This window comes from Paracoccus sp. S1E-3, from assembly GCF_013868135.1.
In the GTDB taxonomy this organism is placed as follows: domain Bacteria; phylum Pseudomonadota; class Alphaproteobacteria; order Rhodobacterales; family Rhodobacteraceae; genus Paracoccus.
Genome location: NZ_JACEMU010000004.1, coordinates 55,678 through 111,448, shown reverse-complemented (window position 1 = coordinate 111,448; position 55,771 = coordinate 55,678). Strand labels below are relative to the sequence as shown.

57 protein-coding genes and 1 riboswitch (1 of these 58 cut by a window edge) are annotated in these 55,771 nt (G+C 67.1%); of the genes, 30 read left to right on the top strand and 27 right to left on the bottom strand.

Going from position 1 to position 55,771, the window contains the following annotated elements; translation table 11 throughout:
- Both H1S04_RS00600 and preA read left to right on the top strand, forming a co-directional pair.
- Window positions 1-361: the 3' portion of an NAD(P)-dependent oxidoreductase gene (locus H1S04_RS00600; protein WP_181743634.1), read on the top strand. It extends 980 nt beyond the left edge of the window; only the last 361 of its 1,341 coding nucleotides appear in the window; its start codon lies off the left edge, out of view; its stop codon occupies window positions 359-361.
- Entirely contained in the window at window positions 354-1,652 is a 1,299-nt protein-coding gene (gene preA / locus H1S04_RS00595) for an NAD-dependent dihydropyrimidine dehydrogenase subunit PreA (RefSeq protein WP_181743633.1), read from the top strand. Before H1S04_RS00600 ends, preA begins: the two co-directional genes overlap by 8 nt.
- Before the next feature lie 17 nt (window positions 1,653-1,669).
- Here the strand turns inward: preA and H1S04_RS00590 are convergent, their stop codons facing one another.
- On the bottom strand, window positions 1,670-2,281 hold the full coding sequence (locus tag H1S04_RS00590; protein ID WP_181743632.1) for a TetR family transcriptional regulator C-terminal domain-containing protein: 612 nt from the start codon (window positions 2,279-2,281) through the stop codon (window positions 1,670-1,672).
- Between the two features lie 112 nt (window positions 2,282-2,393).
- Between H1S04_RS00590 and H1S04_RS00585 the strand changes: the two genes are divergently transcribed.
- From H1S04_RS00585 to H1S04_RS00530, 12 genes are all read left to right on the top strand, one after another.
- Window positions 2,394-3,644, top strand: a complete 1,251-nt coding sequence (locus tag H1S04_RS00585; RefSeq protein WP_181743631.1) for a Zn-dependent hydrolase — start codon at window positions 2,394-2,396, stop codon at window positions 3,642-3,644.
- 150 nt (window positions 3,645-3,794) lie between these two features.
- Window positions 3,795-4,265: a hypothetical protein gene (locus H1S04_RS00580; protein ID WP_181743630.1), complete on the top strand. Its 471-nt coding sequence runs from the start codon at window positions 3,795-3,797 to the stop codon at window positions 4,263-4,265.
- A gap of 134 nt (window positions 4,266-4,399) precedes the next feature.
- Window positions 4,400-4,738, top strand: coding sequence for a barstar family protein (locus H1S04_RS00575; protein ID WP_181743629.1), 339 nt, complete (start codon window positions 4,400-4,402; stop codon window positions 4,736-4,738).
- 10 nt (window positions 4,739-4,748) lie between these two features.
- On the top strand, window positions 4,749-6,200 hold the full coding sequence (gene hydA / locus H1S04_RS00570) for a dihydropyrimidinase (RefSeq protein WP_181743628.1): 1,452 nt from the start codon (window positions 4,749-4,751) through the stop codon (window positions 6,198-6,200).
- Window position 6,201: 1 nt separating this feature from the next.
- Complete coding sequence (locus H1S04_RS00565; protein ID WP_181743627.1) at window positions 6,202-6,897, top strand: SDR family oxidoreductase; 696 nt, start codon at window positions 6,202-6,204, stop codon at window positions 6,895-6,897.
- Window positions 6,898-7,056 (top strand): hypothetical protein, encoded by a 159-nt coding sequence (locus tag H1S04_RS00560; RefSeq protein WP_181743626.1) that lies wholly within the window; start codon window positions 6,898-6,900, stop codon window positions 7,054-7,056.
- Window positions 7,056-7,472, top strand: a complete 417-nt coding sequence (locus H1S04_RS00555; protein ID WP_181743625.1) for a VOC family protein — start codon at window positions 7,056-7,058, stop codon at window positions 7,470-7,472. The genes H1S04_RS00560 and H1S04_RS00555 overlap by 1 nt, the downstream gene beginning before the upstream one ends.
- The gene (locus tag H1S04_RS00550; RefSeq protein ID WP_181743624.1) at window positions 7,469-8,263 is read left to right on the top strand and encodes an ABC transporter ATP-binding protein; all 795 of its coding nucleotides are present in this window, start codon (window positions 7,469-7,471) and stop codon (window positions 8,261-8,263) included. Before H1S04_RS00555 ends, H1S04_RS00550 begins: the two co-directional genes overlap by 4 nt.
- Window positions 8,256-8,702 (top strand): GNAT family N-acetyltransferase, encoded by a 447-nt coding sequence (locus H1S04_RS00545; protein WP_220185058.1) that lies wholly within the window; start codon window positions 8,256-8,258, stop codon window positions 8,700-8,702. Before H1S04_RS00550 ends, H1S04_RS00545 begins: the two co-directional genes overlap by 8 nt.
- Window positions 8,699-9,562, top strand: a complete 864-nt coding sequence (locus H1S04_RS00540; protein ID WP_181743622.1) for an ABC transporter permease — start codon at window positions 8,699-8,701, stop codon at window positions 9,560-9,562. Before H1S04_RS00545 ends, H1S04_RS00540 begins: the two co-directional genes overlap by 4 nt.
- Window positions 9,559-10,401, top strand: coding sequence for an ABC transporter permease (locus H1S04_RS00535; RefSeq protein WP_181743621.1), 843 nt, complete (start codon window positions 9,559-9,561; stop codon window positions 10,399-10,401). Before H1S04_RS00540 ends, H1S04_RS00535 begins: the two co-directional genes overlap by 4 nt.
- A 39-nt stretch (window positions 10,402-10,440) precedes the next feature.
- The gene (locus H1S04_RS00530; protein ID WP_181743620.1) at window positions 10,441-11,427 is read left to right on the top strand and encodes an ABC transporter substrate-binding protein; all 987 of its coding nucleotides are present in this window, start codon (window positions 10,441-10,443) and stop codon (window positions 11,425-11,427) included.
- A 133-nt stretch (window positions 11,428-11,560) separates the two neighbouring features.
- Here H1S04_RS00530 and H1S04_RS00525 read toward each other — a convergent pair whose 3' ends face one another.
- The 4 genes from H1S04_RS00525 to H1S04_RS00510 form a co-directional block, all read right to left on the bottom strand.
- Window positions 11,561-12,046 (bottom strand): RidA family protein, encoded by a 486-nt coding sequence (locus tag H1S04_RS00525; RefSeq protein WP_181743619.1) that lies wholly within the window; start codon window positions 12,044-12,046, stop codon window positions 11,561-11,563.
- 38 nt (window positions 12,047-12,084) lie between these two features.
- Window positions 12,085-12,474, bottom strand: a complete 390-nt coding sequence (locus tag H1S04_RS00520; RefSeq protein WP_181743618.1) for a cytochrome c — start codon at window positions 12,472-12,474, stop codon at window positions 12,085-12,087.
- A gap of 25 nt (window positions 12,475-12,499) precedes the next feature.
- Window positions 12,500-14,065, bottom strand: a complete 1,566-nt coding sequence (locus H1S04_RS00515) for a flavin monoamine oxidase family protein (RefSeq protein ID WP_255435413.1) — start codon at window positions 14,063-14,065, stop codon at window positions 12,500-12,502.
- 328 nt (window positions 14,066-14,393) lie between these two features.
- Complete coding sequence (locus H1S04_RS00510) at window positions 14,394-15,356, bottom strand: LysR family transcriptional regulator (protein WP_181743616.1); 963 nt, start codon at window positions 15,354-15,356, stop codon at window positions 14,394-14,396.
- Between the two features lie 96 nt (window positions 15,357-15,452).
- Here H1S04_RS00510 and metE point away from each other — a divergent pair, with 96 nt between their 5' ends.
- Window positions 15,453-17,792, top strand: a complete 2,340-nt coding sequence (metE, locus tag H1S04_RS00505) for a 5-methyltetrahydropteroyltriglutamate--homocysteine S-methyltransferase (RefSeq protein WP_181743615.1) — start codon at window positions 15,453-15,455, stop codon at window positions 17,790-17,792.
- Between the two features lie 41 nt (window positions 17,793-17,833).
- Here metE and H1S04_RS00500 read toward each other — a convergent pair whose 3' ends face one another.
- Window positions 17,834-19,156: a condensation domain-containing protein gene (locus H1S04_RS00500; RefSeq protein ID WP_181743614.1), complete on the bottom strand. Its 1,323-nt coding sequence runs from the start codon at window positions 19,154-19,156 to the stop codon at window positions 17,834-17,836.
- Window positions 19,157-19,308: 152 nt separating this feature from the next.
- Between H1S04_RS00500 and H1S04_RS00495 the strand changes: the two genes are divergently transcribed.
- Window positions 19,309-20,937 carry an AMP-binding protein gene (locus tag H1S04_RS00495; protein ID WP_181743613.1) on the top strand — a complete coding sequence of 543 codons (1,629 nt, stop codon included), beginning with the start codon at window positions 19,309-19,311 and terminating at the stop codon, window positions 20,935-20,937.
- Complete coding sequence (locus H1S04_RS00490; RefSeq protein WP_181743612.1) at window positions 20,934-21,176, top strand: phosphopantetheine-binding protein; 243 nt, start codon at window positions 20,934-20,936, stop codon at window positions 21,174-21,176. Before H1S04_RS00495 ends, H1S04_RS00490 begins: the two co-directional genes overlap by 4 nt.
- Window positions 21,177-21,395: 219 nt before the next feature.
- Here the strand turns inward: H1S04_RS00490 and H1S04_RS00485 are convergent, their stop codons facing one another.
- From H1S04_RS00485 to thiD, 13 genes are all read right to left on the bottom strand, one after another.
- Window positions 21,396-22,172, bottom strand: a complete 777-nt coding sequence (locus H1S04_RS00485; RefSeq protein WP_181743611.1) for an SDR family oxidoreductase — start codon at window positions 22,170-22,172, stop codon at window positions 21,396-21,398.
- Window positions 22,172-22,816, bottom strand: coding sequence for an isochorismatase family protein (locus H1S04_RS00480; RefSeq protein WP_181743610.1), 645 nt, complete (start codon window positions 22,814-22,816; stop codon window positions 22,172-22,174). The genes H1S04_RS00485 and H1S04_RS00480 overlap by 1 nt, the downstream gene beginning before the upstream one ends.
- 7 nt (window positions 22,817-22,823) lie before the next feature.
- Window positions 22,824-24,011 (bottom strand): isochorismate synthase MenF, encoded by a 1,188-nt coding sequence (locus H1S04_RS00475; protein ID WP_181743609.1) that lies wholly within the window; start codon window positions 24,009-24,011, stop codon window positions 22,824-22,826.
- A 197-nt stretch (window positions 24,012-24,208) separates the two neighbouring features.
- A complete protein-coding gene (locus H1S04_RS00470; RefSeq protein ID WP_181743608.1) occupies window positions 24,209-24,952 on the bottom strand; it encodes an ABC transporter permease in 744 nt (247 codons plus the stop codon).
- Window positions 24,949-25,671: an ABC transporter ATP-binding protein gene (locus H1S04_RS00465; RefSeq protein ID WP_181743607.1), complete on the bottom strand. Its 723-nt coding sequence runs from the start codon at window positions 25,669-25,671 to the stop codon at window positions 24,949-24,951. The genes H1S04_RS00470 and H1S04_RS00465 overlap by 4 nt, the downstream gene beginning before the upstream one ends.
- Entirely contained in the window at window positions 25,668-26,345 is a 678-nt protein-coding gene (locus H1S04_RS00460) for a TenA family protein (protein WP_181743606.1), read from the bottom strand. The genes H1S04_RS00465 and H1S04_RS00460 overlap by 4 nt, the downstream gene beginning before the upstream one ends.
- Window positions 26,342-27,289 carry an ABC transporter substrate-binding protein gene (locus H1S04_RS00455; RefSeq protein ID WP_181743605.1) on the bottom strand — a complete coding sequence of 316 codons (948 nt, stop codon included), beginning with the start codon at window positions 27,287-27,289 and terminating at the stop codon, window positions 26,342-26,344. Before H1S04_RS00455 ends, H1S04_RS00460 begins: the two co-directional genes overlap by 4 nt.
- Entirely contained in the window at window positions 27,286-28,293 is a 1,008-nt protein-coding gene (locus tag H1S04_RS00450) for a HesA/MoeB/ThiF family protein (RefSeq protein ID WP_255435412.1), read from the bottom strand. Before H1S04_RS00450 ends, H1S04_RS00455 begins: the two co-directional genes overlap by 4 nt.
- Window positions 28,272-28,868, bottom strand: coding sequence for a thiamine phosphate synthase (locus H1S04_RS00445; RefSeq protein WP_181743604.1), 597 nt, complete (start codon window positions 28,866-28,868; stop codon window positions 28,272-28,274). Before H1S04_RS00445 ends, H1S04_RS00450 begins: the two co-directional genes overlap by 22 nt.
- Entirely contained in the window at window positions 28,865-29,629 is a 765-nt protein-coding gene (locus H1S04_RS00440) for a thiazole synthase (RefSeq protein WP_181743603.1), read from the bottom strand. The genes H1S04_RS00445 and H1S04_RS00440 overlap by 4 nt, the downstream gene beginning before the upstream one ends.
- 3 nt (window positions 29,630-29,632) lie before the next feature.
- A complete protein-coding gene (gene thiS / locus H1S04_RS00435) occupies window positions 29,633-29,827 on the bottom strand; it encodes a sulfur carrier protein ThiS (RefSeq protein ID WP_181743602.1) in 195 nt (64 codons plus the stop codon).
- A complete protein-coding gene (gene thiO / locus H1S04_RS00430) occupies window positions 29,824-30,807 on the bottom strand; it encodes a glycine oxidase ThiO (protein WP_181743601.1) in 984 nt (327 codons plus the stop codon). Before thiO ends, thiS begins: the two co-directional genes overlap by 4 nt.
- Window positions 30,798-31,613, bottom strand: a complete 816-nt coding sequence (thiD, locus tag H1S04_RS00425) for a bifunctional hydroxymethylpyrimidine kinase/phosphomethylpyrimidine kinase (protein WP_181743600.1) — start codon at window positions 31,611-31,613, stop codon at window positions 30,798-30,800. The genes thiO and thiD overlap by 10 nt, the downstream gene beginning before the upstream one ends.
- Before the next feature lie 68 nt (window positions 31,614-31,681).
- Window positions 31,682-31,786: riboswitch (TPP riboswitch) on the bottom strand.
- Window positions 31,787-32,572: 786 nt separating this feature from the next.
- Between thiD and H1S04_RS00420 the strand changes: the two genes are divergently transcribed.
- Window positions 32,573-33,277: an exopolysaccharide biosynthesis protein gene (locus tag H1S04_RS00420; RefSeq protein WP_255435411.1), complete on the top strand. Its 705-nt coding sequence runs from the start codon at window positions 32,573-32,575 to the stop codon at window positions 33,275-33,277.
- Between the two features lie 202 nt (window positions 33,278-33,479).
- On the opposite strand, the gene dgt is transcribed toward H1S04_RS00420, so the two are convergent.
- Window positions 33,480-34,820 carry a dGTP triphosphohydrolase gene (gene dgt, locus H1S04_RS00415; protein ID WP_181743599.1) on the bottom strand — a complete coding sequence of 447 codons (1,341 nt, stop codon included), beginning with the start codon at window positions 34,818-34,820 and terminating at the stop codon, window positions 33,480-33,482.
- 219 nt (window positions 34,821-35,039) lie between these two features.
- On the opposite strand from dgt, the gene H1S04_RS00410 reads away from it, so the two are divergent.
- Both H1S04_RS00410 and nagB read left to right on the top strand, forming a co-directional pair.
- On the top strand, window positions 35,040-35,432 hold the full coding sequence (locus H1S04_RS00410) for a RidA family protein (protein WP_181743598.1): 393 nt from the start codon (window positions 35,040-35,042) through the stop codon (window positions 35,430-35,432).
- Window positions 35,429-36,208, top strand: coding sequence for a glucosamine-6-phosphate deaminase (nagB, locus tag H1S04_RS00405; protein WP_181743597.1), 780 nt, complete (start codon window positions 35,429-35,431; stop codon window positions 36,206-36,208). Before H1S04_RS00410 ends, nagB begins: the two co-directional genes overlap by 4 nt.
- Here nagB and H1S04_RS00400 read toward each other — a convergent pair.
- The 6 genes from H1S04_RS00400 to H1S04_RS00375 form a co-directional block, all read right to left on the bottom strand.
- Window positions 36,178-36,924, bottom strand: coding sequence for a copper homeostasis protein CutC (locus tag H1S04_RS00400; RefSeq protein ID WP_181743596.1), 747 nt, complete (start codon window positions 36,922-36,924; stop codon window positions 36,178-36,180). The genes nagB and H1S04_RS00400 overlap by 31 nt on opposite strands.
- Window positions 36,921-38,201, bottom strand: a complete 1,281-nt coding sequence (locus H1S04_RS00395) for an MFS transporter (RefSeq protein ID WP_181743595.1) — start codon at window positions 38,199-38,201, stop codon at window positions 36,921-36,923. Before H1S04_RS00395 ends, H1S04_RS00400 begins: the two co-directional genes overlap by 4 nt.
- Before the next feature lie 3 nt (window positions 38,202-38,204).
- Window positions 38,205-39,638, bottom strand: coding sequence for a M81 family metallopeptidase (locus H1S04_RS00390; protein ID WP_181743594.1), 1,434 nt, complete (start codon window positions 39,636-39,638; stop codon window positions 38,205-38,207).
- 203 nt (window positions 39,639-39,841) lie between these two features.
- Window positions 39,842-41,767, bottom strand: coding sequence for a beta-N-acetylhexosaminidase (locus tag H1S04_RS00385; protein ID WP_220185057.1), 1,926 nt, complete (start codon window positions 41,765-41,767; stop codon window positions 39,842-39,844).
- A complete protein-coding gene (locus tag H1S04_RS00380) occupies window positions 41,757-42,527 on the bottom strand; it encodes an SDR family oxidoreductase (RefSeq protein WP_181743593.1) in 771 nt (256 codons plus the stop codon). Before H1S04_RS00380 ends, H1S04_RS00385 begins: the two co-directional genes overlap by 11 nt.
- A gap of 67 nt (window positions 42,528-42,594) precedes the next feature.
- Complete coding sequence (locus H1S04_RS00375) at window positions 42,595-43,509, bottom strand: MurR/RpiR family transcriptional regulator (protein ID WP_255435410.1); 915 nt, start codon at window positions 43,507-43,509, stop codon at window positions 42,595-42,597.
- Between the two features lie 152 nt (window positions 43,510-43,661).
- On the opposite strand from H1S04_RS00375, the gene H1S04_RS00370 reads away from it, so the two are divergent.
- The 10 genes from H1S04_RS00370 (at window position 43,662) to H1S04_RS00325 (ending at window position 54,268) form a co-directional block, all read left to right on the top strand.
- Window positions 43,662-44,162, top strand: a complete 501-nt coding sequence (locus H1S04_RS00370) for a hypothetical protein (protein WP_181743592.1) — start codon at window positions 43,662-43,664, stop codon at window positions 44,160-44,162.
- Window positions 44,163-44,164: 2 nt separating this feature from the next.
- Complete coding sequence (locus H1S04_RS00365) at window positions 44,165-45,652, top strand: M81 family metallopeptidase (protein WP_181743591.1); 1,488 nt, start codon at window positions 44,165-44,167, stop codon at window positions 45,650-45,652.
- Window positions 45,649-46,737 (top strand): alanine racemase, encoded by a 1,089-nt coding sequence (locus H1S04_RS00360; RefSeq protein ID WP_181743590.1) that lies wholly within the window; start codon window positions 45,649-45,651, stop codon window positions 46,735-46,737. The genes H1S04_RS00365 and H1S04_RS00360 overlap by 4 nt, the downstream gene beginning before the upstream one ends.
- Window positions 46,738-46,745: 8 nt before the next feature.
- Window positions 46,746-47,882: an N-acetylglucosamine-6-phosphate deacetylase gene (gene nagA / locus H1S04_RS00355; protein ID WP_181743589.1), complete on the top strand. Its 1,137-nt coding sequence runs from the start codon at window positions 46,746-46,748 to the stop codon at window positions 47,880-47,882.
- The gene (locus H1S04_RS00350; RefSeq protein ID WP_181743588.1) at window positions 47,879-48,832 is read left to right on the top strand and encodes an ROK family protein; all 954 of its coding nucleotides are present in this window, start codon (window positions 47,879-47,881) and stop codon (window positions 48,830-48,832) included. Before nagA ends, H1S04_RS00350 begins: the two co-directional genes overlap by 4 nt.
- A 98-nt stretch (window positions 48,833-48,930) precedes the next feature.
- A complete protein-coding gene (locus tag H1S04_RS00345; protein WP_181743587.1) occupies window positions 48,931-50,088 on the top strand; it encodes a Gfo/Idh/MocA family protein in 1,158 nt (385 codons plus the stop codon).
- A 3-nt stretch (window positions 50,089-50,091) separates the two neighbouring features.
- On the top strand, window positions 50,092-50,976 hold the full coding sequence (locus H1S04_RS00340) for a carbohydrate ABC transporter permease (protein WP_181743586.1): 885 nt from the start codon (window positions 50,092-50,094) through the stop codon (window positions 50,974-50,976).
- Between the two features lie 11 nt (window positions 50,977-50,987).
- Window positions 50,988-51,860, top strand: a complete 873-nt coding sequence (locus H1S04_RS00335) for a carbohydrate ABC transporter permease (RefSeq protein WP_255435409.1) — start codon at window positions 50,988-50,990, stop codon at window positions 51,858-51,860.
- Between the two features lie 27 nt (window positions 51,861-51,887).
- A complete protein-coding gene (locus H1S04_RS00330; protein ID WP_298945390.1) occupies window positions 51,888-53,105 on the top strand; it encodes an extracellular solute-binding protein in 1,218 nt (405 codons plus the stop codon).
- Window positions 53,106-53,170: 65 nt separating this feature from the next.
- A complete protein-coding gene (locus tag H1S04_RS00325) occupies window positions 53,171-54,268 on the top strand; it encodes an ABC transporter ATP-binding protein (RefSeq protein ID WP_181743585.1) in 1,098 nt (365 codons plus the stop codon).
- A gap of 476 nt (window positions 54,269-54,744) precedes the next feature.
- On the opposite strand, the gene H1S04_RS00320 is transcribed toward H1S04_RS00325, so the two are convergent.
- Window positions 54,745-55,764 (bottom strand): LacI family DNA-binding transcriptional regulator, encoded by a 1,020-nt coding sequence (locus tag H1S04_RS00320; RefSeq protein ID WP_255435408.1) that lies wholly within the window; start codon window positions 55,762-55,764, stop codon window positions 54,745-54,747.
- Window positions 55,765-55,771: the final 7 nt, after the last annotated feature.

The window sequence follows — 55,771 nt, the reverse complement described above, 5'->3', positions numbered from 1 at the left end:
GCGCATCCGCACCAATGCCGCCCCGGTGGCGCTGCACCGGAACGGCTCGGGCGCCGAGATCGAATTCGCCTATACCGAAGACGGCCCGTCAGGCTTGCAGCATCTGGCCGAGACCTTCCGGCTGCCCGCCGATCAGGTGCTGTCGGCCATTGGCCAGCGGCTGTCCGTCATGCCCGACGGGCTGATCGTCGCCGGCGGCAAGATCGCCGTGACCGGTCCGGGGCGCAGCGCGCTGCCGGGGGTCTGGGCCGGCGGCGACTGCACCGATGAAGGCGAGGACCTGACCGTCAGCGCCGTGGCGCAGGGTCGCGACGCGGCCGAGGATATTCACGCATGGCTGATGGGAAAAGATCATGGCTGACCTGCGCTCGAATTTCGTCGGGATCAAATCCCCCAATCCGTTCTGGCTGGCCTCGGCCCCGCCCACCGACAAGGAATACAATGTCCGCCGCGCCTATGAGGCGGGCTGGGGGGGCGTGGTGTGGAAAACCCTCGGCGCGGAAGGGCCGCCGGTCGTGAACGTCAACGGCCCGCGTTACGGCGTGGTTTACGGTGCCGACCGCCGGGTGCTGGGGCTGAACAATATCGAACTCATCACCGACCGCCCGCTGGAGGTGAACCTGCGCGAGATCAAGCAGGTCAAGCGCGACTGGCCGGACCGCGCGCTTGTCATCAGCCTGATGGTGCCCTGCGACGAAGATTCGTGGAAATCCATACTCAAGGCCATCGAGGACACCGGCGCCGACGGGGTCGAACTGAATTTCGGCTGCCCCCACGGGATGAGCGAGCGCGGCATGGGCAGCGCCGTGGGTCAGGTGCCGGAATATATCGAGATGGTGACCCGCTGGGTGAAGCAATACAGCCGCATGCCCTGCATCGTGAAGCTGACGCCCAACATCGCCGATATCCGCAAACCGGCCGAGGCCGCGAAGCGCGGCGGCGCCGATGCGGTCAGTCTGATCAACACGATCAACAGTATCACCTCGGTCGATCTGGACCTGTTCGCGCCGCAGCCGACCATCGACGGCAAGGGCGCGCATGGCGGCTATTGCGGGCCGGCGGTCAAACCCATCGCGCTGAACATGGTGGCCGAGATCGCGCGGTCGGCTGAAACGCGGGGTCTGCCGATCAGTGGAATCGGCGGCGTCACCACCTGGCGCGATGCGGCCGAATTCATGGCGCTCGGCGCCGGCAATGTGCAGGTCTGCACGGCGGCCATGACTTACGGCTTCAAGGTCGTGCAGGAGATGATCTCGGGCCTCGGCCAATATCTCGACGAGAAGGAGATCGCGCTGTCCGACCTGATCGGGCGGGCGGTGCCGAATGTGACCGACTGGCAATATCTGAACCTCAACTACACCACCAAGGCGCAGATCGATCAGGATCTCTGCATCAAATGCGGGCGCTGCTATGCCGCCTGCGAGGATACCAGCCATCAGGCCATCGCCATGCTGCCGGGCCGCGTGTTCGAGGTGAAGGACGACGAATGCGTCGCCTGCAACCTCTGCGTCGATGTCTGCCCGGTCGAGGATTGCATCACCATGCGCGAACTGCCCCTGGGCGAGACGGACCCCCGCACCGGCCGCCGGGTGGACGGGTTCGGGAACTGGACGACCCATCCCAACAACCCGATGGCAAAGGCCGCGGAATGAGCGCAGCCGGGACGCGATCAGGGGGTGAGCATCCGCCGGAACAGCGTCTCGGTGAAGCATTGGCCCTCGGCCACGGGATCGCGGCCCGGTCCCAGCACGGCCTGCACCTGCGGGGCGAAATCGGCGTAATGCTGGGTCAGCGCCCAGATCGAGAAGATGAGGTGATGGGGGTCGCTGGGCGCCAGCCGGCCGGCCTCCATCCAGACCCGGATCAGCGCCGCCTTTTCGTCGACCAGATCCCGCAGCGGACCTTCCAGCACACTGCGGATATGATCGGCCCCGCCCAGCACCTCGCCGGCGAACAGGCGGCTTTCACGGGCATGGCTGCGGCTCATCCGAAGCTTGGCGCGGATATAGGACAACATCTCCTCGATCGGATCGCCCTCGGGGTCGATGGCGCGCAGGGGTTGCAGCCAGTCCTCCAGAAGCGAGCCGAGCAGCGCCAGATAGACCGCCTCTTTCGAGGGGAAGTAATAGAGCAGATTGGGCTTCGACAGATCTGCCGCCGCCGCGATCTGGTCGAGCGTCGCCCCCCGGAAACCCTGCGCCGAAAAAACATCCAGCGCCGCGGCGAGAATTGCCTGCGTATTGCGCTTGCGGATGCGGCTCTGCGGGGCGGGGTCGGTCATCGGGCCGGGAATGTTGACATGTCTTCAGGCGCAGTTAGCGTGAATGTGCGGGCGAGGTCAAAGCCTTGACGGCCCGCAAAGCGATGGGCGCGGGCCGCAAGAGACGGGGGTGATGCGGATGGAAGGCGACAATATCAGGATCGACGGCGCGCGGCTGTGGGACAGCCTGATGGAAATGGCGAAGATCGGCCCCGGCATCGCGGGCGGCAACAACCGCCAGACCCTGACCGATGCCGATGCCGAAGGGCGCCGCCTGTTCCAGTCGTGGTGCGAGGAGGCCGGCATGACCATGGCTGTCGACCGCATGGGCAATATGTTCATGCGCCATGAGGGAACCGATCCCGAAGCCGATCCGGTCTATATCGGCAGTCATCTCGATACCCAGCCCACGGGCGGCAAATATGACGGCGTGCTGGGGGTGCTGTCGGGGTTGGAGGTCGTGCGTTCGATCCGCGACATGGGGCTGAAGACCCGCCGGCCCATCGTGGTGGTGAACTGGACGAATGAGGAGGGCACCCGTTTCGCGCCTGCCATGCTGGCCTCGGGCGTCTATGCCGGCGTCCATGACGAGGCTTTCGCCAACAGCCGCGAGGATGCCGAGGGCAAGCGTTTCGGCGATGAGTTGGACCGCATCGGCTGGCGCGGCACCGAGGATGTCGGCGGCCGGCCCCTGCATGCGATGTTCGAATATCACATCGAACAAGGGCCAATTCTTGAGGCCGAGGGCAAGCAGATCGGCGTTGTCACCCATGGTCAGGGCCTGTGGTGGTTGCAGGTCACGCTGACCGGGAAAGAGGCGCATACGGGCAGCACGCCGATGAACATGCGGGTGAATGCGGGCCTCGGCATGGCGCGGATCATCGAGGCGGTGCACCGGATCGCCATGGATCACCAGCCCGACGCCGTGGGCGCCGTCGGTCAGGCGAATGTCTATCCGAATTCGCGCAACGTGATCCCCGGCAAGGCGGTTTTCACCATCGACTTCCGCTCACCTGATCTGGCCAAGCTGAACGCAATGCGCGCGCGGCTGGAGGCGGAAGCCCCGCAGATCGCCGCCGATCTGGGCCTCGGCATCGAGATCGAGCCGGTCGGCCATTTCGACCCCGTCACCTTCGACGCGGGGCTGGTCGGCGTGGTGCGGAACGCCGCCGAGCATTTGGGCTATAGCCACATGAACATCGTCTCGGGCGCCGGCCACGACGCCTGCTGGATCAACCGCGTGGCGCCGACCGTGATGATCATGTGCCCCTGCGTGGACGGGCTGAGCCATAACGAGGCCGAGGAGATTTCGCCCGAATGGGCCGCAGCGGGGGCCGATGTGCTGCTGCATTCGGTGTTGGAAGCGGCGGAGGTGGTGCGGTGAAAACCTATCCCCGTCTGCCACCGGTCGGACCCGGATGCTTAACAACTGGCGTTAGTGGCAGGGGCCGAGGGGCTGGTGGAGGCGGTGGGGGCGGCGCTGGCTTTTCTTCAGCCATAATAAAAATCCTTTGAGGTAGATTTGCAGTATAGTGTGCTAGACGCAAAAAAAGAAGCGCTTCGTCAGACTGAACGTCGAGCCGAGGCGCAGCTTGCGTTTGCAATAGCAAGTGATCAGCGTGCAATTCAATTTTGCGCTGCACTTGGCATTGTAATCACTATTTTGGCACAAGGCGATGTTGGAACAGGTAGTGCTGCAGTTCTTAGGATCGTAGCGCTGGCCACTTTGTTGTGTGCAGCGGGTATGGCTGCTTACTCTTGCAGACCCGTAAGGCTATATTCAGCATCAGGAGAATCTAATGGTTTTTCGAACTACTATTTCCCAGAACTCTCTGAGAAATTCCTTGATGCGCTTATCACCCGGAATGACAGCGCCATCGCAAAAAACGACGTGCAGATCAGGAAAAACGGACGAGTGTTCACGAACGCGATGATCGTGGCCGCATTTGGCATAGGGCTTCTGATATTGCGCCTTTTGGTGACGACCAATCAGCAAGGAGCCTAGAAATATGACCAACACCGTTGTTAACACCCAAACCATCGCTGTCACCGACATGATTAATTGCGGGGGCTTCCGAAGCGCATTGCTGGGAGCGGCGGGTTGATGCACTCATCGGAGAACCAAACGAGGGTCGCACCATGACCAACTCCCTCGTCACCATCGACGGCGACGCCATCCCCTCGTGGCAGGCGTTCCACGACACCTTCTCCACCAAACTTGGCTTCCCCGATTTCTACGGCCGCAACATGGACGCCTGGATCGACTGCATGAGTTCGCTTGGCGATGCGGATGGCGGCCTCACCTCGGTTCATCTCGCGCCGGGCGAGGTTCTGACGATCCGGGTCACGGATCAGAAGGCGCTGCAGGACCGGCATCCCGATATCTGGGCGGGGCTCGTCGACGGCGCGGCTTTCGTCAACTGGCGCGCCATCGAATCCGGCAATCGCGCGCTGATCGCGCTGGCATATCACGACTAGGGACGGAGACATGACCACAGTCATCAAGAACGGAACCATCGTCACCGCCGATCTGACCTACAAGGCGGATGTGCTGATCGAGGACGGCAGGATCTCGGCCATTGGCAACAACCTGCAAGGCGATCAGGTGCTGGACGCGACCGGCTGCTATGTCATGCCGGGCGGGATCGACCCGCATACGCATCTGGAAATGCCCTTCATGGGCACCTATTCCGCCGACGATTTCGAATCCGGCACCCGCGCGGCGCTGGCGGGCGGGACGACGATGGTGGTCGATTTCGCGCTGCCCTCGCCGCAGCAGGGGCTGCTGGATGCGCTGCAGATGTGGGACAATAAGGTCGGCCGCGCGCATTGCGATTTCAGCTATCACATGGCGATCACCTGGTGGGGCGAGCAGGTGTTCAATGAAATGGAGGAGGTGGTGAAGCGCGGCATCACCAGCTTCAAGCATTTCATGGCCTATAAGGGCGCCTTGATGGTGAATGATGACGAGCTGTTCGCCAGCTTCCGCCGGGTGGGTGATCTGGGCGGCATCGCTCTGGTCCATGCCGAAAACGGCGATGTGGTGGCGGAACTCTCGGCGCGACTGCTGGCCGAGGGCAATACCGGGCCGGAGGCGCACGCCTATTCCCGGCCGCCGCAGGTCGAGGGCGAGGCGACGAACCGCGCCATCATGGTAGCCGACATGGCCGGGGTGCCGCTTTATGTCGTCCACACCTCTTGCGAGGACAGCCACGAGGCCATCCGGCGGGCGCGGGCGCAGGGCAAGCGCGTCTGGGGCGAGCCGCTGATCCAGCATCTGACGCTGGATGAAAGCGAATATTTCAACCCCGACTGGGACCATGCCGCCCGCCGCGTGATGTCGCCGCCCTTCCGCAACAAGCTGCATCAGGACAGTCTGTGGGCCGGGCTGCAATCGGGCAGCCTGTCTGTGGTGGCGACGGATCACTGCGCCTTCACCACCGACCAGAAACGCACCGGCCTCGGCGATTTCACCAAGATCCCGAACGGCACCGGGGGGCTGGAGGACCGGATGCCGATGCTGTGGACGCATGGGGTGAATACCGGCCGGCTGACGCCGAATGAATTCGTCGCCGTCACCTCGACCAATATCGCCAAGATCCTGAACATGTATCCGAAGAAAGGCGCTGTGCTGGTCGGAAGTGACGCCGATCTGGTAGTTTGGGATCCGGCGGCGGAAAAGACGATCAGTGCCGGTAGCCAGCAATCATCCATTGATTACAATGTGTTCGAGGGGCAGCATGTGAAGGGCCTGCCGCGCTTCACCCTGACGCGCGGCGTGGTCGCCGTGACCGAGGGCAAGGTCGACAGCCGCGAGGGCCATGGCGAATTCGTCGCCCGCGAGCCGCGCGGGACGGTGAACCGGGCGCTGAGTGCGTGGAAGGAACTCACCGCGCCAAGGCCGGTGGAACGATCAGGCATTCCGGCGACGGGGGTCTAGGATGAAGGTTGCACTGATCATCGGCGGCGGGTCCGGCATGGGGGCGGGTGCGGCCCGCGCGCTGGCGGCGGATGGCTATGCGGTCGGTGTGCTCTCCTCCTCCGGCAAGGGCGAGGCGCTGGCGCGGGATCTGGGCGGCATCGGCGTCACCGGCAGCAACCAGAACGAGGCCGATATCGCCCGGCTGGTCGATCTGGCGCAGGAACGCTGGGGGCGGGTGGATGTGCTGGTCAACTCGGCCGGGCACGGGCCGCGCAAGTCGCTGCTGGAACTGACCGACGCGGACTGGCATCGCGGCTTTGACGTCTACTTCCTGAATGTCGTCCGCGCCGTGCGGCTGGTCACGCCGGTGATGGAGCGTCAGGGCGGCGGTGCCATCGTCAATATCTCGACCGCATGGGCGTTCGAGCCGGCACCGTTGTTCCCGACCTCGGCGGTCGCGCGGGCCGGGCTTGCGGCCTATACCAAGCTGTTCGCCGACGAATATGCCGCGCGCAATATCCGCATGAACAACGTGCTGCCGGGCTGGATCGACAGCCTGCCGAAGCAGGACGAACGATCCGCCATGGTGCCGATGAAGCGGTACGGCACCGTGGAGGAGATCGCCCGGACGGCGGCCTTTCTGGCCTCGGACGGGGCCGGATACATCACCGGGCAGAACATCAGGGTCGATGGCGGCCTGATGAGAGGGGTGTGAATGCGGTCGCGTGCGGATAGCGGCGCTGCGGTCGCCGGTGGCGGCAACGGACAAAGCGGCATCGCCCGCGCGCCGGGCGTCACACCTGACCGGGCACTGTCGGCACGGACGAAACGGGCCACGCCAGGGCCGGAAAAACCGGCGATGGGGGTGCGCTGATGCCAACGATGCTGGGCGTTCTGGAGGCCGCGCTCTATGCCGACGATCTCGATGCCGCGCGGGGCTTCTATGGCGACGTCGTCGGGCTTGAGGTCATCACGGCCAAGGAGGGGCGGCATGTCTTCTTCCGCTGCGGCGCCACCGTCGTGCTGATCTTTCGCGCCGAGGCGACGCGCGAGCCGCCCCCGCCAGACGCCCTGCCGGTGCCCCCCCACGGTGCCGAGGGGGCCGGGCATCTGTGCTTTTCGGTGCCCATGGCGGCGCTGGATGACTGGGTGGACCGGCTGACCGGCGCGGGCGTCGCGGTCGAGAGCGACTTTCGCTGGCCGAATGGCGCACGCTCGGTCTATGTCCGCGATCCGGCAGGAAACTCGGTCGAATTCGCCTCGCCAAAACTGTGGGATATGCCGGAATGACGAATGCCAATGCTGCCGATCCGGTCATTGAAGCGCGCGGGATCGACCTGACCTTCCCGACCGCCGACGGCCCGGTCCATGCGCTGAAGGGCGTCGATCTGACCATCAACCGGGGCGATTTCGTCAGCTTCATCGGGCCGTCGGGCTGCGGCAAGACCACGCTTCTGCGCACCATCGCCGCCCTTGAAACCCCGACCGGCGGCGCGCTGAGCGTGAACGGCATGACCCCGGACGCGGCGCGCCGCGCCCGCGCCTACGGCTATGTCTTTCAGGCGCCGGGGCTGTATCCGTGGCGGACGATCGCGAAGAATATCTCGCTGCCCTTGGAGATCATGGGCTTTTCGAAGCCCGACCGGGCCGAACGGATCGCCCGCGTGCTGGATCTGGTCGATCTGAAGGGCTTTGGCGGCAAATATCCGTGGCAGCTTTCCGGCGGGATGCAGCAGCGCGCCAGCATTGCCCGCGCGCTGTCCTTCGACGCCGATATCCTGCTGATGGACGAACCCTTCGGCGCGCTGGATGAGATCGTCCGCGACCGCCTGAACGAGGCGCTGCTGGAGCTGTGGGCGCGCACCGGCAAGACCATCGCCTTTGTCACCCATTCCATCCCCGAGGCGGTCTATCTGTCCACCCGCATCGTCGTCATGTCGCCGCGTCCGGGTCGGATCACCGACATCATCGACAGCCCCCTGCCGCGCCATCGCCCGCTGGAGATCCGCGACTCCCCCGAATTTCTGGCCATCGCCCACCGCGTCCGCGAGGGGCTGCGCGCGGGACATGCCTATGAGTGACGCTGCCCCCACCTTGCGTCCGGCACGCCCGCAGGACGCGGGTGCCTGTGCGGAGATCCCGAACGGCTGGATCGACGCCACCCCCTGGATGCCGCGCATCCATAGCGCCGAAGCGGTCCGGCAGCGCTACCGCGAGGTCGTGATCCCCCGGCGCAATGTCCTCGTCGCCACGCATGGCGGCGCGGTTGCCGGCTTTCTGGCCATTGATGAGGCCGAGATCACCTCGTTCTACATGCGCCTCCCCGGTCGGAGGATCGGCGCGGCGCTGCTCGGGGCGGCGAAGACGGGCCGAATGCGGCTCTCGCTCTGGACCTTTCAGGCCAATCGGGGCGCGCGCCGCTTCTATCTCCGCGAAGGCTTTCGCGAGGTCGCCCGCACTGCGGGCGAGAACGAGGAAGGCCTGCCCGATGTTCAATATCTCTGGGAAGGGACGCCATGACCCGCGTGCTGCCCGTCCTGACCGTGTTGGCGGCCATCGTGGTGGTCTGGTATCTGGCGGCGGTCGGGCTGAACATGAACTGGGCGCGCCAGCAGCTGGAGCGCGATGGCGTCACCGCCACCATGCCCGCGCTGATCGGCAATACCATGGCACAGGAACGCCCGGTGCTGCCGGCACCGCATCAGGTCGCCGCCGGGCTGTGGGAAGGCATCGCCGGGCAGAAGATCACCTCGAAACGCAGTCTGGTCTGGCATGCCTGGGTCACGCTGTCGGCGACGCTGGCGGGCTTTGCCATCGGCACGCTGGCGGGGGGCCTGCTGGCGGTGGGCATCGTGCACAACCGGGCGATGGATCAGTCGGTGATGCCCTGGGCGGTGGCCAGCCAGACGGTGCCGATCCTCGCCATCGCGCCGATGGTGATCGTGGTGCTGGCCAGTGCCGGGGTGACGGGGCTGCTGCCGAAGGCGATCATCTCGGCCTGGCTCAGCTTCTTTCCGGTTCTGGTCGGCATGGTGAAGGGGTTGCGCAGCCCGGATGCGATGCAGCTGGACCAGATGCGATCGTGGAATGCCTCGGCCGCGCAGGTGTTCTGGCGGCTGCGGCTGCCCTCGGCGATGCCCTATCTGTTCGCCAGCCTCAAGGTCGCCATTGCCGCCAGCCTCGTCGGCACCATCGTGGGCGAGCTGCCCGCCGGGGCCACCGCGGGTCTGGGCGCGCGGCTGCTGTCGGGCAGCTATTATGGCCAGACGGTGCAGATCTGGTCGGCGCTGTTCACAGCGGCGGCCCTAGCCGCGCTGCTGGTGCTGATCGTCGGCTGGATCGAGCGGATCACCCTGCGCCGCATGGGGCTGGATCGATGAGCGCGGCGCTGCCCATCCTCGCGGTCTGGCTGGGGGCCTGGGGGCTGAACGCGTGGCTGGCGCGTTTCGACACCCGGCTGACCCGGATTCTGGTGGCGCTGATCTTCGGGGCCACCGTCCTGATCCTGTGGGAGATGATTACCCGTATCTACAACGTCCCCCCGGTGATCCTGCCGCCGCCCTCGCAGATCGCGCGGGCTTTCACGGACAACCTGCCGCTGCTCTGGGGCGATTTTGTCCAGACCATCCTGAAAGGCGCACTCTCGGGTTGGGTGATGGGCGCGGTGGCCGCCATCGGCACCGCCATCGCCATCGACCGCAGCCCCTTCCTGCAGCGCGGCCTGCTGCCGGTGGGCAATTTCGTCGCCGCCCTGCCGATCATCGGGATCGCGCCCATTCTGGTCATGTGGTTCGGCTTCGACTGGCAATCGAAGGCTGCCGTGGTGGTGGTGATGGTCTTCTTCCCCATTCTCGTGAACACCATGGCCGGCCTTGCCGCCACCGACCCGTTGCAGCGTGACCTGATCGCGGGCTGGAATGCCGGCTATTGGCAGGCGCTGTGGAAGCTGCGGCTGCCGGCGGCGTTGCCTTTCATCTTCAACGGCTTGAAGATCGCCACCACGCTGGCCCTGATCGGTGCTATCGTGGCCGAGTTCTTCGGCAGTCCGACGCGCGGCATGGGGTTCCGCATCTCGACCGCGGTGGGACAGCTGAATCTGGCCCTCGTCTGGGCGGAAATCCTCGTCGCGGCACTGGCGGGAACGGCCTTTTACGGGCTGGTCGCCCTGGTCGAGCGGCGCCTGACCTTCTGGCATCCAAGCCAGCGGAAGCAATCATAACACCGGGGCGCGCATGACCCCGCCAACAAGGAGCGAAAGATGAAGACCCTGATGACAAGTCTTGCCGCAACCCTGCTGCCGGTCACGGCGGCGCTGGCGGCGGATGATGTGACGCTGCAGCTGAAATGGGTCACCCAGGCCCAGTTCGCGGGCTATTACGTCGCCCTCGACAAGGGCTTTTACGAGGCCGAGGACCTGAACGTCACCATCAAGCCCGGCGGCCCGGATATCGCGCCGCCGCAGGTGATGGCGGGGGGCGGCGCCGATGTGATGGTGGACTGGATGCCTTCGGCGCTGGCGGCGCGCGAAAAGGGCCTGCCGCTGGTCAATATCGCCCAGCCCTTCAAGGCGTCGGGGATGATGCTGACCTGCCGCGCCGACAGCGGCGTCAAGACGCCCGAGGATTTCAAGGGCAAAGTGCTGGGCGTCTGGTTCGGCGGCAATGAATATCCGTTCCTGACCTGGATGGCGACGCTGGGGCTGCCCACCACCGGCGGCGCCGATGGGGTCGAGGTGCTGAAACAGGGCTTCAACGTGGATCCGCTGCTGCAGAAGCAGGCGGCCTGCATCAGCACGATGACCTATAACGAATACTGGCAGCTGATCGAGGCCGGCATGAAACCCGAGGAGCTGGTCACCTTCAAATACGAAGATGAAGGCGTGGCGACGCTGGAGGACGGGCTTTACGTGATGGAGGACAAGCTGGCTGATCCGGCCTTCGTCGACAAGATGGCCCGCTTCGTGAAGGCCAGCATGGAGGGCTGGAAATACGCCGAGGAACATCCCGACGAAGCCGCCGAAATCGTGCTGGAACATGACGAGACCGGCGCCCAGACCGAGGAACATCAGAAGCGCATGATGTCGGAAATCGCCAAGCTGACCGCGGGATCGGACGGCGCGCTCGATCCGGCGGATGCCGACCGCACGGTGAAGATTCTGATGGCGGGCGGCTCTGATCCGGTGATTTCCAAGGCACCCGAAGGGGCCTGGTCCTCCGTTGTCACGGACGCGGCGTTGAAGCCGTAAGGCGCGGGTGACCGCGGCCGCCGGGATGACGCCGGGCGGCCGTTCCGATAAGGCGGCCCGAAACCCTTCGGCAACGAAAAAGGCGCGGCAGTCCGACTGCCGCGCCTGATTTCTGCGGTCGCCCTGTAATGGATCAGGGACGGACGGCGGTGACCTCGATCTCGACCAGCCAGTTGGGGTTGACCAGCTGATCGACGATCATCGCCGAACGGGCCGGCAGGTTGGGCTGCTCGGCCGTGCCGAAGAACTGGGTATAGCCCTCCATGAAGCCGGCGAAATCGGCCGGGGCGCCTTCGGGCGCGACCAGGAAGACCTGCATCTTGACCACGTCCCCCATGGTCAGGCCCAGATCCTTCAGGCTGGCGTCAATGCCGTTCAGCACGCTGACGGTCTGGGTCTTGGTGTCGCCCCAGGCCTCGGGCGTGGCCGGATCGGCGGCGGCGTCAGCCACCGAGGGCACCGCACCGCTGAGATAGACCGTCGTCTTGCCAGCCGGGATCTCCACCGCGCGCGCAATGGGGAAATCGGAATCGGGCAGCTTGTGACGGATCACGTCCTGCGCCTGAGCGAACATCGGCAGCAGGGCCAGGGCGGCGGCCAGGGCAAATGATTTCTTCATCTGATATCCTTTCAATAGGTGTTGGACACGCGGCCGCCTCAGCGCGCGGCGGCCACGTCTTCGGCGGTTGTCTCGCCTTCGTAATTATTGCCAAGATTGTGGCGAATGTAATTCACGACAGCGGCAATCTGCGCGTCATCCATGACATCGCCGACCGGCGGCATCGCCTTCTGACCGTGGAGGATCAGATAGATCGGGTAATCCGGCGTCTCGAGATTGGCGTTGCCCGCCAGCGCAGGGTACTGACCCGCACCGACGGCGCCCTGCCCGTCAGGCATATGGCAGCCCGAGCAGATGGCGTTATAGATCGCCTTGCCTTCGGTCTGCGGCAGTTTGGCCGCGGTTCCGCTTTGGACGAAATCCTGCGCCGAGGCCGCGCCCGCAAGCACTGTCACCGCGGCGAAGACCGCCAGAGAAATGCGTTTCATGGCTGTAATCTCCTTTCCTGGGGCGTTAGCCGCCGATGACATGCTTGTGCAGACGCTCGATCGCGTTCAGCGCCGACAGGATCGCCCCCTCCTGCCATGCCGGCAGATAGGAGATATGCTCGCCCGCCATCAACGTGCGCTGATCCATCTGGCAGGCGATCGGGTAATATTCCTCCTGATTGCGCCAGATGCCATAGCAGCCCAGCGTCCACGGCACCCGGTGCCAGGCGACCGCCACCCCGCTGGAGAATTCGTCGCGATATTGCGGGTGGATCTGCGACCCGAATTCCAGCGCGCGCTCGATCCGTTCGGCGGGTGGGACGGCGCTGAACTGATAGGCCGCAGCACCCCAGGAATAGGTCGCCAGCAGCACGCCCGGCCCGTCGCTGAAGAAATTGGTCGACGGATAGGAAATCAGCGTGATCGGCAGGTTGGTATAGGTGATCCCGCCATAGATGTGATCGTCCTGTTCCCAGAAGCGGCGCTTGAATTCCAGACCGATCTTGATCGAGGCCTCGTAATAGACATCCTCGATCGCCGCGGTCATCTCGGACGAGAAATTGTGGTCGATCTGCCCGAGGATCGAGAACGGGATCGTGCAGATGCAGTAATTGGCGCTGACGGTCTGTTCTTCGGTGCCGCCATTGCTGTCGACATAGGCGGCCTCGACGCCGGTTTCGCTGCCGCGGATGCGGATGACCTTGGCATTATAGGTGATGACTTCGCCCAGTTCGCGGGCGAAGGCCTGGGCGATCATGTCCATACCGCCGACCGGCTGGAAGATGGCCGCCTGGTGGTCGATGGATTCGCCGGTGATGAGGTCGTTCCACAACCGGCCCTGAAGAATGTCGCTGAGCGAGATCGTGTCCGAAGGCACCCCCGGCCCTTCGGTGCCGCCGCCCGGATCCTTCTCCCAGCCGCGATACAGCGACACCGCGTCCGATTTCACATAGGCGAGATCGTCGTTCAGCACCCCGTATTTCTTCAGCGAGGCGACCAGCATTTCAGCATCCGCGTCGGTGACCAGCCCGTCCAGCTTCTTCTGGTCAACGGCCTTGGCCAGCAGCTCGGCGATCTGGCCGCGATAATCGGCCTGAATCTGCTTGAAGCGCTGCGGCTTGCCGTCAAACGCCTCCGAGTTATGCAGATAGGCGTTCCAGTTGATCTGGATGAACGGCTCCAGCTTGACGCCGAAGCGCTTGCAGTAATCCAGCACCGCGTAGTGATCCGAGGGGATGCGCCAGGGGCCGGGATTGACGTAGTTCCCTTCGGCGAATTTCACCTCCTGGGTTTCGCCGCCCAGTTCGGTATAGGTATCGCCGCCGCGCAGCGTCCAGCACCGGCCGCCGGCCTTCTCGCGGTATTCCAGCACCTTCACGTCATAGCCGGCATTGCGCAGTTCATAGGCGGCGGTCATCCCCGCCAGACCTGCACCCAGCACCAGCACCGAGGTCCCCTTGGGGTCCCCTTCCAGCTTGATCGGCCCCTTGTAGTCGGATGTCGCGGCGTAGCCCATGCCCGACATGGCCGCATACATCGCCGAGGCCCCCGCTGTCATCCCGACCATCGTCAAAAGGTCGCGGCGTGACATGCCACTTGAATTGATTGTCATGTGGTTCTCCAGCCAATGCAGAAACTCCGTGGCGATATGTCACGTTGAATTCGTGGCATTCTGCCATGCCCGAGACTGATCCCGACTTGAGAAAAGTTGCAAGACGCATTCGGGATTATTTTGTCCGACTTCCGTTAATAGCATGTTATTCATCAGCAAATCTCCCGCTGCGGTAGTATTTTGGGCCTCCAGAATCAACCTGCACCCCCATCCCGGCCTTTGCTGGCCCCCGCGCCTGCCAAGGCCGGACGGGCAGGTCCGGCGCCACCCAGCCCCTGCACATCCGGGGATGTCCTGAAGCCGGGCGTCAGATCGGGACGGTCGCTTCGGGAAAGGATCGGCACTCCGACCGGCGCGGCCGAGGGCTACGGGCCCCGGAGGCACCGGCAAGCTGCGCGCCGGTCTGACGCGCCAGCTCCAGAAAGCCGGCGATGTAATCGATCTCCTCCTCGCCCTTACGGACGCCGATATGCAGCGCCATGCCGATCCCCGCGCCGGGGCGGACGGCGCGGATCGGCAGGGTCGCGCCCTCGTCGCGCAGGATCCAGTCGGGCACCGCGCTGAGACCGCGCCCGGCGGCGACCAGTTGCAGCATCATCTCGGTCGTCTCAACCGTGCGGTGACGGCGCGGCAGGCAGTTACCGGGGACCAGAAAGCGGGTGAAGATGTCCAGCCGCTCGGGCGCGACGGGATAGGTGATCAGCGTCTCGGCGGTCAGATCCTGCGGCTGGGCCACGTGCTGAAGCGGGTGGTCCTGCGGAACCGCCAGCACCAGATCATAAGCGAAAACCCGCGTGTAATGGATGCCCGGCAGATCCAGCGGATCGGGGGTGATCAGCAGGTCGATCTCGTGCCCCAGAAGCGCGCCGATGCCGCCGAAGCGAAAGGCGGTGCGCAGGTCCAGATCCACGTCCGGCCATGCCGCCAGATAGGGTCCCACCACCCGCATCAGCCATTGCTGGCAGGGATGGCATTCCATGCCCGCGCGCAGGGCGCCGCGATGGCCTTGGGCGAATTCGGCCAATACGCGCTCGGCATGGTCGATCTGCGGCAGCACCCGCTGCGCCAAGGCCAGCAGATATTCGCCTGCCTGGGTCAGCCGCAGACCGCGCCCTTCCTTCTGCCAGACCCGGATGCGGTGACGCTCCTCGAACTTGCGGATGGTGTGGGACAGCGCCGATTGGGTCAGGTGCAGCCGGTCGGCGGCGGCGGTGACCGATCCGGTGCGGTCGACCTCGCGCAGGATGGCAAGGTGCTGGCGGTCGAGCATTGATGAGCCTCATTCATGGATTGATGATTTAATGCCATTTCCGCTCATGCAACGCATCCCCTAGTTTCGCCCCGACACATCAATTCGGAGCGTATCATGGTCATTGCAGCAAATCTTGGTTTCCCTCGCATCGGCGCCCGGCGCGAACTGAAAACGGCGGTCGAGGCCTATTGGAAAGGCACCCTGTCCGAGGCCGAACTGGCCGCCGAAGGCGCTCGCCTGCGGGCGCATCACTGGCAGACCCAGCGGTCTGCCGGGATCACCACGATCCCGTCGAACGACTTCTCCTTCTATGATCAGGTGCTGGACACCACGGCGCTTCTGGGTGCGGTGCCCGAGCGCTTCGGTCCCGTGGCGGAACGCGTCACCCTGCCCCAGTATTTCGCCATGGCGCGCGGCACCGACGACGCCCCGGCGATGGAAATGACCAAGTGGTTTGACACCAATTATCACTACATTGTCCCGGAATTCACCAATGGCCAGACCTTTCGGCTGTCCTCGCTGAAGCCGGTCGAGGAGTTTCTGGAAGCCCGCGCGCTGGGGATCCACACCCGCCCGGTGCTGCTGGGGCCGGTCAGCTGGCTCAGCCTGGGCAAGGCCAAGGAAACCGGGCTCGGGGAGACCCGGCTGGACCCGCTGGCCTTTCTGCCCGCGATCCTGCCGATCTATGCCGATCTGCTGGCGCGTCTGGCGGCGGCCGGCGCCGACTGGGTGCAGATCGACGAGCCGGTGCTGGTCACCGATCTGTCCCCGGCCCAGACCCGCGCCTTCCGCAGCGCCTACGCGGCGCTCGCGGCGGCCGGCCCGAAACTGATGCTGGCCAGCTATTTCGGCGCGCTCGACGACAACCTCGATCTGGCGCTGTCGCTGCCGGTGGCGGGGCTGCATCTGGATCTGGTCCGCGCGCCGGAACAATTGGCCGGGCTGCTGGCCAAGGGCACCGACAAGGTGCTGTCGCTGGGTCTGGTCGATGGGCGCAACATCTGGCGCACCGATCTGGGCCGGGCGCTGGAACCGGCGCAGGCGGCAGTGCGGAAGTTCGGGGCGGACCGGATCCAGATCGCGCCCTCGTGTTCGCTGTTGCATGTCCCGGTGGATCTCGATGCCGAGACCGAGCTGGATGCCGAACTGACCTCGTGGCTGGCCTTCGCCGTGCAGAAGCTGGCCGAGGTCGCCACCCTGACGGCGACGCTGAACGGCACCGATACCCGCGCCGCGCTGGCGGCCAATGCGGCGGCGCTTGCCGCGCGCCGGGCCTCGCCGCGCATCCATGACCCGAAGGTCAAGGCCCGCAGCGCCGCCGTCACGCCGGCCGATCTCCGCCGGGCCTCGGCCTTTCCGGCACGCCGGGCGGCGCAGGCGGCGCGGCTGAAGCTGCCCGCCTTTCCGACCACCACCATCGGCTCCTTCCCGCAGACGACCGAGGTGCGGCGCGCCCGCGCCGATCATCGCAAGGGGCTGATCTCGGATGCGGAATACGACGCCTTCCTGAAGCGCGAAACCGCAGCCTGCATCGCCCGGCAGGAAGCGCTCGGCCTCGACCTGCTGGTCCATGGCGAGTTCGAGCGCAACGACATGGTCGAATATTTCGGCGAGCAACTGTCGGGTTACGCCTTCACCCGGCTGGGCTGGGTGCAAAGCTATGGCTCGCGCTGCGTCAAGCCGCCGCTGATCTTCGGCGATGTCTCGCGCCCGCAGCCGATGACCGTCGGCTGGTCGGCCTATGCCAGCTCGCTGAGCGATCTGCCGATGAAGGCGATGCTGACCGGCCCGGTCACCATCCTGCAATGGTCCTTCGTACGCGACGACCAGCCCCGATCCGAGACCTGCCGCCAGATCGCGCTGGCGATCCGCGACGAGGTGGCCGATCTGGAAGCCGCCGGGCTGCCGGCGATCCAGATCGACGAACCAGCCCTGCGCGAAGGGCTGCCCCTGCGCCGCCGGGACTGGGATGCCTATCTGGGCTGGGCGGTGGACTGCTTCCGGCTCGCCTCGGCCCCGGTCCGCGACGACACCCAGATCCACACCCATATGTGCTATGCCGAGTTCAACGACATCATGCCCGCCATCGCGGCGCTGGATGCCGATGTGATCTCGGTCGAGACCTCGCGCTCGGATATGGAGTTGCTCAAGGCTTTCGGCGATTTCGCCTATCCGAACGAGATCGGGCCGGGGGTCTGGGACATTCATGCCCCGCGCGTCCCCGCAGTCGATGAGATGGTCGTGCTGCTGCGCAAGGCGGCCAGCGTGATCCCGGAGGACCGGCTGTGGGTCAACCCCGATTGCGGGCTGAAGACGCGCGGCTGGCCGGAAACCCAGGCATCGCTGACCAACCTTGTCGCCGCGGCGCGGCGGCTCCGTCAGGGCGACGTGACGCCGTTGCCGGTCGAGCCGGGACGGTCCCAACCTGTCGCCTGCGGCTGCGGGGCGCATTGATCCAAGGCGCGGCTGGCCGGTCCCCGGCCAGCCGGATGACTTCAGACCGCCATGGCGTCGGCAACCTGCACCAGTGCCTGCAACGCCTGCTCCAGCCATCCCTCGAACCCTGCCACGCGGACGGGAAAGCTGTCACGGGACTGGGTTGCCGGATCGGCCTCGATCGCGGCGCGGATGCCCGCACCCGCACCGTCGGCCAGAAACGAGATATTGAAGCCGTCGCCCGGCCCCGCCGCCAGCACATGGCGGGTGGCGACCAGCCCCGGAAAGCGCGGCGGCGCGAAAGGCATCACATTGATGAGCGGGGTGAAATGGAAACGGTGCCCGGCGGACAATCCGCAATCGCGGGCCATCTCCTCGATCCGGTAGCGGCCGTGGCGGCGATGGCGGCGCAGATCGCGCGCCATCCTGCCCAGCAGCGCGACAAGCGGCTCATCCGGTTGGGGGGTGACGATCAGCGGCAGGATGTTCACCACCATCGCCGGAATATTGGCGCTGACACTGCCCATCCTGCTCATATAGGGCAGCCAGATCGGCAGGGGGGACAGGGGGTCCGCGCGGTCGGGATCGTGCAGCGCCAGCCAGGCGCCCGAGATCAGCGTCAACGTGTCCGCCCAACTGAGCCGCAGGCGCGCGGCCGCAGCCTGCAGATCATGCTCGAAGGCCGTGCCGGGCGCAAACGCGGCGCACAGGGGTGCGGCGCCGTAGTCCTCGGCCCCCTTGCGCAGCACCGGCAGGGCGGCACGGAAGGGGGCGAGCTGTTCCTGCCAATAGGCGCGGTCCTGCGCGCAGGCCGCGCTGGCGTGATAGGCGGCGTCCTCGGCCAGGAAATCCGCCAGCCGCCCGAAAGGCGCGCCCGCATCGGAATGGCCTGTCAGATGGGCATAAAGCTGCGCCGCCCGCCCCTCGATCAGCGACATGCCGTAGCCATCGAGGATCATGTGATGGCCACGGAAATACCACGCCCACCGATCCTCACCGAGGCGCAACAGCATCTGCGCCGACAAGGGCTGGCGGCGCAGATCCAGCACCGCGTCGATATCTGCGCGCATTACCGCCTGCGCGGCCGCCCAGGGGTCGGCTTCGGCGCGCAGATCATGCCGCAGAACTTGCGGAACGCGCCCCCGATCGATGCGCTGCCATACACGGCCATCGGCACCCTCGCGAAAGGTCAGCGCCAGGGTGTCGGCCTCGGCCGCCGTCCGGGTCAGGGCGGCGATCAGCGCCGCCTCGTCCAGCGGTCCCCGCAGTTCCAGACAATGCGCCACCGTCGAGACGGGTTGTTCGGGATGGAAGACGAACTCCTCCCAGAAATCCATCTGACCGGCGGTCAGCGGCTGCCATTCGGGTCGTTCTTCGCGCATCTTCAAAAGCCTATCCTTGATCGGCGTCCGTTCGCCGGTCGCAACTTGACAATAGGCTAGAAAATTACTCAGTTATTCGCGCCAGTCAATTCGATGCTTTCCCGGCGTCGGCCGCGCCAGCAGAATATCGCAACCCTGCCGCCGAGGACCCCGTGCCGATCGCCTATACCCGTTTCCCCCCCGACCTTGCCGCGCGCTATCGCGCCCGCGGCTACTGGATCGACCAACCGCTGACCCGCGCGCTGGATGCGCAGGCTGCCGCCCGACCCGAGGCGATCGCCGTGATCGAGGGCGCGGACCAGCTCACCTACGCCCATATCGCACAGGCATCGGCGAATCTGGCCGACCGGCTGCGTGCGCGGGGCCTCGGTCCCGGTGACAGGGCGGTGGTGCAGCTGCCCAATTGCGCCGAATTCGTCATTGTCTTCCACGCCCTCCTCCGCGCCGGCATTGCCCCGGTCAACGCCATCTTCACCCATCGCCAGCTGGAAATGACCAGCTATGTCGACCAGCTGCGCCCGGCGCTGCTGATCGGCGATGCCAGCCATGAGCTGTTCGCCGACGCGCGCTTCCTGATCGCGCTGGAGGCCGGCGGCATCCGGCCCGATCTGGTGATCCTGCGTGGCGGCGCGCAGACAGGGGGGCTGGACGACTGGTTGCGCCCGACCGGCCGGCCCGCGCAGCCGCCGACCCCGACCGCGGCCGATGAGGTCGCCTTCTTCCAGCTGTCGGGCGGCAGCACCGGCACGCCGAAGCTGATCCCGCGCACCCATAACGATTACGATTACAGCATCCGTGCCAGTGCCGAAATCTGTGGCCTGACACCCGAGACCCGCTTTCTGTGCGCGTTGCCCGCCGCGCATAATTTCACCCTCAGCTCGCCCGGCATTCTTGGCGTGTTTCACGCCGGTGGCACCGTCGTCATGGCTCCCGGCCCCGAGCCCGTCGCCGGCTTCGATCTGATCGCCCGGCACCGGATCGATCTGGCCGCGCTGGTGCCTTCGGCCGTGCAGCTGTGGCTGAGCCATGCCGAGGTCCATGGCGCGCCCCGCCCGCTGCGCCGCCTGCTGGTGGGGGGCGCCAGTTTCGCCCCCGCCCTGGCCGCGCGTGTGCCGGAGGTCCTGCGCGCCGATCTGCAACAGGTCTTCGGCATGGCAGAGGGGCTGGTCAACTATACCCGCCCCGGCGATGAAGCCGAGACCACGTTCACCACCCAGGGGCGCCCGATCAGCCCGGACGACGAGATCCGTGTGCTCGACCCCGAGGATGGCCGGCCGGTGCCCGACGGCCAGCCCGGCGCCCTGGCCGTGCGCGGCCCCTATACCTGCCGCGGCTATTATCAAAGCCCCGGCCATAACGCGCAGGCATTTGACGCGGAGGGGTTTTATCATTCCGGCGATCTGGTGGTGCGGCGCGCCGACGGCTATCTGCGGGTGGTCGGGCGGATCAAGGATCAGATCAACCGCGGCGGTGAAAAGATCGCCGCCGAGGAAATCGAGGCGCTGCTGCTGCGCCACCCTGCCATTCGTCAGGCGGCGCTGATCGCCCGACCCGACGCCGCGATGGGCGAGCGCAGTGTTGCGGTGATCGTCAGCACCGAGGCGGTGAAACCCTCGGCCCTGCGCCGCCATCTCAGCGCGGCGGGGCTGGCCAGATACAAGCTGCCCGACCAGTTCCGCCGTCTCGACTCCTTGCCGCTGACACCCATCGGCAAGACCGACAAGCGCCGACTGCGCGCATTGCTGGAAGAACAGGATCACGAAGAAGGAGCCCTGACATGACCGAACCGCTGAACCGCGCCTGGCTGGCCGCCCAGATCGCCCGGATGATCGAGGATGACGATGAGGTCGGCCCCGATGAAAGCCTGGTCCTGTTCGGGCTGGATTCGATCCGGGTGATGGAATTTGCCAGCCTGCTGAAGACGCAGGGCATTGCCGTCACCTTCGAGGAATTGATCCGCCAGCCCACCCCCAACGCCTGGTGGTCGCTGATCGAGACCCGCCGCCCCCGCGCCGCCTGAGCGGGCAGCGCAATCGCCACGGCAGGGCAACGCTGCGCCGTGGCGCCCTTGCGTCGTTCCTGCCGCTGTCGGCGCAACCCGCGGCCCATATGCGTCCCGCGCCACCAAGGCGCGGCACATGAGACGCTCCCCAGCCGCCGACCGCTGAACACGGTTTGCGGGTGCCGCGCCGCGGGATGGATCGGCCCGCAGCCCGAGGCCCGGCTGCGGCGATGGACTTCAGGCACGCAGGGTCGCGCCGCCGTCGACGTAAAGATCGGCCATGGTGACGTGGCCGGCCTGATCCGACAGCAGGAACATCGCCGCCCGGGCGATATCCTGCGGCGTTGCAAGCTTGCCCAGCGGGATGCCGGCGCGAAACTTGGCCGCGTCGCCCGCGATCACCGCCGCCGCCCCGGCATGCGGGTCGTCCCACATGGCGGTCTGCATCGGCGTCAGGGTCGATCCGGGCGCGACCAGATTGCAGCGAATGCCTTCGGCCGCCAGTTCCAGCCCCGCCGCGCGGGTCAGCATCGCCGCCGCCGCCTTCGAGGCGCCATAGGCACCGATCCCCAGCCGCGGCACGCCACCCGCGTTCGAGCCGATGACCACGATCGCCCCGCGCCGCTGCGGCCGCATCGCCCGCCCGAAGACCTGCAGCATGTTCAGCGTCCCGCCCGCATTGATGTCGATCAGCCGCTGCCAGTCCTCTGCCGGCATCTCCATCAAAGGCTGAACGGCGAGGATCCCCGCCGCGTGAACCCCCAGCGACAGCGGCCCGTGCAGACGCGCGGCCTCGGCTGCGAGTTCGGCGGCGCGGACAGGGTCGCGCACATCGAGAGGGCGCCAGACAACACCCTCGTCCCCGGCCGCGTCCAGCGATGCCAGCGCCGTGTCGGTATCGGTGGCCAGCACCCGCGCACCAGCGGCTGCCAGTTCGGCCACCAGCGCCCGGCCGATGCCGCCCGCCGCGCCGGTGACCAGGGCGCTTTCGCCGTCAAATCCGGTCAGACGCATCAACGCTCTCCCTCCATACGGCGGAGCAGCGCGTCGGTTCCCAGCGGCACCCCGCAGCAGGCGGCGATCCAGCCCATCGCCATGTCCTGGCGGGTGCGGTCAAAATCGGCCTGCGCATCGAAGACCGCGAAGGGCTGGATGTCGCGCTGGAACGCCTCGGCGGCGGTGGCAAGACAGCCGATATGGGCGTAGATCCCGGTGATCGCCAGCTGATCACGGCCGCGCGCCCGCATCAGTTCGGCCAGGTCCGAGCGCTGGAAGGCGCTGTAGCGGTGCTTGACCAGCACCCGGTCGCCCGGCTGCGGGGTCAGGGCCGCCACGATCTCCTCATGTTCGGGGATGGCGCGCATCCCCGGCCCCCAGAGATCGGCCTGAAGTCCGCGATCGGGCCGGAACTGATCGCCCTTCTGGGCGGTATAGAAGACCGGTATGCCAACCGCCCGCGCGGCCTTGGCCAACCGGGCGATGTTGCCGATCACCTGCCCCAGCGGTGCGTCGCCCTCGCCGTAGGGGGCGCAGAAATAGCGCTGCATGTCATGGATCAGCAGCGCCAGCCGGGCCGGTTCGGGCTGCCAGGGCGCACGGGGCGCCGGAATGTCGGATGCGACCGGAAGCGGATAGGCCGCGATATTGGGAAGCGCCATGATGTCCTCAGAATTCGCTGGTGGCGGGGGGCATGCCGGTATCGCCGGGCAGGCCCAGAACCTGCAGCATGGCGCCGAATTTCGCCCCGGTTTCGGCGGCTTCGGCGGCCGGTTCCGACCCCGGCACGATGCCCGCCCCGGCATAAAGCCGCGCGTAGGGGCCGCAGATATCGGCGCAGCGGATCGCCACATACCAGCTGCCATCGCCGCCCGCGCCCAGATCGCACCAGCCGACGGCGCCGGCATAGAAGGCGCGCTCGACCGGTTCCAGTTGCTGGATCAGCCCGGCGGCGCGGGCGCAGGGCATGCCGCAGACGGCGGGCGTGGGATGCAGCATCGCCGCCAGCAGGACCGCGGGGTGTGCGGGATCGCGCAAGCTGCCCTCGATCCGGGTGCCGAGATGCCACATGCTGCGGGTGCCGGTGATGACCGTGCCCTCGGGGCAGGTCAGGCGCGTGCAATACGGCGCCAGCGTGTCGAGTATATATTCCACCACGATCGCATGTTCGCGCCGGTCCTTCTCCGAAGCCTGCAACCTTTCGCGGGCCAGCCGGTCCAGTTCGGGATCGGCCTGCCGACGCGCCGATCCGGCCAGCGGATGGGACGAGATGCGCGCCCCGGCCTTGTCGATCAGCAATTCCGGCGTGGCCCCGATCAGCGCCCGGCCGGTCCAGCCGCCATGCCGGGGGTCGTCGGGCAGCATGACCCGGAAGGCGGTGACGCTCTGGTCCTCGGCGATGCGCCGGAAGGTGCCGTCCTGCGGGATGGGGCCATCAGCCTCGACCGCGAGGGTGCGCGCCAGAACGACCTTCGACAGCGCCGGCTCGCTGCGATCCATGATCCGCAACGCATGCGCGACCGAGGCGGCATAGAGCGTGGGCGACGGCTCGGCGCGGATGTCGCGATAGGCAAGGTCGGGGGGCGCGGCCACCTCGCGGGCAGGCGCATGGCGGCTGACCTGCCTGGCCTGCCACAGATAGTCGTGATCCTGACGGCTGAAGGGCAAGGCCCCGCCGATCAGGCAGCGGTCCCCGGCGCCGATCACGGGCAGGCGGCTTTCCAGCGTATCGGCACTGCCGCGCGGCACCGGCTGGCCGGCGCCACGGCCATGGATCTGGCCGCTCGGGCCTGAGAAGGAAAAGATCGTGGGTTCGCAGTCCTGCGCACAGGACATGTCATCTGAATTCTGGATCATGGAAATCTCGCGACCGGCTTCGCCACCGCCCTGAAATCGGCTTGCGCCGAAAGTTGCTGGGAAAAGGTCGCGAGGCGGGACCGAAGGTTCCGCCGGGGCTGCCGAGTGCGGCACCATCTTATGGGGCGCAGGCAAAGTCAACTGCCTGATGCGCGGATCTGCGGGATCGCGCCAGCCCCCGCCGACGCCGGCCGCCGCTAGCCGAACCGCGCAAAAACCCGCCCGACCAGCCACGAAATCGCGCCGTGAAACGCCAGTGCCATCAGCGTCACCAGCGCCAGCGCCGCGAAGCTCAGGTCGATGCGCATCCGGCCGTTGGCGTGGATCATCACCGCGCCCAACCCCTCTGAGCCGCCGACCCATTCGCCGATCACCGCCCCGATCGGCGCATAGATCGCCGCCAGTTTCAGCCCGCTGCCCAGCATCGGCAGCGCCATCGGCACGCGGATGTGCCACATCTCGCGCCGCGCGCTTGCACCCATGCTGCGCGCCAGATCCAGACAGGCGGCCGGGCAGCGCATCAGCCCGTCATGGAAGGCCGACGCCACCGGGAAGAAGCAGATCAGCGCCGTCACCGCGATCTTGGGTGCCATCCCATAGCCCAGCCACAGGGTCAGGATCGGCGCCAGCGCGAAGATCGGAACCACCTGCGAGATCAGCAGCACCGGCCGCAGCCCCGCCGCCAGCCGTGGCCAGACCGCCATGCCGACCGCCAGCGCCGCGCCAAGGCTGGCGCCAAGGGCGAAACCGGCGAGGATCTCGGCCAGGGTGCGCAGGGCGGCGGCGGCAAGGACCTGGTGATGGCCGATAAGGGCCGCCAGCACCGCGCCCGGCCCCGGCAGCAGGAAGGGTGGCAGCCCGGTCAGCAGGATCAACGCCTGCCAGCCAAGCAGCAGGGCCGCCGTCACCATGATCACCGTCCCGGCGCGCCGCGCCCTCATGCGCTGTCCTGCGCCATCAGCCGCGCCATCAGCGCGCCCTGACAGGCCAGCACCCGAGGATCATCCGGCGCCCGCGGCGCAGGGCTGCGGGGCGCCTCGGTCAGGGTCAGGCCGCCGGCGGTCAGCACGGCGATGCGGTCGGACAGCCGCGCCGCCTCGGCCGGGTCATGGGTGACCATCAGCACCGTGCGCCCGCAGAGCAGTTCCGCCGCCAGATCCTGCATTGCCAGCCGAAGCCGCATGTCGAGGGCCGAAAAGGGTTCGTCGAGCAGCACCAGCGGCCGGTCCTCCATCAGGGTGCGCGCCAGCGCCACGCGCTGACGCTGGCCGCCGGACAGCTGCGCGGGGCGCTTGTGCGCATGGTCCTGAAGACCGGTGCGGATCAGGATGTCGTCCAGCCGCGCCGCATCGGCGCGGGTGCCGCGCAACCGCGACCCGAGCGCCGCATTCTGACGCACGTCCAGCCATGGCAGCAGTCCCGGATCCTGCGCCATCAGCGCCACCGGCAGGGGATTGTCGATCCGGCCCGCGAAGCGGCCGCCGATCGGCAGCCCGGCCAGCAGCCGCAGCAGCGTCGACTTGCCAACGCCGGAATCGCCCAGAAGCGCGGTCCATGTCCCCCGCGGCAGCGTCAGCCGGAGCGGCGGGAACAGCGGCCGCTCCCCGATCCGCACCTGCCCCGACAGGCCGATCGTTCCCTGCGCGGCCGGAGCGTTCATGGCTGTCCCAGCTCCCAGAATACAGCCTCGAGCCGGGTGGCAGTGGCGAAGCGATGGGCGAGTTGCCCCCAGCGCGGCAAGGTCTCGGGCGCTGGGCCCAGCCGGTCGGCCACCGCGCGGTCGATCAGCGTTCCGGTGTCGCGGCACATCTGCTGATAACCGGCGCCGCCATAGGTCTCGATCCAGTCGCGATAAGGCGTGTCGCGGTCTTGCGCGATCAGACGCGCACCGATCTCGCCATAGCCCAGCACGCAGGGCGCCAGCGCCGCAAGCAGGTCGAGGAAATCGCCAGAATAGCCCACCTCCAGCACATAACGGGTATAGGCGAGGTTCTGCGGCGCTTCCTCCGTCGCTGCCAGCGCCGCGCGGGGGATGCCGGCGGCCTCGCAGATGCCGGTATGCAGCGCCATCTCGCCATGCAGCAGCCCGTGGACGGTGGCACTGGCGGCCTGCATCTCGGCCATGGAACCGGCCTTGACCACGGCCAGCGACCAGGCACGGGCGAAATTAATCAGGAAAACATAGTCCTGCCGCAGATAGTTCAGAAATCCCTCGCGCGGCAGGCTGCCATCTGCAAGCCCTTCGACGAAGGCATGGCGGGTATAGGCCTGCCAGGGGTCCGCGCAGGCATCGCGCCACAGGGCGAAACTGCGGCCATAATCGGGCGCGCTCATTCTTCCGCCCCCGGATCCAGCGCCAGCGCCGAGACCGGCAGCACGCTGTCGACCAGTCCGGCCTCGTTCAGGAACGCCTCGAACCGGGCATAGCGGCCGTGATCCAGTGCCGCCGGGCTGTGGGCGAAACGCGGCAGCGTGTCGGCCCAGGCCTGCGTGTTCAATTCGTCCGAGAGATCCGGCGCCGAGGCCGCGAACACCGCCTGCGCGTCCTTCGGGTGGTTCAGCATGTATTCGGTGCCGCGCTCGATCGCGGCGAGAAAGCGGCTGATGCGGTCGCGATCCAGCGTCTTGGAATTGGCGATGAAGATCAGCTCGTCATAGCTCGGCAGGCCCTGCTCCTCTGGGTAGAAGCAGCGTCCCTCGGTGCCGGCCAGTCGCATCTGCGTCAGTTCGAAATTGCGGAAGGCGCCGATCACCGCGTCGACCTGATCGGTCAGCAGTGCCGGCGTCAGCGACCAGTTCACGTTGACCATCTGGATATCCTCCAGCCCCAGCCCTGCCGGCCGCAACATGGCCGCCAGCACCGCGTTCTCGACCCCGGCGACAGAATAGCCGACCTTGCGGCCCTTCAGATCGGCGATGCTCTGCACCGGGCCGTCGGCCTTGACCATCAGGCAGTTCAGCGGCGTCGCCACCAGCGTGCCGACGCGGATCACCGGCAGCCCCTCATGGACCTGCAGGTGAAGCTGCGGCTGATAGCTGACGGCCAGATCCGCCTTGCCGGCCGCCACCAGCTTCGGCGGCTCAGCCGGATCGGCTGGGGCGATGATTTCGACCTCCAGCCCCTGATCGGCGAAGAAGCCCTTCTCCTGCGCCAGAACGATCGGGGCGTGGTCGGGGTTCACATACCAGTCGAGGATCAGCGTCAGCTTGTCCTGCGCCATGGCCGGCAGCGCGAAAGTCAGGCCTGCCAGCAGGGCCGCAAGGCGGATGGGGGTCATCGGGTCTCTCCTTCAGGGATATCGGGTGTGTCGGCCAGCAGGGCGATTTCGCCCGGCCAGACAGCGCGCAGGCGGTCGGCGGCGCGCCAGGCGCGCAGACCGGACCGGCAGGCCAGCACCGCCCGCTGACCGGGCGCAGGCAGCGGACCGCCGGGGCCGAAATCGGCGACCGTCAGGCGCCGGGCATGAGGGGCAGCGGGGATCGGCGCCTCGACCGCGTCGCGCAGATCGGCAACGAAATCGTCGGCGCCGACATCGGTGCGGGCCACGAAGCGATGGGGGGCTTCGGGTTCGGGCGCGGCGTCGAAGCGAAAGGCAGAGCTGCGATAATCGTCCAGATCGAGGCGCATCAGCTGCCCCAGCGGCGAAGGCGTCAGCCCCAGCATCACCGCCAGCGCCATCTGCGCCTGCAGGGCCCCCAGCACCCCGACCACCGGACCCAGCACGCCGGCACTGGCACAGGTGGCCAGACTGTCCGGCAGATCGGGAAACACCGCGCGAAGCGAGGGCGCGCCGCCGCAAAAGCCACCGACATAGCCCGACAGTCCCAGCGCCGAGGCCGAGATCAGCGGCTTTCTCGCCGCGAAGCACAGGTCCGACAGCATGTAGCTGGCGGCGAAACTGTCGGCGCAATCCAGCACCATATCGGCATCGGCCACCAGCGCGGGCGCATTGGCGGGCGTCGCCCATGCCACATGTGGCGTCACCTTTACGGCCGGGTTCAGCGCCCGCAGAAAATCCGCCGCCACCTGCGCCTTCGGCTGGCCGAGGGCCGGCCCATAAATGGGCTGGCGATGGAGGTTGGTCTCCTCGACCCGGTCGGGATCAACCAGCGTGATCCGGCCGACGCCCGCACCCGCCAGATACTGGATCGCGGGCACGCCAAGGCCGCCCGCGCCCACCACCAGCACCTGCGTCGCAGCGATGCGCGCCTGTCCCGCTGCGCCGATCTCGGGCAGGATCTGCTGGCGTGCATAGCGGGTCATGCCGTCACCCGCAGCCATTCGCGGACCCGCGCCTCGGGGTCGGGGTTCAGGGTGATGTCGGTCACGGCCGAGGCCACATCCGCCCCGGCGGCGAAGGCCAGCACGGCGCGTTCTGGCGTCAGCCCGCCAATGGCGACCAGCGGCACATCGCCGATCAGCGCCTTCCATTCCGTCAGTTTTTCAACGCCTTGCTGGTGCCATTTCATCTTCTTCAGGATCGTCGGCCAGACCGGACCCAGTGCGATGTAATCGGGGCGCAGCGCCCGCGCGCGGGCCAGTTCCTCCGTGTCATGGGTCGAAATTCCCAGCCGCAGACCGCCCTCGCGGATCGCGTCCAGATCGGCGCGGTCCAGATCCTCCTGTCCCAGATGGACCCAGTCGCAGCCCTCCTCCAGCGCGATCTGCCAGTGGTCATTGACCACCAGAATGGCCCCCGCCGCACGGCACAGGTCACGCGCCCGGCGGATCTGGTCGCGCAGATCGGCGGGCGCGCGATCCTTCAGCCGCAGCTGCACCAGGCGGACGCCCAAGGGCAGCATCCGCGCCAGCCAGTCGGCATCGTCGAAGATCGGGTAGAAGCGCGGCAGGATCATTCCAGAAAGGCCTTTCCGATCACCGGGGTCGAGGGGGCCGCCATATCGCGGGCTTCCATCGGATCAGCGGCAAAGGCGGCGCGCCCGGCCTCGACCGCCAGTGCCATGGCGCGTGCCATCGCGGCCGGATCGCCCGCGCAGGCCACGGCGCTGTTCAGCAGCACCGCGTCAAAGCCCATCTCCATCGCCTGCGCGGCATGAGAGGGCAGACCGATCCCGGCATCGACCACCAGCGGCACCTGCGGGAAATGCGCGCGCAGGCTGCGCAGCCCATAGGCATTGTTGATCCCCCGACCCGAGCCGATGGGCGCCCCCCAGGGCATCAGCACCTGACAGCCGGCGTCCAGAAGGCGGCCGCAGACGCTCAGATCCTCGGTGCAATAGGGAAAGACCTCGAAGCCATCGGCGGACAGGATCGCGGCGGCCTCGATCAGGGCCACCACGTCGGGCTGCAGGGTGTCGGCATGGCCGATCACCTCCAGCTTGATCCACGCGGTGCCGAACAGTTCGCGGGCCATATGGGCGGTGGTCACGGCCTCCTTCACGCTGTGGCAGCCGGCAGTATTGGGCAGGATGCGCGCGCCGAGGCCGGAAACGAGATCCCAGAACCCCTGCCCGCCCCCGGCCTCGCGGCGCAGGCTGACGGTGGCGATACCGGGGCGCGCGGCGCGGAAGGCCTCGGCCAGGATCGCCGGCGACGGGTATTGCGCCGTGCCCAGCATCAGCGCGCTGGCGATTTCGGTGCCATAGAAGACCGGCATCGTTCAGCCCCCCTGCATGGCGGCGAGGACCTCGATCCGGTCGCCCTCGCCGATGGGGGTGGCCTCGCGCAGGGACGCGGGCACGAAATCGCCGTTGCGCGCCGTGGCGACCTTGGGGCCAAAGCCCCGTTCCGCCAGCAGGGCGGAAAGCGTGGAGGCGGCAGTGCGGCACGGAGTGCCGTTCAGGGTGATGTTCACAGCAAAACCTCGTCCATGAATTCGGGGGCGGCGCCGGTTTCCAGATGCTCGGCGACCATGGCGGCGACGGCGGGAGCCAGAAGAAACCCGTGCCGATACAGGCCATTGGCGAATAATGTCGCGCCCCGCCGGCGCAGGTGGGGCAGGTTGTCGGGGAAGGCCGGCCGGGCATCGGCGCCGGTTTCCAGCAACTCGGCCTCGGCAAAGGCCGGCAGCAGCGCATAGGCAGCGCTGAGCAGTTCCAGCACCGAGCGGGCAGTGACCACGCCACGCCGGTCGCTTTCGATCATCGTCGCACCCAGCATGAAGACGCCATCGCCGCGCGGGACGATATAGAGCGGGATGCGCGGGTGCAGCAGCCGCACCGGACGCGACAGCGTCACCTCGGGGCAGCGCAGGACCAGCATCTCGCCGCGCACGCCGCGCAGATCGGGCAACTGGTCACGTGCCGCCAGCCCGCGCGCGTCGATGATGTGGTCGGGGGTGGTATCGGGCGGTGCGGTGTGAAAGGTCGCGCCCTGCGCCTGCAGGCGCTGGTGCAGGGCCGCCAGCGCGGCGCGGGGGGACAGATGCGCCTCGTCGGCGTAGAACAGGCCGCTGGTGAAACGCCCGGCAAGATCCGGCTCCAGTGCGGCGATCTCCCCGGCGTGCAGGCTGCGATGGCCACGGCTGCGGCGGGCAAAGCGGTCGAGCTCGGACCGGTCGCGGGCCTGGGCGAGGACCAGCGTGCCCCGGCGATGCACCCCGCCGGCATGGCGGTCCCACCAGTCGATGGCCCCGAGGCCCAGCCGCTCGACCGGTTCCTCGGCCGATTCACCCTCGCAGAAGGGGGCGAGCATGCCGCCCGCCCACCATGAACAACCATGCGGGCCGGGATCGGGCCGGGGGTCGACCAATTCGACCCGGTGGCCGCGCGAAACGAGTTCGGTGGCGACCGAAAGCCCCATCACCCCGGCGCCCAGAATGCGGATCAGGCCCATGCCGGTTCCATCCAGAATGCGTGGAAATGGTGCACCGGGCCATGACCCGAGCCGATGCGAAGCCGGTCGGCGGCGGCGATGGCCGACTGCAGATAGTCATGCGCGCGGGCCACGGCCTGCGGCATGTCCATGCCCTGCGCCAACCCCGCCGCGATGGCCGCGGACAAGGTGCAGCCGGTGCCATGGGTGTTGCGTGTAGCGATCCGGGGGGCGCGAAAGACCCGATCTTCTGGGCCGATCAGCAGGTCGGTGCAGACCGCGCCCGCGGCATGGCCACCTTTCATCAGCACCCAGTCAGGTCCCATGGCCAGCAACGCCCGCCCCTGCGCCGCCGGGGTGTCAGCGACCGCATCGGGGGCCGCTTCCGGTTCCAGCAGGGCGGCGGCCTCGGGCAGGTTCGGGGTCAGCAGCGTGGCCAGCGGCAGCAATTCGTCGCGCAGCGCCGACACCGCCTCGGCAGCCAGCAGCCGGTCGCCCGATTTCGCCACCATCACCGGGTCCAGCACCACCGGCATGGCGCAGCCGCGCAGACCCTCGGCCACGGCGCGGATCACCTGCGGATCGCCCAGCATGCCGATCTTGATCGCCCCAACCGCCAGATCGTCCAGCACCGCCGCGATCTGCGCCTTGACCAGCCGGGCCGAGACCATTTCGACCGCCGTCACCGCGCGGGTGTTCTGCGCCGTCACCGCCGTCAGCACGCTGGCGCCATAGACCCCCAGCGCCGAAAATGTCTTCAGATCCGCCTGGATCCCGGCACCGCCGCCGCTGTCGGATCCCGCGATGGTCAATGCGATGGCCGTCACGCCGCCCCCCTTTTTCAGACCGGCGGAGGGTCGGGGGGAAATTGCGACGCCATGGCGCTGCGCGCGGCGTCGTCAAGCTACCCGTTCCCTCCGCCGGTATTAACCGGATCAGGTTCGATGGGTTGGCTTTGGCCTCTCAGTCCCGGTTGCGCGGGACACCCCAACGAGTAAGTGACGTGAAGCTAGGTGCAAAATGCCGCTGCGGCAAGGGGCATCAGCGCGATCCCGTGAATCACCACTTCGTGATCGCGCGATCCCCTTCCGCGCGGCCCGTCACCGGCAGGAGGAACGGGCGCCGCGATTGCCCTGCGCCGCCCAACAGGATGGATCGGGACATGACCCGAAGGGCCGCGTGACCGCACCGCGCCCGAACCATGCATCAGAATCGCGCCCGCGCCCGGATCCCGCATATGCCCCTCCTACCGGGTCTGCGGAGGACCTCGCCGCTTCAGCACCCGGCCGCGCTTTCCGGGCGAGTGTGGCTGCTGCGAGGCTGGCCCGGTTTACCGGCCGGTCCCATCGCGGCGCGGAAGTTTTCTGACGGCCTGTCGTCGCGAGGGTTCGGCGGTCTTTCGCGCCGACCCGGCGCCCCGCGCGGGCGCGCGCGTAGTCCTTGACCCTTCATCCCCGGTATCTGGCTACCAGGCGGGACCTCACGCCCTCCAAGCCCGTCGGGCACGGGCCGGGTCGCGGACGGTCCACCGGCGCGGCCATGATCAAAAACCGCGATCGCGCTGAGCGGCCACCCCGATGCAGGTTGCCGGGCGGTGCGCAGATTCCTCGGCCCTTTCGGGTCGAACCGAGGTGCGCCGAACCGCCCTTCTCCGGACAGCCATCGCAGTCGGGTCATGATCCCAGATATGCGGCGTCGGATGACGGCCGGCACGCCGCCAGCGCGTTGATGATCGGCAAGCCGTCTTGCCTTCACCGACGAGTTCGGCGAACCTTTCGCCCACACCATGGACACTGATCTCATGCATTCTTCCGACCCCGTCGCAGGCCCCGAGACCGGTGGCGATGGCGGTGGCGATCCCAACGGCCTGCAGCGCAAGCGCCCCCCGCCGCGCAAGCGCCTGTCCCAGATCCTGGCAGAGATCGCCGAGGACGACTCGCGCAGCGAGATCACCATTGCCGATCTGATGCACCTGATGGAGGGCCGTGCCCGTGCGGCGCTGATCTTTCTGTTCGCCATGCCCAATGTGCTGCCCGCCCCGCCGGGGCTGTCGGGGCTGCTGGGGCTGCCACTTCTCTACCTCACCTGGCAGATGATGCTGGGCCGGGTGCCGTGGCTGCCCCGGATCATCGCCGGGCGTGGCTTCCCGCACGCCACTTTCGCGGCCCTGATCCAGCGCGTCAGCCCTTTCCTGATCCGTGCCGAAAAGCTGCTACGCCCGCGCTGGAACTGGCTGGTCGGGCCGCGCGCGGAACATCTGCTGGGGGCGCTCATGCTGGTGCTGGCGGTGGTCGTCACCCTGCCCATCCCCTTCGGCAACATGCTGCCCGCCTTCGCCATCTGCCTGATCGCACTTGGGGTGCTGGAACGCGACGGGCTTTGGGCCTGCCTCGGCGTCTTCGTCGGCGTGGTGGCGCTGCTGCTGTCGGCAACGGTCGTCTATGCGATGGTCAAGGGGGCGCTGTTCGTCCTGCTGGGCGCGTTCTCGTGATCGCGCGGGGCGCGCGCGCGTTACCCGCATCCGCCGATGGAGACCCGCGCTGCCCGCCTGCGGGTAAGGGGACGGGGGTCATGCGGCTCGGCGCGGCTGACGACGCCCCGGAGGCTTTCCATCCCGGTCCACCGCCGGGCGCGCGCGCTCATCTGCAGACAGGCCCGCATGGGCCTGAAGGCGCCATCGCGAAAATCGTCCCTCAGGTCCCCGACAGCATCCGCGAGATGCGCAGCGCATAGCGATCCGTCATGCCGGAGGTGAAATCGGCCAGCCCGTGCAGCGCCTGTTCGGCATTCCCGATATCGCGCAGGTCCAGACCGAGCGCGCGGACAAGCTGCATCGAATAGGGCGACAGCCTGTCGCGGTCCCAACCCGCCCGCGCCAGATCCTCATAGACCGGCAGGATTCCGGTCATCACATTCTCGATCACCCGCCGGCCCGAGACCTCCAGTTCGGTCTTGCGCCGCGCGGTGAAGATGCGGTCGCGTGTCAGCGTGGCGATGCGCTGGAAGATCGGCCCGACCGCACTGCGCTCGATCAGGCCGCCGGACAGCTGGCCCGCCATGATTGCGGTATAGCTTTGCTTGAACACCTCGACGCAGGCCCGAATGGCCGCGCCGATCGCCATCGCCCGCAGCACTTCGACATGCTCGGCCTCGGTGCGGTCACCGCGCGGGCGGGGGGTGGTGCCGGTCACCTCCTGCAGCAGGTCGCGCACCTGCTCATAAGGCAGTTCGGCGGTGGTGAAGGCATCCTCCAGATCGACGATGCGATAGCAGATGTCGTCGGCGGCCTCGACCGCGAAGACCAGCGGGTGGCGGCGATACCAGCCGCCGCCGGCAGAGTTCTCGCGCGGCAGGCCCAAACTCGCCGCAACCTCGTCGAACAGCGCCATCTCGGCGTTGAAGATGCCGAATTTCTTGTAGGGCATCAGCGCAGCCCCGGCCGTTTCCAGCGCCTGACGGGTGGCGGCCGTCAGCGGATATTTCGTGAACGCGCCCAGCGTCGCCTTGGACAGCCGCATGCCGCCATCGTTGCGATACATCTCCAGCCGGGCGAGGATGCGGAAGCCCTGCGCATTGCCCTCGAATTTCTCGAACTCGCGGTGAAGCGCCGGATCCAGTTGCGCCAGCAGCCCCGTTGGCCGGTCGAAACGCGCCTTGAACCAGGCGCCGATGGCTTCCTCGCCGGAATGGCCGAAGGGGGGATTGCCGATGTCATGGGCGGCGCAGGCGGCCTGCACGATATCGGCCAGATCATATTCCCGCCCGCGCGCAAGATACCCCTCGGCGACCAGCCATTGACCGATCTCCATGCCCAACGTGCGGCCAACGCTGCCCACCTCGACCGAGTGAATCAGCCGGTGATGAACGTGGTCATTCTCGTAAAGCGGCTGAACCTGAGTCTTGTTGGCGAGCCGCCGGAACGGCGCGGAAAAAATGACGCGGTCGTAATCCTGCACGAAATTCGAGCGGCTGGGCTTCCCAGCCGTGGCCGCCCCGTGCAGACGTTCGTTCGACAGCAGCCTGTCCCATTCCATGTCCCGCGCTCCCTGACTGGTCTGACCCGGTCGTAAACAGCCCGCGCGGGCGAGGGAAGACCCGATGCGCGACCAGCGACGGGCGGCAAGGGTCGGTGGAGTCTGCAAAAGGATCGACAGGAAAATAATTTACACGAATGTTGGAAATGATGTGCAAAAATTGATTGTCACGACGGAAATACTGGAAGAACATGAAAAGAAATTGCAAGGATGTACAGCATGACCGAGTCGCGTCTTATCCGCTATGATACCGCCGATCCCCAGGCGGGCGGCCAGAAGCGCCCCTTCGCCAAGGCCGTGCGGGCGGGGGATTACGTCCATGTCTCAGGACAGGTGCCGACGGTGGCGGGCGAGGTCGTCACCGGCGGCATCGTCGCCCAGACCGAACAGGTCATCGAAAACATCAAGGCGGTGCTGGCCATGGCCGGCTGCGGGCTGGAAGACGTGATCAAGGTGACCTGCTGGCTGGATGATCCGCGCGACTTTTCCAGCTTCAACGCGGTGTTCGAAAAACACTTCATCGATCATCCGCCCGCGCGCTCGACCGTGCAGTCGCGGCTGATGGTCGATGCCAAGGTCGAAATCGACGCCATCGCCTGGAAGCCGTTGTGAAGGTCCTGATCCACAACACCCCCGACAGCGCGGTGGATTGCGTCGCCGGCCTGATCGCCGGGCGCCTGCAACGCCAGCCCGACGCCGTGCTGGGCCTGGCCACCGGCGGCACGATGGAGGCCGTCTATGCCCGCCTGATTGCCGCCTACCGGCGCGGCGAGGTCAGTTTCGCGCAGGCGCGGTCCTTCAATCTGGATGAATATGTGGGCGTGCCGCCGGACCATCCGGCATCCTATTGGCATTACATGCGCGCGCAGCTGTTCGACCATGTGGACATGCCCGCAGGCGCGGCGCTGCTGCCGCGCGGCGATGCGCCCAGTCCCGAAGCCGAGGCCGCCGCCTATGAAAAGGCGATCAGCGACGCGGGCGATATCGGCCTGCAATTGCTGGGTCTGGGGGCGAATGGGCATATCGGCTTCAACGAACCGACCTCCAGCCTCGCCTCGCTGACGCGGGTGAAGACGCTCACCCGTTCCACCCGCGCGGCGAATGCCCGCTTCTTCGACGACCCCGCACAGGTGCCGCGCCTCGCGATCACCATGGGGATCGGCACCATCCTGCGCGCGGGCGAGGTCGTGCTGCTGGCCCATGGCGAAGGCAAGGCCGATGCCGCCCGCGCCATGATCGAAGGGCCGCTTTCAGCTGCCTGCCCGGCCTCGGCGCTGCAGCTGCACCGCAAGACCACGGTGGTGCTGGATCAGGCCGCCGCCAGCAAGCTGGCGCTGCGCGACTATTACGACGAGGTTCACCCCGCCGGACGCGACGCCCCGATCTGATCCAGCGCCGCGCGCAGGGCGCGGACCTGACCGGCATCGGTCGCCCGCGCACCGGGCGGCTGAAAGCCGAAGGCGGCCACCTGCGGCAGCGCAGGCGCGGGCTGCGGCAGAGAACATGAGGCGTGGATTTCCCGCAGTCCCGGCTGATTGGCAAATTCCGCAGCATTGCCCGCGCTGACCCCGCCGCCGGGCATGACCGTCACTTCGGGCGCGGCCTCGGCCATTGCGCGCAGCCGCGCTATCCCTTCAAGCGCGCTGCGCGCCCCGCCGGAGGACAGCACCCGCCCGATGCCGAGGGCGGCCACCTGCCGCATCGCCGCGGCCGGATCGGGGGTCAGGTCGATGGCGCGGTGCAGGGTGATGTCGAGGCCCCGGGCGGCAGCGACCTGTTCAGCCAGCACCTCGATGTCCAGCCGACCATCGGGACGGGAAGCGCCGATCACCACGCCCGCAAGCCCCATCGCGCGGGCGGCGCCGATCTCGGCCAGCATCGCGCTGCGCTCCTCGGGCGACCAGACGAAATCACCGGCGCGCGGGCGGATCATCGCCATGACCGGCAGCCCCGCGTCCTTCGCCAGCGCCATCAGCCCGGCGGACGGCGTCAACCCGCCGAGCGCCAGCGCGGCGCAAAGCTCGACCCGGTCGGCGCCCCCTACCCGCGCCGCCGCCAGCCCCGCCGCGTCATCGACACAGACCTCCAGCAATATCCGACTCATGTCCTTCCCCTTTCCAGTTGGATCAGCAGCAGCGCCCCGCCGATCCCCGCCATTCCGCTGAGGATCGCCGCCGCCGGATAGCCCTGCACCGCCGCGCCAAGCGCGAAAATCGCCGCCCCGATGGCCCCGCCCATGAACATGTTGACCGCGATCAACGAGGCGGAGAGACCGGCCCGCTCCTTGATGAGGTCCAGCAGATAGGAAATCGGGATCGAGATGATCCCCGCCGCGCCCACGCCCGCCAGAATGCTGGCGGCATAGATGTGCCACGGCCGCGACGCGAAGGCGATGCCCAGACAGTAGCCCATATAGATCACCGTCGCCGCCGCCAGCGCCGTGGTCAGATGCAGGTAGCGCAGCGACCAGGTCCACAGGAACATGAACACCACCTCCAGCCCGGCGACCATGCCGACGACGAAGCCCACATCCTCGGAGGTGCCCCCCGCCTGCCCCAGCGTGATCAGCGGCAGCACCGTCGCATTGACATGCAGCACCTGCGAGATCAGCGCCACCCCGAGGACCGAGATCATCAGCCCCGGACGCAGGATCTGCGCCATATCGGCCAGCACCGACACCGGCAGGCGCGATTGCGCGGGCCGGTCGGCGCGCCCGGCGGTGGGCGCCACCCGCGCGGTGCCAGTGCCCCCCTTGGGATGCCGCCGAGGATTGGTGTCCAGATGCGGCGGCGCGTCGGGTTCCAGCCAGAAAACGATGGTGGCGAGGCAGCATGCCGCCAGGGCCGCCGCGATCAGATAGGCGCCGATCATGCTGTTCCGTCCGGCAAGCGCCAGACCCACCGCGCCGGGCACCACCACCCAGGACAGCGAGATGGACATGCGCATCAGGGCATTGACGATCCCGGCTTCGGCGGAATCGAATCGCGCCGACTGGGCGCGGACATTCGCGAACAGCATGGAATTGGTGGCGTGAAACAGCGCCAGCGGTCCCACCGTCGCCAGCGCGAAGACCAGTGCCGAGGGCGCGGCCCAGATCGCGCCGTAGCCGATGATGCCGAAGCTGGCGACGAAGATCAGCGGACGGCGATAGCTGTGGAAACGGTCCGACAGCGCCCCGAGCGCGATGGCCATGACCACATTGGCGACCGAGGCGGCGAGGGCGATGGCGGCATAGGTATTGTCGCTGAGGCCAAGCTCGCGGATGCCGATGACCGATTGATAGGGCGCGGTCGCCGCACCCGCGACCCCGTAGAGAAAGATCGCCGCCGCCGAGGCACGCACGACCCGGTGATGGCGCAGGATGTCCAGCCATATCCGCATGGCCTAGCCCTTGAAGCGGGCCGAGGATTCGGCGCGCGGGCTGAAGCGCGCCTCCGCATCGAAGGGCCAGGTGCCGGGCGGCCGGTGCAGGTTTTCCAGCCGGGGAATGTCCTGATTGACCGCGCCATCGGTCAGCGCCATCAGGTTCGGATTGGCGAGGGGGGCGAGTTCCGGCGACAGATAGCCCGACTTCACCACCACCAGCCGCGCCTCTGTCGGGTCCAGCCCCAGCCGGCTGAAATCGGCAAGGTTGTGATAGGGGCGGCGGCGCGCGGCCAGCACCGCGCGGATGCCGCCGATCCCGATTACCGCCTGACGCTCTGCCGGGCTCTCGCCCGCATCCAGCCGCAGGACCCGCGCCCGCACCCGAACCGGCTGGCTGGCCGGGTCGAGCGTGGCACCGATGCTGAGGTCCACTTCCGCCCCCTCGCCGGCGGCGAAACAGGTCTCGACCGCCGGCCTGTCGGCGATCCCGGCGAGGATCGCCCCTTGCCAGTCCCGCGCGATCAGCGCCGCCAGCACATCGGCGCGGTCGCCCACCCCGCCGCCGGTCGGGTTGTCGCCGCTGTCGGCGAGGATGATGGGCCTGGTCGTTGCGGCCTCGGCCAGATCCAGCATAAGGTCCAGCGGGCCGGTGACGGGGCCAAAGGCAAAGCGGTCCCGCGCCGCCCAGAAATCCGTGGCAACCTGCAAGGCGGCCGTCTGCATCGCGGCCGGATCGGTGCCGGTGACGATGGCGCAGGCGGTGGCGCGAGGCTCATCCGCCCAGACATAACCAATCATCAGATCGGTACGCCACACGCCCGGCCCCTCCAGCCCCGGCAGGGCGGCGTAAAGACTGCGGGCCGGTTCATCCTCGGTCGAGGATTTTTCGCCCGCCAGCAGCAGCGGCACCGGCAGGCGGACCACGCCGGGCCGCGCGCCGGTTTCCAGCGCCCGGATCAGCATGGCGAAGGCCGCCTCCATCGTCTCGGCCACGTCGATATGGGGCGCGGTGCGGTAGGCGGCGAAAATGTCGATCTGGTCCACCACCGCCTGCGAAACGTTCCCATGCAGGTCATAGCTGACCGCGACCGGAACCTCGGGACCGATCAGCGCACGGGTGCTGGCAATCCAGTCCGCTTCGGCATCCCACATGCCTTCGACCTTCATCGCCCCGTGCATGGCCAGATAGACCCCGTCGACCGGAAGCGAGCCGGCCAGCCGCTGCAGGAATTCCGTCTTCAGCGCGTGATAGGCCGCGCGCGAGACCGGGCCGCCCGGCACCGCCCGCGCATGCAGCAAGGGCGCGATCTGCACCGGGTGACGGCCCAGAAAGGCGAAATAGTCATGCCCCGTCAGCGCGTCGCCGCGCAGAATATGAAATTCCTCAATCCCCATCACCGCCGGGGAATAGGTCGAGCATTCGGTGTGGATCCCGCCCACGGCAATGCGCATGAATCGCCTCCTTCAAGATTTCGGATGCGGCCGGATCCGGGCCGCAGGGCGCGGCCAGTCCTTGCCGGGCTTGCGGCCCCATGCCGCTGCTGCCGAGGCGGCCAGACACGGAAAGCCCTTCTCGCTGAACCCCGTCGCAGCCGCGGAACAGGTCGCGCGCTCGATCGGGGTCACATCTCCGGCAATCCGCATTTCACATTCCCCTACAGCTTCGGATGCAGCCGGACCTGCGCGGCGAAGCGCAGCCAGTCCTTGTTGGCCTTCAGGGTCCATGCCGCTTCGGCCACGGCGGGCAGGCGCGGGAAGACCAGATCGTTGAACCAGTCCACGGTGGTGAAATGCTCGCACCAGATACAGGACTGAATGCCGCGCATGCGGTGCTGGAGTTCTTCGGGAAACTCGCCCTCGGCCTCATAGCCGTAGGTCTGGGCCGGGGGCACCGGACCGGCCCAGCCCGCGCCGTTTTCCAGCCAGTCCGGCCCCTGCACCATGTCCATGTAATAGGCCTGCCCCGGCGTCATCACCACGTCATAGCCCGTCCGCGCCAGTTCGATCCCGACCTCGGGGCGCTCCCATGCCATCAGCAGGGTGTTTTCGGGATCGACACCGCCGCCATGGGACAGCTCGTTCCAGCCCACCAGCACCTTGCCGTGGCGGTCGAGGATCTGTTTCACCCGGCGGGCGAACCAGCTTTGCAGCTCGAACGTGCCCGACAGGCCCTCGCGCTGCATCAGGATGCGGGCACGGGGCGATTCCAGCCAGGCGTTCTTGGCCACCTCGTCGCCGCCGATGTGAAAATGCCGGGACGGGAAGATCTCGACCAGTTCGGCGATGATGGTTTCGAGCACTTCGAAGGTTTCCGGCAGACCGGGATTCCAGGAATTGTTGGGATAGCCCTGAACCGGGTGATAACTGTCGGGTGTCTCGTCGGGATCGACAAGGAAGGGCAGCGCCGCCAGCACGCAGGCGGCATGGCCGGGGGTCTCGATCTCCGGCATCACCTCGATGCCGAGTGCACCCGCATGGGCGACCACCGCGCGCATCTGGTCCTGCGTATAGAATCCGCCCTGCGGCTCTGGTCCGTCGCCCAGCTGGGGCAGCATGCCGGGGCAGTCATAGCCGCGCGTAGCCCCCACCGAGGTCAGTTCGGGATAGGCGCGGATTTCGGCCCGCCAGCCTTCGTCATCGGTCAGGTGCCAGTGAAAGACGTTCATCTTGTACCAGCCGAGGATGTCGATCACCCGCATCACCTGATCCGCTGTCCAGAAATGGCGCGAGCAGTCCAGATGGTTGCCCCGCCAATCATAGCGCGGACTGTCGACGATCTGGCCGGTCGCGGGGAAGCGCATCTGGGGATCAACGAAGGCCCCATGCAGCATCTGCGCCAGCGTGGTCAGGCCGTAGCGGCGCCCGGCCTCGGCGCTGGCGGTCAGGGTGATCCGTTCGGGGGTGAAATCCAGCCGATAGCCTTCGGCAGGGATGCCGGCATCGTCCGCGAAGGTCAGCGCAAGGCTGCCGGGTGCGGGGCTGATCTGGAACAGTTTTCGCGCCGCCGGGAACAGCCGCGCGTGCAACGCGTCTATGGACAGCATCAGCCGCAGATCCGCGCGCGAGGTCCCTTCCGCCGCATGGATCACCACCGGGGCCGGCCCTGCCTCGGCCTCGATCCGGTTTGGCCACGGGATGCTGGCGAAGGGCAGCGTCAGGCGGCCTTCAGGCAGGCGCGGCGGCGGCAGCACCGGGACCGCATGGCCCTGCACCAGATCGCTTAGCTGCACCGGCAGATGCTGGCCCGACTTCAGCGTCACGCACGCCGTCTTGGCCGCATCGTTGCGGTGGAAGGGCGATCGGTTCAGCCCCTCGGCCGAGAAGCGCCAGCACGCGCCGGGGGCCAGAACAAGCCCTTCGGGCGGGGCGAATTCGTGGAAATTCGCCACCCGGCGCAGCAGGCGCGCCCCCTCCAGCCGGTGTTCGGGCATGATCCGGGTGATGGTGGTCAGTGACAGGGTGAAATCCGTCAGTGCCTCCTCGGAAAGGTTCATCAGGGTGACAGTCCATGTGCCGGCCGGCAAGGGATGCGGCGTCCAGGTGTTTTCCAGAAACAGGGTCATCTCGGCCTCAATAGTCATCGGATTGGCTGAAGGTGCGGGCGAGCGCCGGGATGCCGGCCGTCAGCCCGCAATCGACCGGCAGCACCACCCCGGTGATGGCCCCCGCCAGCGGCGAGGCCAGAAAGCCCACCGCCTCGGCCACGTCTTCCGGCGTGACGATGCGGCCAAGGGCATAATGTTCGGCCGCCTGATCGAAGACGGCGGGGTTGGCGGCGGCGCGCGCCTCCCATGCCCGGGTGCGCACGGTGCCGGGGGCCACCGCATTGGCGCGAATGCCCTTGCTGCCGTATTCGACCGCGATCAGCCGGGTCAGGTGGATCATGCCCGCCTTCGCCGCCGAATAGGCGGGGTGCCCGAACACACCCATGCCGTTGACCGAGACGATATTGACCACCGATCCGCGCCGCGCCGCCAGCTGATCCGCCAGCGCCGAGAAGACATAGTAGGCCGCATCGAGGTTCAGCGCCCGGTCGGCCTGCCAGCTGGCCGCATCGGCGCTGCGCAGGCTGACTGCGGCTGCGGCGCCCGCATTGTTCACCAGCGTCGCCACACCCCCCGCCTCGGCCGCCGCTGCGGCCAGATCCGCGCAACTGGCCGGATCGGTGACATCGACGCAGACGGCGCTGCAGCCCGGCCCCAGATCGCGGGTCGCGGCCTCGGCCGCGCCGAGATCGCGGTCCGCCAGCAGCACCGCATCATGGTCGCGCAACAACCGCCGCGCGATTGCCTGCCCGATATCCCCCGCCCCGCCAGTCACCACTCCCAGTCTTGCCGCCATCGCGCCCCCCAATTGCCTGCGGCTTTTCCGCATCCGCCGGGGGCGCCGCCCCCTCCCGGCGGGTCGTTCAGTCGCCCAGAAGCTGGCGGTCGTCGCCGTCGCGATGCCGGATCAGCTGCGCCTTGATCCCGCGCAGCAACCGGGCCGAGCGGCTGCGATCCGCGTAAGCGACCAGATTGGCCAGAATATCCACCGCCGCCAGAAAGGCGTAACGCGTCGAGGAGGCGCGGAAGATGTTCTGCCCCTCAGGCAGATCCACCGCCACCACCACATCGGCCGCCGCCGCGACCGGCGAATTGCTTTGCGTCAATGCGATGGTCTTGATGCCGCGTTCGCGCAGCAATCCGAAACAGCGCACCAGCTCCAGATTGCGCCCGGTGAAGGACGATCCGATCACCACAGCATCCGGCTCCGCGGCCGCCGCCAGCATCAGGCTCATCCCATGGTCGTTCGAGGCGGTGATCCGGCAGCCCAGCCGGAACAGGCGGTTCTGCAACTCGTTGACGATCATCGAGGAATTGCCCCCCGACCCGAAAGCGTAGATCATCTGCGCCCCCGCCAGCAGCCCGGCCGCCCGCGACAGCGCCTCCAGATCCAGCCCGCGATGCATCTCGAACAGGGCGTTCTGGGCCTTGGTCACGATATCCTCGGCCACCTCGGCGGGCGTGGAGGTCATCGGTTCCGGCCGCAGATAACGCAACCCGACATAGGCGCTTCTGGCCAGCTGCAGCTTGAAGTCAGAAAACGAGGCACAGCCCAGACGGCGGCAGAACCGCGTCACCGTCGGGGGCGACACCCCGGCCCGCGCGGCAATCTCGGTGATGGAGGCGTTGGTGGCAAAACTGACATCCGCCAGGATCGAGGCCGCCAGCTTGCGTTCGAGCGCCGAAACCAGCCCCGATTCGTCGGTCAGCGCCGCGATCAGATCGGGCGCGCCCATCCCCGAGTTGGCGCCGCCTGCACTGTCTGGCTTGTCGGTCATGCCGGTCCCATCCCCTCATCCCCGCGCGTCGTCATATATTTCCGCACATTTCAGAAATTTATTTTCATCAACGCTTGACATCAAGCCGGATTCACCGCGACAATTCCAGAACTTTCGCAGCATGATCGAAAAAATTTTCACGAGGGCGGCTGATGGCCAGTGATCGCGACCCGTTTCTGAACCCCTTCACCGACCCCGATCGCCGCGCCATCTGGGAGATGCTGGTCCCGCGCGACATCGATGCCTTCGTCAACGCAGACTGGGACGCGGTGGCGCAGGATTTCGTCGCAGCCAATTTCGCCGGGATCAGCGGCAACTTCCAGCCCGATCCGCAGGGCTTCACGCTGGCCTTCCCGACGCTGGAAACCTATCGGCGCGAATGGCTGCGGCAGGCGCAGGAATTCGGCGCCGCCCGCGATGCCGGCGCCTTTGCCGGCGATCCGCGGAACGGCATCTTCGCCGCCACCCGGCTGGAGGAGATCGAGATCGACGGCGATGCCGCCATGGTGCGCAAGAAGTTCGACGGCCATCTGGCGAAAGCCGATGGCGGTTCTGAGCGGATGAACTGGCAGACGCTGTATGTCTGCCGGCGCGAGGACGGCCGCTGGAAAATCGCCGGTTTCCTGGGCTATCTGCCCTATCGCGCGCAATGACCATGCGCGTCTTCACCGCCGCGCTGGCGACCGAAACCAACACCTTCTCGCCCATCGTCATCGACCGCAGGGGCTTCGAGGATTCGCTTTATGCGCCCCCCGGTCAGCACCCCGACACGCCGACATTGTGCACCGCGCCGATCACCGTCGGCCGGCGTGTCTGCGCCGAACAGGGCTGGACCCTGATCGAGGGCACCGCCGCCTGGGCCGATCCAGCGGGCCTCGTCTCGCGCGGGGCCTATGAGGGCCTGCGCGACGAAATCCTCGACCAGCTGCGCGCGGCGATGCCGGTCGATGGGGTGGTGCTGGGCCTGCACGGGGCAATGGTGGCGCAGGGCTATCTCGACCCCGAGGGCGACCTGCTGACCCGCATCCGCGAGATCATCGGCCCGGATGTCCTGCTCTGCGCCGAGCTGGACCCGCACAGCCACCTGACCGCCAAGCGGGTCGCGGCGGCGGATTTCTTCACCGTCTTCAAGGAATTCCCCCATACCGATTTCGTCGACCGGGCCGAAGACCTGTGGCGCATCGCCGTCGACACGCTGGAGGGACGGGTGCAGCCGGTCATGTCGGTTTACGACTGCCGGATGATCGATGTTTTCCCGACCTCGCGCGAGCCGATGCGCGGCTTTGTCGACCGCATGATGGCACTGGAACAGTCCGATCCGCGCATCCTGTCGCTCTCCGCCATTCACGGCTTCATGGCGGGTGATGTCCCTGAAATGGGCACCAAGGTGCTGGCCGTGACCGATGCGGCACCGGACCTCGGCGCGGAACTGGCGCGGCGGCTGGGTCAGGAGCTTTACGCCAATCGCGGCCGCCATCTGATGCCGGCGCTGGCGGAACCCGAGGCGGTGGCGCAGGCCATGGCGGCGCCGGCCGGTCCGGTGGTGATCGCCGATATGTGGGATAATCCCGGCGGCGGCACGGCGGGCGATGCCACCGTGCTGCTGCATGAACTGCTGGCGCAGGGCGCGACTGGCACGGCCATCGGCACGATCTGGGACCCCATCGCGGTGCAGCTGTGCATGGTCGCGGGCGAAGGGGCGGAAGTGCCGCTGCGCTTCGGGGCGAAATCCGCGCCCTTCACCGGCGATCCGGTCGATGCGCTGATCCGCGTGCTGCGGATCAACCCCACGGCCGAGATGCGTTTCGGCGAAAGCGTCGTCCCCTTCGGTCCCGCCGTCCGCATCGCCGTGCTCACGCCCGAGGGCACCGAGACCGGGATCGAGGTGATCCTGAATACCGTGCGCGCGCAAAGCTACGACCCTTCGCTGTTTTCGGCGCTCGGCATCGACCCGCTGGCCTGCCGCATTCTGGTCATCAAATCGACCAATCACTTCTACGCGGCCTTCCAGCCCATCGCGACCGAGATCATCTATTGCTCGGCCGGCAAACCCTATCCTAATGATCCGGCAACCACCCCCTACCGGCTGGTGCGCAAGGACATCTGGCCGCGCAGCCTCGATCCGTTCGGAGACAAGACATGACTTTTCCCTGGCCCGCCCCCGGCACCCCCCTGTCCGAGGTGCCGACCCCGATGCCGGTCATCGACGAGGACCGGCTGGCCGCCAATATCGCCCGCGCGCAGGATTACATGACCACGAATGGGCTGGCCTTTCGCCCGCATATCAAGACCCACAAGCTGGCCTCGGTCGCGCGGGCGCAGCTGGCGGCGGGCGCGGTGGGCATCAACTGCCAGAAGCTGACCGAGGCAGAGGCCTTCGCCGATGCCGGTTTCGACGATATCCTGATCACCTACAACATCCTCGGCGCGGCGCGGCTGGCGCGGCTGCGCACGCTGAATGAAAAGGTGCCGCGGCTGACCGTCTGCGCCGACAGCGCTGAAACGATTGCGGGCTACGCGCAGGCCTTCGCCGACGCAAAGCCGCTGGCGGTGATGGTCGAATGCGACACCGGCGGCGGCCGCGCGGGCGTCCAGACCGCGCAGGCGGCGGCAGATCTGGCCGCCCAGATCGCTGCCGCGCCCGGCCTGCGTTTCGCGGGTCTGCTGACCTATCCGGCAGCCGGAGGGGCTGAGGCAGTCGAGGCTTTCCTGTCCGAAGCCATGGCGCTGCTGGCGGCGAAGGGCATCGACTGCCCGGTGCGCTCCAACGGCGGCAGCCCGGATCTGTGGAAGGCGCATCAGGTGCCCGCGGCCACCGAACATCGCGCGGGCACCTATGTCTATAACGACCGCGCGATGGTGCGGGCGGGGGAATGCGGGCCGCAGGATCTGGCGATGCATGTGCTGGCCACGGTCGTCTCGCGCCCGACGCCGACGCGGGCAGTGCTGGATGCGGGATCGAAGGCGCTGACCTCGGACCTGCTGGGCTTTGCCGATTTCGGCGAGATCGAGGGGCTGGCGGGCGCGCGCATCACCTCGCTTTCCGAGGAACATGCGGTCGTCGACCTCTCCGCCTGCACCGGACCGCTGCCGCAGATCGGCCAGCAGGTGCGGGTGGTGCCCAACCATACCTGCGTGGTGTCGAACCTGTTCGACCGCATGGTCTTCCACCGCGACGGCGTGGTCACGCGGGTCGAGCCGCTGCTGGCCCGCGGCACCGTCTGGTGAGGAACGCCATGACGCTTTCCGCCATCCGCGCCGGGCGGATTTTCGACGGCCACAGCTGGCACGAGGACGCGGCCCTCCACCTCTATCGGGGCCGCGTCGTCGCGATCACCCCCGCGACCGAGGCCGAGGGCGCCCCCGTCGCGCCCGGCTGGATCGTGCCGGGGCTGGTCGATCTGCAGGTGAATGGCGGCGGCGGCACCATGCTGAACGACGATCCCACTCCGCAGGGCATCGCCAGGATCTGTGCGGCCCATGCCGGTTTCGGGACCACCGCGACCATGGTGACGCTCATCACCGACCGGCCGGAGGTCACCCGCGCCGCCATCGATGCCGCCGTCATCGCCACCGGCCAGCCGGGCCTTCTGGGTCTGCATCTGGAAGGCCCGCATTTCGATCCACGCCGCAAGGGAACCCATGACCCGGCCCTGATCCGGCAGATGACCGCCGAGGACCTCGCCGTCCTGACCGCGGCCGCCCGCGCCTTGCCGCACCTGATCTGCACGCTCGCCCCGGAGGCCGCGACCCCAGCCCAGATCGCCGCGCTGGCAGAGGCGGGCGCGGTGGTCAGCCTCGGCCACAGCGATTGCCGCCTCGATCAGGCGCAGGCGGGTTTTGACGCCGGGGCGCGAATGGTCACCCATCTGTTCAACGCCATGAGCCCCCTGACCCATCGCGCCCCCGGCCTGACCGGCGCGGCGCTGGATGACGGGCGTGTCTGGGCCGGTCTGATCGCCGACGGCTTCCATGTCGATCCGGCCGCGCTCAGGATCGCGCTGCGGGCCAAGGCGGGACCGGGGCGGATGTTCCTCGTCTCGGACGCGATGTCGACGATCGGCACCGATCTGACCGGATTTCAGCTGAACGGCCGGCAGATCTTCCGCAAGGAAGGGCGGCTGACGCTGGCGGACGGGACGCTGGCGGGCGCCGATATCGCGCTGATCGATGCGCTGCGCCATGTCCATCTGCAGCTTGGCCTGCCGCTGGCAGAGGCGCTGCAGCTGGCGACGCTGTTCCCTGCGCAGGCGGTGGGCGCGACCGATATCGGCCATCTGGCACCCGGCGCGCGGGCCGATTTCGTGGCGCTGACACCCGAAATCACCGCCGCCGCGACATGGATCGGGGGCGAGCAGGTCGGCACCCCATGATCCTGTGCTTCGACATCGGCGGCAGCGCCATCAAATCCGCCCATGCCTACGCCCCCGACGATGTCCGCCCGCACGGCCGCGTGCCCACGCCCGGCACGGATTTCGACGCCTTCACCCAGGTGCTGCGCGACGCCATCGCCGCCGCGCCGGTGCCCCCGCAGCGGATCGCCATCTCCATCGCCGGGGTGCTGGACCCCGAAACCGGTGCGGCGCGGGTGGCGAATATCCCCTGCCTGAACGGCCGCAAGCTGCATGGCGAACTGCAGGCCGAGCTTGGCCTTCCCGTCGATCTGGCCAATGACGCCGATTGCTTTGCCCTGGCCGAGGCAACCGTCGGCGCCGGACGCGGGCATGAGGTGGTGATGGGGGTGATTCTCGGCACCGGGATCGGCGGCGGCGTAGTGGTGCGCGGCCAGCTTCTCAACCGCGCGGGGTTTTCGGGCGAATGGGGCCACGGACCGGTGGCCCAACGCGTGCTGGGCCAGCCCGAGATCACCCTGCCCGCCTTTCCCTGCGGCTGCGGCATCGCGGGCTGTCTGGACGCGGTCTGCGGGGCGCGCGGGCTGGAAATGCTGCATCGCCACCTGCATCCCGGCGCGGCCGGTGACAGCCCTGCCATCATCGCCGGATGGCAGGCGGGCGAGGCGCAATCCGCCCGCACCATCGCCATCTGGATCGAGCTGCTGGCCGCTCCGCTGGCGATGATCCAGAATCTGCTGGGCGCGGGCATCATGCCGGTGGGGGGCGGGCTGTCCAAGACGACCGCACTGGTCGCGGCACTGGATCAGGCGGTACGGCCGCTGATCCTGCGCCGGATCGACCGCCCGCTGCTGGTACCGGCCGAATGCCGGATCGAGCCGGGCCTGATCGGCGCGGCGGTCCTGGGGCTGGCGAATGCCGCTGCGAAAAAGCCGGGCGCGGGCATCGATCCTGCGTCACGTGAAAATTAATTACATCATCACCGGTCATCCTGCGCAGAAATGGTTGACGGACCCGGCAGAAATGGGCAATCTAAAGAAAATGAATTTCTTTGGAGTGGGAGGCTCTGATGAAAGTTGCCATCATCGGTCTGGGCTATCGGCTGGGCTATCTTGGCCATGTCTTTACCGAAATGGACCCGAATTTCGAGATCGTCGGCTATTACGATCCTGCCCCGGCCGGGTTGGCCACGCTTCAGGAACACGGTATCTCGCCGGGCATCAGCCATCCCTCGCCCGAGGCGCTGATCAAGGCCGGCGGCTTTGATCTGCTGATGATCGGCTCGCCCAACCACCTGCATCTGGACCATATCCGCATGGGCCTGGAGGCGGGGGCGAAGATCTTCTCGGAAAAGCCCATCGTCGCCACCATCGAGCAGACCTATGCACTGGCCGAACTGATGGGCCGTTACGGCCATGACCGGCTGATGGTTGGGCTGGTGCTGCGCTATGCGCCGCTTTATCGCGACCTGCTGGCGGCGCGCGATGCGGGCCAGCTGGGTCAGATCGTCTCGGTCGAGGCGGCCGAGCATATCTATCCCTATCACGGCGCGTTTTTCATGCGCGACTGGCGGCGCTATGAAAAATGGTCCGGCAGCTTCATGCTGGAAAAATGCTGCCACGATCTGGACCTGTATAACGGGCTGATCGGGGCGCGCCCGCTCCGCGTGGCCAGCTTTGGCGGCCGCAAGACCTTTGTGCCGGCGAACGATCCGCGCAATGACGGCATCAACGATCTCAGCCTGTATCACCGCAAGCCCTCGGGCTGGAACGGGTCGGACAAGGTCTTCGACACCGATGCCGACATCATCGATTATCAGGTCGCCATCGTCGAATATGAAAACGGCGTCGGGATGAATTTCCACACCAACCTGAACGCCCCCGACCAGTTCCGCCGCTTCGCCGTCTTCGGCACCCGCGGCCAGGCCGAAGGCGACTTCATTCGCGGGTTCCTGAACGTGACCGACGTATTGTCGGAATCCCGCGTGGTGACGCGCGAATACAAGGCCACCGCCCTGTCCCAGCACTACGGCGCCGACGAACAGATGGCGGCCGAAGTCGTGCATCACGTGATGAAGGGTGGCCCGCTGCCGGTATCGACCCTGCAGGCGCTGGAGGCAGGCCTCTTGGCCCTGACCATGGACGAGGCGCGCCGCAGCGGCCGGGTGATCGACATGACCCCGATCTGGGACCGCTATGACAACGCGCTGATCCAGAAGGCGGCCTGATCGATGAACCGGTCGCGATCCGCCATGATCTTCGCCTGGGCGCTGCTGGCCCCGGCGATCCTCTATGTGCTGATCATCGTCGCCTGGCCGCTGGTCGAGACCTTCCGGCTGTCCTTCACCGATGCCTCGCTGCGCAAGGTGACCAATTATGTCGGCTGGCGGAATTACGGGAGGATCTTCAACGACACCTTCCTGACGGTGATCGGGCGGACCTTCGTCTGGACCTTCTTCTCGGTCCTGCTGAAAATGATCATCGGCATGTGTGGCGCGGTGCTGCTGAATGCCGCCGTGCCGGGGCGCAACCTGTTCCGTATCCTGACCATGCCGCCATGGATTGTGCCCATGGCCATCGGCATCTTCATGTGGGGCTGGATGTATAACGGCCAGTTCGGGATGATTTCCGGCCTGCTGCAACGCTTCGGGCTGGTGGACGGACCGGTGGCCTTCCTCGCCTATGGAAGCACCGCCTTCTGGGCCACCATCGTCACCGATGTCTGGATCGGGGTGCCGATGGTGACGATCTATTTCCTTGCCGCCATGCAGGCGATTCCCAAGGACCTCTACGAGGCCGCCTGGACCGACGGCGCCAGCCGCTGGACGCGATTCCGCCGCATCACCCTGCCGCTGATGTCGCCCGCGATCATCACTATGTCGATGCTGTCACTGATCGCCACCTTCAACAGTTTCGACATCATCTGGATCCTGACCCGGGGCGGGCCTTCAGGTGAAACCACGACGATGATCATCGACACCTATCAGACCGCCATCGGGTCCAAGAAATATGGCGAGGGCGCCGCGCGCGCGGTGGTGATCTGCATCTTCCTGTCGCTGTTCTGCATCGCCTATTTCCGCATCACCCGGCGCCTGCACGCCACCGAAAAGGCATAGGAGGGAGAATCATGGCGATCTTCCGCAACGACGACACGCCGATGATCGACCGCTATCGCTGGTGGGAGATCGTGCTGATCTATCTTGGCATCTTCGCCTTCCTGTTCTTCCTGCTGTCGCCCTTCATCGAGGGGTTTCTTGTCAGCCTGAAACCGCTCTCGCAGCTGTTTTCCTCGCCTTACACCTTCTGGCCCGAAAACGGCTCCTTCGCGGCCTATACGAACCTGTGGAAGACGGTGCCGGGATTTGCGCGCTATATCTTCAACTCCTTCCTGATCTCGACCATCGCCACCTCCATCGTGCTGCTGCTGGTGGTGCCGGCGTCTTACGCCTTCGCGCGCTTCCATTTTCGCGGCATGGGGCTGGTCCTGGCGGCGTTTCTGGCGGTCAGCATGTTTTCGGGCGCGGTGCTGCTGATCCCGCTGTTCCGGCTGATGCGGACGCTGGGGCTTCTGAACACCTATTGGGCGATGATCGTGCCGGGGGCGGCATTCCTGATCCCCTCAGCGATCTGGCTTCTGCGCACCTACATGATGCGCATCCCGGCCGAACTGAACGAGGCCGCCTATATGGACGGCGCCAGCCAGTTCTACACCTTCCGCCGGGTGATCCTGCCCATCGCCATGCCGGGTATCATCGTGGTCGCCATCGTGACCTTCATCGGCGCCTATTCGCAGCAGTTCATCTTTGCCCTGACCTTCAATTCGAAGACGGAATACATGCCGCTGCCGATCGGGCTTTACGCCTTCTTCGGCAAGCAGGACGTGGTCTGGAACGAGCTGATGGCCGCAAGTTTCGTGGGCATCCTGCCCGCCCTGGTCCTCATCTTCTTCCTGCAACGCTATCTCGTCGGTGGGCTGACCGCCGGCGCGGTGAAACAATAAGCCATAACACAACCGGGAGTCTGCAACGTGAACATCATCCTCAAACGTAGCCTGATCGGACTGGCCCTTGCGGGAACCACCGCCCTGCCGGCGCTGGCGGCCGACATCAGCTGGATCTATTGCGGCGACCGCCTGGATGCGGCGCATGAAAAATACATCGCGGAATGGAACGCCGCCAATCCCGACGACCAGGTCAAACCCGAGGTCGTCGGCTGGGCGCAGTGTCAGGACAAGGCGACCACGCTGGCCGCCGCCGGCAGCCCCGCCGCGATCGCCTATGTGGGCTCGCGCACGCTGAAGGAATTCGCGCTGAGCGACCTGATCGTGCCGGTGCCCATGACCGACGAGGAAAAGGCCGCCTACTATCCCAATATCGTCGAAACCGTGACCTTCGACGACACCCAATGGGGTGTGCCGATCGCGCTTTCGACCAAGGCGCTCTACTGGAACAAGGACCTGTTCAAGGAAGCCGGCCTCGACCCGGAAAAGCCGCCGACCACCTGGGCCGAGGAAATCGAATACGCCAAGACCATCAAGGAAAAGACCGGCAAGGCGGGTTACGGCCTGTCGGCGAAGACCTTCGACAACACCATGCACCAGTTCCTGCACTGGGTGTACACCAATGACGGCAAGATCATCGATGCCGAAGGCAATATCGTGATCGACAGCCCGCAGGTGCTGGCCGCCCTTCAGGCCTACAAGGACATCACCCCCTATTCGGTCGAGGGTCCCACTGCCTACGAACAGAACGAGATGCGGGCGATCTTCCTCGACGGTCAGATCGGCATGCTGCAGGCCGCCGTCAGCACCGCTTTCCTCGCCGAGGAAGCGGGCATGAACTGGGGCGTGACCGATCTGCCGCTTGGCCCGGACGCCAAGGGCAAGGGCACGCTGATGATCACCGACAGCCTGGCGGTGTTCAAGGATTCGGGCGTCGAGGAAAAGGCCATCGAATTCGCCAAATACATCACCCAGCCCAAGGTCCAGGAGGAATACGAAGCCGCCGGCGCCGCAGGTCTGACGCCGCTGCGCCCCGGCCCGGCCGTCGACAAGCTGCTGGCCGACCAGTCCTTCTGGAAACCCTTCGTCGACGGCATCGAGTTCGGCGGCCCGGAACCCCTGTTCACCGATTACAAGGGTTTCCAGAACGTGATGATCGAGATGGTGCAATCCGTCGTCACCGGATCGGCCGAACCGCAGGCGGCACTGACCAAAGCCGCAGGGGCGCTCGAAGAGTATAAGTGAGGCAGCCGAAGGCCCGGCCGCCGTTGCGGCCGGGCCGATTTGCCGTGAGGGAAAGGAAACGCATCTTGGGCCAGCTGACGCTGAAGAATATCGTGAAAAGATTTGGCGCCATCGAGGTCGTCAAAAGCGTCTCGCTGGAGGTCGCGGATGGCGAGTTCATGGTCTTCGTCGGCCCCTCGGGCTGCGGCAAGTCCACATTGCTGCGCATGATCGCAGGGCTGGAACATACCAGCGGCGGCGATATCGTGATCGACGGCCGGCGGGTCAACGATCTGCCCCCCGTCAAGCGCGGCATCGCCATGGTCTTCCAGTCCTACGCGCTTTATCCGCATATGTCGGTCTATGAGAACATCGCCTTCCCGCTGCGCGTCGAACGCGCGCCCGAGGCGACCATCCGCGAGAAGGTTGAGGCGGCGGCGAAGATCCTGCATCTCGATCAGCGGCTGGAGCAGAAGCCGGGAATGCTGTCGGGTGGGCAGCGCCAGCGCGTGGCCATCGGCCGCGCCATCGTCCGCGATCCCGAGATATTCCTGTTCGACGAGCCGCTGTCGAACCTCGATGCCGCGCTGCGCGCCGACATGCGGATCGAGCTGACGCGCCTGCACAAGCAGCTGGGGGCGACGATGATCTATGTCACCCACGATCAGGTCGAGGCGATGACCATGGCCGACCGCATCGTGGTGCTGAACGCGGGCTATATCGCCCAGGTCGGCGCGCCGCTGGAGCTGTATCACAAGCCCCGGAACACCTTCGTCGCGGGCTTTATCGGCAATCCGCGCATGAACATGCTGCCGGTCACGGGGATCGAGGTGACGGCGGCAGGCGTCGAAGTCGATTTTCAGGGACAGCGCCTGCTGATCCCGGTCGCCGGCCACAAGGCGCTGGCGGGCGCGCCCCTGACGCTGGGCATTCGCCCCGAACATGTCGGGATCGGCCGGGGCGAGGCGAACATGACCATCACCCCCAATGTCGTCGAACAGCTGGGCGCGCAGACCATCGGCTATGCCCCCCTGCCCGGCCGCGAGGAAACCTTCTGCTTCGTGCTGCCGGGCAGCCAGTCCACCGCCGATGACCAGCCGGTGGAGGTCAGTTTTCGCGCCGCCGACTGCCACCTGTTCGACGCCGAAGGTCAGGCGCTGGAACGCATGGGCCAGTTCGACTGACCGCCCGCGGCAAGGGCAGCGTCTCTCGGACTGGATCGCCCGCGTGCGGTCGTCGAAAAACGGGTCGGCGGTCGAGCCCTTGACGGCGGCGAAGAACGCCGTCTTCCCATCGGCGAGGGTGGCCCATCAGGGGATGGCGGTATGATCGTCGGTGAACATCGCGAGACCAGCGATGCGGCGCGCGATGATCTGACCGGTATGCTGCGGGGTCAGACTGCCTTCTGCGAGGGCCCCTGGTCCAGTCCCGGCAATGCGGTGCCGCAGGCCAGCCTTTCGGCCGCCTCCGCGCCGTGCCGATCCGGTCCCCCGAGAGAAGATGCCGAAAAGTCGATGGCCATGGCGACGCCGGGCCGCAGATCACACGGGAAACCAGCGCCGAACGGGGGCCGCTCCCCCGAGCGCGGCGCGGCGGTGTTGTCCGTCCAAGACCTGCTCACACCGCCCGCGCCGCTAGCGGGCAGCATCCGGGCCATACGTCATTCGGCCGGCGCCGCCGTGCTCGCGCGCAACAACAATTCGACCGGCAGCACTTCCTCATCAGCGCTCCCCTCGCCATGCATCCGCGCCAGCAGGATGGTCGCCGCGCGTCGGCCCAACCGGTCACGATGCTGGCGGATCGTGGTGAGCGGCGGCAGCGCATAAGCCGACATCTCGATATTGTCAAAGCCCACGACCGAGATGTCCTGCGGCACCCGCAATCCGGCCTGCGCAAGCCCGTTCATCAGTCCGATGGCCATCTCGTCATTGTCGCAGAACACCGCAGTCGGACGGTCGGCCATCTCCAGCAGCCGCGCGGCTGCGGCATGGCCCGACCGTAACGAGAAATCGCCGCTCATCCTTGTGGTGGCGGCTTCGGGTTGGCCCGCTTCGTCAAGGCCGGCCAGAACGCCCTGACGACGGGCGCAGGTCAGGGAATTGCCCTCGGGCCCGGTCAGATGCAGGATGCGGCGATGGCCAACGCCGATCAGGTGGTCGATGGCCAGCCGCGCGCCTTCAGCGTTGTCGGCCAGCACGCGCGGCGCTTCCAGTCCTTCGATCCATTCGCAGGCCTGCACCACGGGGGGACAGTTGGGCTGGCGGAACAGATCCGCATCCAGCCCGCCGTCCAGCACGATCACCCCGTCCGAACGCGAGCGGTTCAGATAGGCGCCGATCGCCTCGCGCCGGCCATTGCCGCCCTGAATGCTGGTATCCAGCACCAGCAGGTTCAGCCCATTGCCGCGCAGCACGTCGGCAATGCCCGACAGGATCACCGAGAAGAACGGATTGGCGAGCTTGGGCACCAGCGCCAGCACGCCCCCGACCTGTTGCTGACGCAGGTTCCGCGCCGCCACGTTCAGTGTATAGCCGGTCTCGGCGATGGCCTGTTCCACCGCGCGCCGGGCGCTCTCGCTGACGATCGAGGGGTTCGACATCGCCCGGCTGACCGTCGCCACCGAAACCCCGGCCAGCCGGGCAACATCATGTATCCGGGGCGGTTTTCGGGTCGTGCTCAAGCGGTCC

Bases quoted from the DNA above. Each gene is read 5' to 3' on its own strand.
- H1S04_RS00515 (WP_255435413.1), bottom strand. From the start codon at position 14,065: ATGTCACGCCGCGACCTTTTGACGATGGTCGGGATGACAGCGGGGGCC.
- preA (WP_181743633.1), top strand. From the start codon at position 354: ATGGCTGACCTGCGCTCGAATTTCGTCGGGATCAAATCCCCCAATCCG.
- thiO (WP_181743601.1), bottom strand. From the start codon at position 30,807: ATGGGCCTGATCCGCATTCTGGGCGCCGGGGTGATGGGGCTTTCGGTC.
- H1S04_RS00535 (WP_181743621.1), top strand. From the start codon at position 9,559: ATGAGCGCGGCGCTGCCCATCCTCGCGGTCTGGCTGGGGGCCTGGGGG.
- H1S04_RS00590 (WP_181743632.1), bottom strand. From the start codon at position 2,281: ATGACCGACCCCGCCCCGCAGAGCCGCATCCGCAAGCGCAATACGCAG.
- H1S04_RS00480 (WP_181743610.1), bottom strand. From the start codon at position 22,816: ATGGCGCTTCCCAATATCGCGGCCTATCCGCTTCCGGTCGCATCCGAC.
- H1S04_RS00335 (WP_255435409.1), top strand. From the start codon at position 50,988: ATGGCGATCTTCCGCAACGACGACACGCCGATGATCGACCGCTATCGC.
- H1S04_RS00465 (WP_181743607.1), bottom strand. From the start codon at position 25,671: ATGAACGCTCCGGCCGCGCAGGGAACGATCGGCCTGTCGGGGCAGGTG.
- H1S04_RS00420 (WP_255435411.1), top strand. From the start codon at position 32,573: ATGGACACTGATCTCATGCATTCTTCCGACCCCGTCGCAGGCCCCGAG.
- H1S04_RS00400 (WP_181743596.1), bottom strand. From the start codon at position 36,924: ATGAGTCGGATATTGCTGGAGGTCTGTGTCGATGACGCGGCGGGGCTG.
- H1S04_RS00475 (WP_181743609.1), bottom strand. From the start codon at position 24,011: ATGATCCAGAATTCAGATGACATGTCCTGTGCGCAGGACTGCGAACCC.
- H1S04_RS00410 (WP_181743598.1), top strand. From the start codon at position 35,040: ATGACCGAGTCGCGTCTTATCCGCTATGATACCGCCGATCCCCAGGCG.
- metE (WP_181743615.1), top strand. From the start codon at position 15,453: ATGGTCATTGCAGCAAATCTTGGTTTCCCTCGCATCGGCGCCCGGCGC.
- H1S04_RS00440 (WP_181743603.1), bottom strand. From the start codon at position 29,629: ATGCCGGTCTTCTATGGCACCGAAATCGCCAGCGCGCTGATGCTGGGC.
- H1S04_RS00550 (WP_181743624.1), top strand. From the start codon at position 7,469: ATGACGAATGCCAATGCTGCCGATCCGGTCATTGAAGCGCGCGGGATC.
- H1S04_RS00380 (WP_181743593.1), bottom strand. From the start codon at position 42,527: ATGGCGGCAAGACTGGGAGTGGTGACTGGCGGGGCGGGGGATATCGGG.
- H1S04_RS00370 (WP_181743592.1), top strand. From the start codon at position 43,662: ATGGCCAGTGATCGCGACCCGTTTCTGAACCCCTTCACCGACCCCGAT.
- nagA (WP_181743589.1), top strand. From the start codon at position 46,746: ATGACGCTTTCCGCCATCCGCGCCGGGCGGATTTTCGACGGCCACAGC.
- H1S04_RS00525 (WP_181743619.1), bottom strand. From the start codon at position 12,046: ATGAAGAAATCATTTGCCCTGGCCGCCGCCCTGGCCCTGCTGCCGATG.
- H1S04_RS00565 (WP_181743627.1), top strand. From the start codon at position 6,202: ATGAAGGTTGCACTGATCATCGGCGGCGGGTCCGGCATGGGGGCGGGT.
- H1S04_RS00520 (WP_181743618.1), bottom strand. From the start codon at position 12,474: ATGAAACGCATTTCTCTGGCGGTCTTCGCCGCGGTGACAGTGCTTGCG.
- H1S04_RS00510 (WP_181743616.1), bottom strand. From the start codon at position 15,356: ATGCTCGACCGCCAGCACCTTGCCATCCTGCGCGAGGTCGACCGCACC.
- H1S04_RS00450 (WP_255435412.1), bottom strand. From the start codon at position 28,293: ATGGCTGCGGGTGACGGCATGACCCGCTATGCACGCCAGCAGATCCTG.
- H1S04_RS00470 (WP_181743608.1), bottom strand. From the start codon at position 24,952: ATGAGGGCGCGGCGCGCCGGGACGGTGATCATGGTGACGGCGGCCCTG.
- H1S04_RS00575 (WP_181743629.1), top strand. From the start codon at position 4,400: ATGACCAACTCCCTCGTCACCATCGACGGCGACGCCATCCCCTCGTGG.
- H1S04_RS00340 (WP_181743586.1), top strand. From the start codon at position 50,092: ATGAACCGGTCGCGATCCGCCATGATCTTCGCCTGGGCGCTGCTGGCC.
- H1S04_RS00350 (WP_181743588.1), top strand. From the start codon at position 47,879: ATGATCCTGTGCTTCGACATCGGCGGCAGCGCCATCAAATCCGCCCAT.
- H1S04_RS00500 (WP_181743614.1), bottom strand. From the start codon at position 19,156: ATGCGCGAAGAACGACCCGAATGGCAGCCGCTGACCGCCGGTCAGATG.
- H1S04_RS00585 (WP_181743631.1), top strand. From the start codon at position 2,394: ATGCGGATGGAAGGCGACAATATCAGGATCGACGGCGCGCGGCTGTGG.
- H1S04_RS00490 (WP_181743612.1), top strand. From the start codon at position 20,934: ATGACCGAACCGCTGAACCGCGCCTGGCTGGCCGCCCAGATCGCCCGG.
- H1S04_RS00485 (WP_181743611.1), bottom strand. From the start codon at position 22,172: ATGCGTCTGACCGGATTTGACGGCGAAAGCGCCCTGGTCACCGGCGCG.
- H1S04_RS00460 (WP_181743606.1), bottom strand. From the start codon at position 26,345: ATGAGCGCGCCCGATTATGGCCGCAGTTTCGCCCTGTGGCGCGATGCC.
- H1S04_RS00385 (WP_220185057.1), bottom strand. From the start codon at position 41,767: ATGACTATTGAGGCCGAGATGACCCTGTTTCTGGAAAACACCTGGACG.
- H1S04_RS00375 (WP_255435410.1), bottom strand. From the start codon at position 43,509: ATGACCGACAAGCCAGACAGTGCAGGCGGCGCCAACTCGGGGATGGGC.
- dgt (WP_181743599.1), bottom strand. From the start codon at position 34,820: ATGGAATGGGACAGGCTGCTGTCGAACGAACGTCTGCACGGGGCGGCC.
- H1S04_RS00540 (WP_181743622.1), top strand. From the start codon at position 8,699: ATGACCCGCGTGCTGCCCGTCCTGACCGTGTTGGCGGCCATCGTGGTG.
- H1S04_RS00365 (WP_181743591.1), top strand. From the start codon at position 44,165: ATGCGCGTCTTCACCGCCGCGCTGGCGACCGAAACCAACACCTTCTCG.
- H1S04_RS00390 (WP_181743594.1), bottom strand. From the start codon at position 39,638: ATGCGCATTGCCGTGGGCGGGATCCACACCGAATGCTCGACCTATTCC.
- H1S04_RS00360 (WP_181743590.1), top strand. From the start codon at position 45,649: ATGACTTTTCCCTGGCCCGCCCCCGGCACCCCCCTGTCCGAGGTGCCG.
- H1S04_RS00560 (WP_181743626.1), top strand. From the start codon at position 6,898: ATGCGGTCGCGTGCGGATAGCGGCGCTGCGGTCGCCGGTGGCGGCAAC.
- H1S04_RS00455 (WP_181743605.1), bottom strand. From the start codon at position 27,289: ATGACCCCCATCCGCCTTGCGGCCCTGCTGGCAGGCCTGACTTTCGCG.
- H1S04_RS00445 (WP_181743604.1), bottom strand. From the start codon at position 28,868: ATGATCCTGCCGCGCTTCTACCCGATCTTCGACGATGCCGACTGGCTG.
- H1S04_RS00545 (WP_220185058.1), top strand. From the start codon at position 8,256: ATGAGTGACGCTGCCCCCACCTTGCGTCCGGCACGCCCGCAGGACGCG.
- H1S04_RS00555 (WP_181743625.1), top strand. From the start codon at position 7,056: ATGCCAACGATGCTGGGCGTTCTGGAGGCCGCGCTCTATGCCGACGAT.
- H1S04_RS00530 (WP_181743620.1), top strand. From the start codon at position 10,441: ATGAAGACCCTGATGACAAGTCTTGCCGCAACCCTGCTGCCGGTCACG.
- H1S04_RS00345 (WP_181743587.1), top strand. From the start codon at position 48,931: ATGAAAGTTGCCATCATCGGTCTGGGCTATCGGCTGGGCTATCTTGGC.
- H1S04_RS00395 (WP_181743595.1), bottom strand. From the start codon at position 38,201: ATGCGGATATGGCTGGACATCCTGCGCCATCACCGGGTCGTGCGTGCC.
- hydA (WP_181743628.1), top strand. From the start codon at position 4,749: ATGACCACAGTCATCAAGAACGGAACCATCGTCACCGCCGATCTGACC.